The following is a 55,784-nucleotide window of genomic DNA, read 5'->3' as shown; positions in this document are numbered from 1 at the left end:
CCACGTTCATGCCTCTTCGAGAGAGGCGCTGAGCGACCCGGCAACGGACCCCCGGCGTTAAACCCACCACGAAAGGAAGCCATGCGCTTCTCCATGAATGATGAGACCGAATGATGAACGACCAAAGATTCGGCATCCGCAAAATCGTCTACTACAGCGAAGAAATCCTGAGCGAGAACGGTCTCTCCCCGGCCAAGCCGGCAGTCCGCGCCACGGCAGCGGCAGTGGTCACCAACCCTTGGCTGGGTGGAAAGCCTACCGATGACCTCGGCGCCGAAGTAGTCCGGCTCGCCCCCGTCTTGGCACGCAAGCTCACCGATGTGCTTGCCGCCAACCTCGGCGGCGTGGAAGCGATCCAGGCGTTCGGCAAAGCGGCGATCGTCGGGACCGACGGCGAAATCGAACATGGCGCGGCGCTCATTCACACCCCTTTCTTCGGCAACCTGGTGCGTGAATTTTTCGAAGGCGAGTCGATCATCTGCTTCGCCGATGACCGCGCCGATGCCGGATCCTCGCTCGTCGTTCCGCTGTGGCACAAGAACGCGGCAGCAACACGGACCCACTACCAAACCATTACCACCCGCGTCAGTGACGCACCCCGCCCGGACGAGATCGTCGTCGTTGTCGGGGCCTCAACAGGCCCCCGGCCCCACTCCCGCATCGGTGACCGTCTCACCGATCCAATCGTCAAAGCAGAAACGCTAGGAGAACTTGTTCCATGAGCATCCGAAAAATCGTCACCGTCACCGAAGACATCCTCACCGAAGGGGGCCGGGAAGTCAGTCCCGCCGCCCGCGTCGCGGTGGTCGCAGCCATCGTCAAGAACCCCTGGGCCGGCCAGGGCTTCGTTGAAGACCTCTCCGAAGGCATCGACGCACACGCCTCCGACCTCGGCGCCCTGCTCGCCCCCCGAGTACTGGAAGCCCTCGGCGCGCCCGCCGAAGCGTACGGCAAAGCAGCCATCGTCGGGCTCAACGGCGAAATAGAGCACGGATCCGGGCTTATTCACACCCTCGCGTTCGGCAACCACTTCCGGGACGCCGCGAACGCCACCACGCTTCTGCCAGCCGTCGAAAAGCGCGGCCCCGCCGGTGTTATCTTCGACATCCCGCTCAAGCACATCACCGACGCGACCATCCGCTCCCACCACCAGAGCATCGAAATCCGCATCAATGATGCGCCACATGCTGATGAAATCGTGATCGCCCTCGCCGCCGCTGCCCAGGGCCGGCCCCAGCAACGCCTGGCAGCCTTCTCCACCGAAAAGAACTGAGGTGTCAACCGCCGTGAGCCGCGAGCGTGTCACACTGATCCACGGGGTGGGACTGGACGGATCGATGTGGAATCCCCTTCGTGAATTCCTGGAACCGGAATACGACGTCCAGGTCCTTGAACTCCTTGGACACGGCCACCGTCCGCCGGCACCCGAAGGAATCACACTTGCCCGGCTCGCGGCGGACATCGCCGAACAGCTCGAACCGAATACCCATCTGGTGGGCTTCTCGCTCGGCGCCCTCGTGGCGCAGCACCTCGCCCGGTTCCGCCCTGATTTGGTCGCCAGCCTCGTGTCAGTGGCATCCGTGTGTACCCGTACGCCCCAGGAGCACGCCGCCGTCATGGTCAGGTTGGCCTCCGCGCAATCGGATTTCCCGGCAACGATCGAGGCATCCATCCAACGCTGGTATCCCGAGGGATCCAACGTTCCGGCAGAACTGGTCGAAACAACACGTGCGGTATTGCAGAAGAACGACCCTAAGTCCTTCCTGGCCTGCTACCGGGTATTTGCCACCGGCGACGCTGACATCGCACCCGAACTACCTCACATTTCTGTACCCGCCCACGCCGTGACAGGCGAACTGGACCCGGGCTCGACCCCGGAGATGAGCGCACGGCTTGCCGCGGCCATCCCCGGCTGCACCTACTCCATCATCCCCGGCGCACGTCACATGATGCCGGTCGAGCGACCCCAGGAGCTCGCCCACACGCTGACCGCCTTTATCAAGGAGCATTCCGATGTCCGTTGAACTCCGCTACGACCACTTCATCGGGGGCACCTGGACTGCTCCCGCTGGCGGGGAATACTTCCCCAGCACCAACCCCGCCACACTCGAAGTGCTGTATCAGGCAGCAAGGGGAACCGAGGAAGACGTCCGCCGTGCCGTGGCAGCAGCCAAGGACGCGTTTGAATCCCCCTTGTGGCGTGACCTCACGGCCACCAAGCGCGGCCACCTCCTCCGCCGCCTCGGCGACCTGATCGGTGAGCACGCCGATGAGCTCGCCGAGATGGAAACCCTCGACAACGGCAAGCTCCTGCGGGAAATGCGAGGCCAGCTCGCCTCCCTGCCCGAGTACCTGTACTACTACGCCGGGCTTGCCGACAAAGTTCAGGGCAGCCAAATCCCCACCAACTCCATCACGATGCTGAACTACACGCAGCGAGAACCCCTCGGCGTCGTCGGAGCCATCACGCCTTGGAATTCACCGCTGACGCTGACCACCTCCAAGCTTGCTCCAGCCCTGGCCGCCGGCAACACCGTGGTCATCAAGCCCAGCGAATACACGTCCCGGACGATCCTCCGCGTCGCCGAACTTGCCTCCCAGGCCGGGTTCCCGGACGGTGTGGTCAACGTGGTCACGGGCTTCGGGCAGGAAGCCGGCGCCGCCTTGGTCAGCCACCGCGACGTCGCAAAGATTTCTTTTACTGGATCGACCCAGACCGGGGCGCGAATCGCCGCGGAGACCGCATCCCGCTTCATCGGCTCCACCCTTGAGCTTGGTGGCAAGAGCCCCAACATCGTCTTCGAGGACGCGGACGTATCCAACGCCGCCATGGGCGTCATTGCCGGGATCTTCGCGGCTGCAGGACAGACCTGCATCGCCGGCAGCCGGGTCTTCGCCCACCGCAGCGTCTACGACGAACTTGTTGAACGCGTCGCCGAACGCGCGGCATCCATCATCATCGGTGACCCGCGGCTCGCCACCACCGAACTCGGTCCGCTCGCTTTCGGCGCGCAGCTGGAGAAGGTCAGCTCGTACGTGGACCTGGGCGTCTCCGAAGGCGCCACCGTACGGACCGGAGGCAAACGCCCTGACACCGACCTCCCCGGCTACTTCTTCTCACCCACAGTCCTGACCGACGTCAACAACTCCATGCGCGTTGTTCGGGAAGAGATTTTCGGCCCGGTCGCCGCGATCATGCCCTTCGACTCCGAAGACGAGGTTGTGGGCCTTGCCAACGACACCGAATACGGGCTCGCCGCCGGAATCTGGACACAGAACCTGGCACGGGCGCACCGGATGGCACGCCGGCTGGAAGCCGGCACCGTCTGGGTCAACACGTACCGCGCCATGTCCCCGATGTCTCCGCGGCAGGGGTTCAAGAACTCCGGTGTCGGCGTCGAACACGGACTCGAGTCCATGCACGAATACACCCGGCTAAAGAGCGTCTGGATCAACACCGACGAAGGCCCTGTCTCCGACCCGTTCATCATGCGCAGCTAAAGGAATTTCCAATGCCACTCATCGAAGTATCCATCGCACGGGGCCGCAGCCCGGAGCAGCTCCGCTCCCTGATTAACGAGCTGCACCTTGCGGCCGAAAAAGCCGTCGGCGCTGTACCGGAAAACACCACCGTCATCATTCGCGAAATCGAGCACGAACACTGGTCCCGCGGCAACCAGACCATCGCCGAACGCAACCAGGCAGCCACCCAACCGGCAACTGCCACCAATCACGCCCAGGCGTAAACCGCCGCAGAACGAAGGAATTACTCATGCGCTTTTCCCTCTTCGTCCACATGGAACGCTGGGACGAGTCCGTCTCGCACCAGGAATGCTTCGAGAACCTGACCGAGCTCACCCTCATGGCCGAAGCCGGTGGCTTCAGCACTGTGTGGATCGGCGAGCACCACTCCATGGAGTACACCATCTCGCCCAGCCCGATGCCCCAGCTCGCCTACCTGGCAGCAAAGACCTCCAAGATCCGTCTCGGCGCCGGCACCATCATCGCACCGTTCTGGAACCCCCTCCGGGTTGCGGGGGAGTGCGCACTGCTTGACGTCATCAGCAACGGCCGCATGGAGGTGGGGCTGGCCCGAGGCGCCTACCAGTTCGAGTTCGACCGCCTGATGGGCGGCATGTCAGCAGTCGACGGCGGCAAGCACCTCCGCGAACTCGTCCCCGCCGTGCGGAAGCTGTGGGAAGGCGACTACGAACACAACGGAGAGGTGTGGCAGTTCCCCACCTCCACCAGCGTCCCCAAGCCCGTCCAGAAGCCGACGCCGCCCATGTGGATTGCTGCCCGCGACATTTCCTCGCACGAGTTCGCCGTCGAAAACGGCTGCAACGTCATGGTGACGCCCCTCATGAAGGGCGACGAGGAAGTCGAAGACCTGGCGCGCAAGTTCGACTCCGCCGTCGAGAAGAACCCTGGGATCCCGCGCCCGGACCTTATGGTCCTCCGCCACACCCACGTCCACTCACCCGAGGACCCGGTAGGCTGGCGCCGCCCCGCAGAAGGCATCAACAAGTTCTACCGGACATTCGATGCCTGGTTCGGCAACAAGACCACCCCGACGAACGGCTTCCTCGAGCCCAGCCCCGAAGAAAAGTTCGCGGACCGCCCCGAGTTCACGGCCGAGGCCCTCCACAAGACAGCCATGATTGGCACCCCTGAGGAAATCATCGAACGGCTGCGTCACTACGAAGCGCTCGGCGTGACCGAATTCAGCGTCTGGTCGGACAACAGCCTCACCCACGAGGAAAAGAAACGCTCCCTCGAACTCTTCATCGAACACGTGGTACCGGCCTTCCAGGAACAACCCGCTACAACAGCACGCTAAATCGCTGCTAAATGAAGCCCCCGGTGTTCTGACCTAAAGCACAGGTCAGAACACCGGGGACTTTCGCTGAGGGAAGGCGAACGCGGTAACCGCGATGCTGTTCGCTACGTTTAGGGTGTTGGAAATCGCGACCTCCCGATTAGGAGTTGGAGCATGACCTACGAACCAGATCTGTCCCCAGACACCGAGGGCCTGCAGGCCCTCGTCATACAGCCAGATCCCTACTGCCCAATAGACCGTCTCGGTCCGTGGTTGCACGACGAGGGGATAACCACCCGAACTATTCAGCCTTTTAAAGGCGAGGTGATCCCGGATTTCATCCAGCAGGATGCGCTGGTGGTTCTGGGCGGAGACATGAGTTCCTTGGACGACCATGTCTATCCTTGGCTTTCCGACATCCGTCGCGTCGTGGCAGACGCCGCCAGCAGGAGAAAGCCCACGCTCGGGATTTGTCTCGGAGCGCAGCTGATGGCACAGACGTTCGGCGGAACCGTGACCAAAGGCGACCGGGGCCTGGAGGCAGGAGTCGCACAGATATCCTGGCGGGCCGAAGCCGCGCAGGATCAACTGATGGCCGGTTTGCCAGACCCTTTCTTCGCGGGGGCCATGCATCGGGACATGATCAGCCAACTTCCGGCTTCGGCCGTCTGGCTCGGGATGACAGCGCAATATCCGTACCAGGCTTTCCGAGTAGGGGAGATGTCGTGGGGCGTTCAGTTTCACCCTGAGCTGTCGCCAGCGGTATACCGGCAATGGTTGACTCTGATCAACCAAACTGACGTGGTCACTAAGGAACGAGCAGACCGCGGAATGAAGGCCTTCGAGAATCAAGACCGAATCGTGAGGGAACACACCGAAGCGTTGGCGCGGCGCTTCGCTTACCTCGTCCGAATAACCGCAACCGTGGCCGCAAAATAAGCCTCCACCCTCGGCACGCGGGGCACCTGTTTATACTCGACTCATGACTATTGGCCGGGCGGAGAAGGCAGAAGTCCCCGAAACCGGCCCGGAAGCGCTTGATGCTCTTGGTCCGTTGGAGGGTGTTATTGCCGCGCAGGTAAAGCGGCACAGGCTCGACGCTGAGATGTCGGCCGCTGAGCTGGCCACCCGGGCAGGCCTGTCGAAAGCGATGATTTCCAAGATCGAGTCGGCAAGCACCTCCTCCTCGCTTACTACTCTCCAGCGGCTGGCGCAAGGCTTGAATATCCCTGTGACTGCACTGTTCCAAGGCGCGGACACTGAACGTGAGGCCACGCTCACCCGTGCGGGAGAGGGCAGCGTCACGGTCCGGAGCGGGACCCGCCACGGGCACGAGTACCGTTCGTTGGGCTCCCTGAAGCGACGTGACCGAGCCATAGAGCCGAGCCTGGTAACTCTGACGAGTGCTTCGGATGTGTTTCCCCAGTTCCAACATGTAGGCACCGAGTTCATCTACATGCTTGAAGGCAGAATGGTCTACGGCCACGGGTCCTACGAATACGAACTTCGGCCAGGAGACTCACTGGTTTTTGAAGGTGAAGGTCCGCATGGGCCGCTACGGCTGGTGGAATTGCCCATCCGCTTCCTTGCGGTGACGGCCCCCTGACCCCCCAGCGTCAGAAACACGTGCCCTAACGGCTTCAACGGCTGACGGCCCGATAGAGCCCAATCAGCGCCAGCGTCCCTTGGCCGCGGATCAAGGTTGGTTCTGTTTTCGAACCGAACACTGCGTCCAGGCCGAGTAGATCCTGATCATCCGCTCGGGCCTCGCCTTCCAGTAGAACAGCCGCCTGATGTGGAAGCAGCAAGTGTTCCCGCAGCGGAATGATGGACACGCTGCCTCCAACATGGCCGGTCCGACACATGAGGTTCAGGTTCTTCACCGGACCGCGCGGCAGGGCCGCCGTCGTGGGTGCGCTGCCGTCGAACGCCAGGGGCTGGAGGGCTGAAGCCAAACGGGGCTTGCCGTTAATGGTGAGACGAAGCGGACCACCTTTGACAACTGTGAGTATGCGCTTGACGCCGGGCAGCCGGGAGAAGTCCCCCGGCTGCCCAACGTCGGCTATGGAAAGTCGCCAGGCCCAGTAGTTGTCGGCCCCACAATTGACGGCGCCATCTTTGCCCATGACTCCGGAGGCGATCACTTTGACGCTGCCACCTCCGTTGATCCAGGGAGACTCGGCGATGTCGGCACATCGGATGAGTTTCATCAGGAGCGTGAGGGGGAGCCGAGCATCTCCGGTTCTTCGTCGAGGAGATAGGCTTCCTCGGCGTGGGCCGTGAGGTCGATGCCGCGTAGTTCGTCTTCGGGTTTGATGCGGAGGCCCACCGTGATCTGGACGAACTTCGCCACGATCCAGGTTGCGGCGAAGGAGTACAGGAGCACTGCGCCGGTGGCTATGGTTTGTGTCCACAGCAGGCCAAAGCCGCCGCCGTAGAGAAGTCCTGCGGTCTTGTTGGGGGCGGCTTCGGTGGCGAAGATGCCGATGAGCAGTGTGCCGATGATGCCGCCTACCAGGTGAACGCCGACCACATCGAGGGAGTCGTCATAGCCCAGGCGGTACTTCCATTCGATGGCCAGTGAGCAGACAGCGCCGGCGATTGCCCCGATCGCGATGGCTCCCAGAGGGCTGACAGCGCCGCAGGCGGGGGTGATGGCAACGAGGCCGGCCACGAGTCCGGAGGCGGCGCCGATGCTGCTGGCGCGGCCGCGGCGGAGGCGTTCGACGGCGATCCAGCCAAGGAGGGCGGCGGCGCCTGCCACTGAGGTGGTCAGGAATACGACGGCCGCGGCGTTTCCGGCGGCGAGGGCAGAGCCGGCGTTGAATCCGTACCAGCCGACCCAAAGGAGTCCTGCGCCCACGAGGACGAGTGGGCGGCTATGCGGGCGTACGTGTTCGCTTTTGGGCCAACCGGCGCTGCGGCCGAGGACAAGGGAGAGTGCGAGTGCGGCGACTCCGGCGTTGATGTGGACGGCAGTGCCGCCGGCGAAGTCGATTGCTTTGAGACGGTTCAGTATCCAGCCTCCGGTGGTGCTGCCGTCAGGGGAGTTCAGGGCGAAGACCCAGTGGGCGATGGGCAGGTAGACCACCGTTGCCCAGAGTGCCGCGAAGAGCATCCACGCGCCGAACTTCATGCGTCCTGCTGCCGCGCCGGCGATGATGGCGGTGGTGCTGCCGGCGAAGAAGAGCTGGAATGCGGCAAAGAGTGCCGGTGGGATTGAAGCGTTGGGGTCATCGGTGAGTAGTTGGTCCAGTCCCAGGTACTGCGTGATGTCCCCGATCAGTCCGAGACCTCCGATGGAATTGCCGAAGACTGCGGAGTAGCCGAAGGCGGCCCACAGTACGGCGACGATGCTGACGCCGCCGAAGCACATCATCATCATGTTCAGGATGCGGCGGGAGCCCACCATTCCGCCGTAGAAGAGGGCCAACGCCGGGATCATCAAGCAAACCAAAGCCGAGCTGACCAGCAGCCAGGCGACATTTCCCGAATCCATGGGAAACCCCTTTCCAAAAGCACTTCGTCCGTGTTGATCGGTGGTGGTACGTGTGGGGGCAGGTGACCACTGCCCCCACACGGGTCTTGGGGTTAGGCCAGGGCTGGCGTGTCCCAAAGGTTCAGGACAGTGCCGATGTTCTTCTCTTCGGCAGCGTGGTAGAGGTCGGTTGCCCATGCGACGTCTTCGATGGGCATGCCACCGACGGAGTAGAGGATGATTTCTTCGTCGTCCCGGCGGGCGGGGAGTTTGCCGGTGGCGATGTCGGCGATCTCTTCGATTTTCGAGGCCGGGATTTTTCCGTCCTCCAGCAGCCCGAACCAGTGCGATCCGGGGATGCCAAGAATCTGGTAGGCGGTGGGTCCGTATTCCTCGAGCCAGGCCTGGTAGAGGCCTTCAGCGTCGATGACCAGGCGGGCGTCTCCTTGGAGGAAGTCGTCGTCGAAGTGGGCTGCTGCCGGCAGGAGCAGCAGTGCGCCGGGCTTGATGGCGTGTTTCGGGAAGTACGGGAAGGCGTCGCTGCCGGCGGCGTCGGTGGACGTGGTGGCCATGACGACGTCGGCGTCGGAGATTGCGTCTTCGATGGTCTCGGCTGCTGCGACGCTGGTGAGCTGCGGGAAGGTCGCTTTTGCCCAGTCAACGAAGGTTTTGGTGCTTCCTTCGCTGCGGCCCTTGACATACAGAGTGTCGATGGAAGGTCGCAGCGCCAGGGTGGTGGATAGGACTGAGCGGGCGATGACACCCGGGCCAACAACTGCAGCGACTTTGGCGTCGGCTTTAGCGAGGTGCTTGACCCCGACGCCGGGAACGGCGCCGGTGCGGTAGGCGCTCAAGAGGTTTGCGCTCATGATGGCAAGGGGCGCGCCTGTGTCGCTGTCGTTCAAGACGAACACGTGGATCGAACGGGGGAGCCCTTTCTGTCGGTTTTCGGTGTTGGAGCCGTACCACTTCACGCCCGATGTGCCGAAGCGTCCACCGAGGTAGGCAGGCATGGCCATGAACCGGCGGTCCGGACCGTCCTTGGGCATACCATCGAATTCAGGGTTCTCCGGGAAGGTGATCATGGCACCGTGGGAGTTGCCGTTCTCGCCGGCCATTCGGTAGTCCCCCTTGCGGAGGAGAACCAGGGCTTCCTCCATCACGTCCGTGCACCGGACCAGGTCGCCGACACCGGCCTCGATCATGTCGGGTTCGCTCAAGTAGCGGAAGTTGATCTGAGTGGACACATGAACTCCTAGGTATTGCGATTCTTGGTATGAAACGTTGATAACCACCAGTAAACCGATGGCAGATTTCCGATCCGTCACTCCAAAGTTTCCGGCGTGTAACTTCTCGCGGCATCGTTCTCAACTGACGACCGCTGCAGTGAGAATGCCGCTATCCGAGGACTACTTCATGAGGCCGGCGAGTGCATCCGCCAGTGCCTGCGCCCCGGTTTCGGCGTCCTCGTCCAGTACGTGTTCTTCGGGGGAGTGGGAGACGCCGCTGGGATTGCGGACAAACACCATTGCCGTTGGCACGAACGGTGAGAGTACTCCTGCATCGTGTCCGGCGCCGGTGTCCAGGATCGGGGCGTCGGGCAAGGCAGCGTGGAGTTGTTGCAGCAGTCCGGGGTCGAAATGGACGGTGGGGCTGAGTGATTCCTCGGCCAACTCGACGCTGCAGCCTTCTTCATTGGCAGCCAGTTGCGCCTGAGCATGGATGTTTTCGACGAGGGCAGCGGTGACGGTGTCGTCCGGGTGGCGGACATCGAGCCAGAAGTCCACACGGGAAGCGATGACGTTTGTTCCTCCGGGGACGGGCTGGAGCCTGCCGACGGTGGCCCGGGCGTGGGGCTGCTTCCGTGCAGCGTCGCGGATGGCTACCACGATTCGGGAAGCCGCAACCATGGGGTCGCGCCGGTCCACCATCAGCGTCGTGCCGGCATGGTTTCCCTGCCCGCGGATGGTCATGCGCCATCGGCCATGGCCCAGGATGGAAGAAGCAATGGCGATGGGTTGCTTGAAATCAACCAGCCCCCGGCCCTGCTCGACGTGCAGTTCAACGAATGACCCGATCTGCCCCAGAAGTCGCTGGTCACGCCCGACATGGCGCGGGTCCAGGCCGTTTGCCTTGGCAATGTCGGCGAATGTATTGCCGTCCGGGTCCCTGAGGTTTCGTGCCTTATCCGGATCGATGGCCCCGGTCATCAGTCGGGAGCCGAGGCAAGCGACGCCAAAACGGGAGCCTTCTTCCTCGGGAAAAACCACGACGGCGAGAGGCCGAGCAGGGGTGCTCATCCGGGCCTTGAGGATGTCGACGGCGACGAGGGCTGAGGCAACGCCCAGGGGACCGTCGAACGGGCCGCCGCCGGGGACTGAGTCCAAGTGGCTGCCGGTGACGATGCTGTTGCCGCGGTTCCCTCCAGGGATGTCCCACCACGCCCAAATTGCGCCGTTACGGTCGGTTTCAATGCTTAGGCCGCGCTTGCTCGCCTGTTCGACGAACCACGTCCGCAGGTCCAGTTCGGCCGTGGAGTAGACCGGGCGGGTGTAGCCGCCGCGCAGAGGATCGGTACCCGTGCCGGAGATGTCGGACAGAAGACCCGTCACAGTCGCTGTGGTGGCGCTGGAGTGGGGGGTGGTGGCGCTTTCCATTAGTGAGCTCCAGCAGTTGTAGCGTGAGCGGCGAGACGGAACTGTTCCGGGACCGTCCCGACGCCGGTGGCAAGGTCGGCTGCAAATTGACCGATCAGTGGTGCGAATTTGGCACCGTGCCCCGAGCAGGGAGAGAGGATGGTGATTCCGTCCGCACGGTCCAGAATGAAGTCTTCCGTGGGCGTATTGGTGAAGAGGCAGGTGGTCTCGGCGTACGGTTCCGGGATCAGTCCCGGAAGGTACTGTTCGACGTATTCGATGACGCCGCGGCGGTTGGCGGGGTCGATGATACCGTCCTGGGCTGCGGCCGACGGCAGGATTTTCCCGCCGTTGTACTCGGCGACCTTCTGTCCGCGGAAACCCGCGTCCCTGCCGCCCGGCAGGCCGTATGCCTGCCAGCCTTCACGTTTGTGAATGAAAGTCGGCCATGGCGCGTCGCCTGTGGTCGGCTCGGCGTAGGGGAAGTGGAAGGCCTGTTCCTGGCGTACTTCCAGAGTCGGCATGGTGGCCCGGAACGACGGGGGCAGGGATAGTGAGCCGAGCAGTTGCGGGAGCCAGCCCCCTGCGGCGACGATGACGTTCCCTGCCTTGATCGAGCGGCCATCCTTGGACGTTAGGGTGTAATTGCCAGTCGAGCCGGTAACGGCTTCCACGGCCCACTTGGTATGAACTGCGGCACCGTAGGCAACGGCCTGATCCACCATGGCGGTCACGGCTTCGTGCGCGTCGATCACGCCGGCGTCGGGGTGCCACAACACTTGAGTGTCGAAGGCTATCTGGGGCCAGCGGGTCCGGGCGTCTTCGGCGGTGAGCAACTCGTGATTGATGCCATGGACAGCCAACGCTGCGGCGAGGCGTTCTGGTTGACGGATTGCTCCGTAGTCCACCGCCCCCGTTGCCGAGATCAGGCGCTTTCCACTAACACGGGCAAGCTCGTCCCAGCCGCGCTTCGCTTCGAGGACAAGGCCGGTGTAGAAGGTGTCCGGGTAGGCGTAACGGAAGATCCGTGCGGAGCCGTGGGAGCTGCCGGCGTCATTGGCCGGTGTCGTACGTTCAAGCAGGGCCACCTCGTGGCCGCGCGCGGCGAGATGCCACGCTGCGGCAGCGCCGGACAACCCTGCTCCGACAACGGCGTATTCGATCGTTTCCATATGTGCTCTTTCATGGTGCGTAGCTGGCTCGTAACATCGCTTCATCCAGTTACGCATTCACAAAAGTGCTGCGTCCAATATCATTTTTGTAAGGATTATTGCTTTCGAACGAAAGAATCAATGTGGAACTACGACAGCTCCGGTACTTCCTTGTAGTTGCCGAGGAACTCCACTTCGGCCGTGCGGCTGAACGTCTCCACCTCACGCAGCCGCCCCTGACGGTCGCCATCCGGCGGCTGGAGCGGGAACTTGGCGTTCAGCTGTTTGACCGCACCACGCGCAGGGTGACGTTGACCCCCGCTGGTGAGGCGTTCAGGCATCGCGTCCACGGAGCTGTCCATGAACTCGATGAAGCTGCCGACGACGTTGCCAGCGTGGCTGCCGGCATGAGCGGTCGGATCCGGCTGGGCTTTGTGAGTTCGGCCAGTTACACCACCGTCCCCGAGGCCATCCGGAGGTTCCGCGAGCAGCGGCCCAGGGTTGAGCTTGCGCTGAGTCCTCTCACCAGCGGCGAGCAGATCGAGCAGCTGCTCGACGGCGACTTGGACCTCGGACTGGTTCGTGACCCAGGTGAGATACCCGGACTGCGCATGGACTTGGTCAGTACCGAAGACCTCACCGCCGTGTTGCCAGAGACGCACACCCTGGCGTCACGCGCGGAAATCCAACCTCAGGACCTGGAGGGTGAACCGATGATCCTCTTCCCTTACCGCCTCATGCCCGGATTCGTAGCCCGAGTACTTCGCTTGTTCGAGGGCCTGGAAACATCTCCCCAGATTGTCCAGCAAGTCGTCCACCAGGAAACGGTTCTTGGACTGGTATCCGCTGGCCTCGGCATCTCCATCCTTCCCGAATCCGTAAGCCGCTTTCAGATGCCCGGCGTCATTACCCGCCCCATCGCTGGACGACCCCAAACAGCCCTCTATGCTGCGCAAGGAACCAGCCGTCACCCGTCCGTCGATTTGTTCCTCGATTGTCTGGCCCCTTCCAAGTTACAAGGCTGAAACCTTCGCGAGATGATGATGTAACCCGGGAGCGGTTTACTGTTATTCATCGTTGTTTCATATCGTGCAACTCGAAAACTGGAGTATCTGGTGAAGAACAGAATTCTCGTGAAGACAAGACGCAGCACGGCTTTCGGCATGCCCGGGCTCCGGCGCACCGGGGAGCACTGCCCCGTGAGTGGCTGGTGGGCATCGGAAGCGGAACCCAGGTCTGCGCAATTCATTAGCGAAGGAAGCATTATGCCAATGCTGGACGGGGCAGCGGTCACTTGGATGCGTCGGCAATGAAGAGGGCCGCAACAATGCGGAACGCCTGCCTTCGGGAACTATTGACATCGCTAGGGGCTGGGACTAGGACTGGCGGCATGGACCACGGCGGTCCGACCTAGGAGCAGTGATGGCTACTACATCGTACGGAATTGTTCACTTCTTTCCAGGTGGCACCCAAGAGCAGTACCTTGCCTCGATTGCTGCTGTCCACCCCGGCGAGGGTCAGCTCCCGGAGGGGCAGACCTTCCATGCGGGAGGTGCCTCCGCCGGCGGATGGACGATCATGGCAGTGCATGAATCGAAAGAGAGCTGGGAAAAATTCAGGGATGAAATCCTTCTCCCGCGCATGCAGGCGGGCATCGAAGGAGGGTTTACAGCCCCTCCTGAGGAAACAGTAATCGACCTGTTCGCCGTCATGACCGGAACATAAAGGGAAGTTGATTCTGAATCCGCCCGGCATCTTGCTGCTGACCTCAAAGTCCCGGTGGGCGAGGACGGTTCACGATGTTGAAGTGCTTCTAATGGCAACCGTCTTCTTGAGTTCGTGGAGGATTTCCAGTTGTTCGCGGTTGACGGCTATCAGCAGTTCGATCTCCTCCTTCGCCCTCAGATTCGTGTCGTAGTCGTGCTGGGCCATGGCGGCAGCAATGGCGTCCTGGCGTTTGGCGGCAATGAGAAGGATGGCACCCTGGAGCCCAGCCAGCATGGAGAGCAGGAGGTTCAAAAGGATGTAGGGGTATGGATCCCATGCCTTCGCCGCCAGTGCCCAGGTGTTGATTGCGGCCCAGATGATCATGAAGCCGATGAAGCTTCCAACGAAAGGCCAGCTTCCCATCCCGTTGCGCATGATGTCAGCGGCTCGCTGGCCTTTGGTGAGGGATGACTTATGCCTGTCGTGCCAGGTCTGTTGCTGATCGCTCATGTCTCAGACTAGTCCTCCGCGAACCAGTGTTGACCCTTCGGTGATGCTGCCGATGCTTTGTACTGGCGGTCAGGTGAAGGCGGTTTGACGGGACGTATGCCGGCCAATCAGGTCGCACAACTGCGCCGCGGGCGGGGCTTGGGCTGGGGTTGATGCCCGGTGGCCCGTCAGGGGTGAAGGTCCTCCATGGCCCAGGCCAGAAGGGTGAGTTCGAAGGGGTGCGGCTTCAATGCTTCGTGCACGTAGGCGTCCAGTTCCAGCCGACCGGCGTTTCCGCCTTCGGCCCAGTATTTGATCCATAACCGTTCAAGCGTGAGGTTCTCTTGTTCGAGCAGGTCTCGTGCTTTTTGCCTCGGGTCGTTCATCTCCTGATATCCCAGTACTATCGGCGGGGCCTCCTGCGCAGACTGAATAATCAGCTTGCTTAGTAATTACGTTACATGGAGCAGCTTTCCGGAACAACGGGGCCGGGGGGAAGAATGGACCTACCATGGGCTCATGGAAACCCCCGTACACACAGACCAGATCCTGAGTCTCCACGAACTGGTCACCGGAACAGCCGACATCAAAGCCATCCTGCAAGGAGTGACAGGCTTCGCGTCCACCGCGATGAGCCGGGCCGCGGGGGATCACATCGACTGCGCACTGACCCTGCGCCGACGTAAACGCACGGCGACGGTTGCGGGCAGCAGCGACAAGGCAGTCCTCCTGGACCACATCGAACAAAACCTCGGTCAGGGACCGTGCTTGGATGCCCTGGATCAGGGCAGGCCGCTGTTGCTGGACGACGTCGAAACCGATGTGTCATGGCCTGAGTACAGTCGAGCGCTGGCCGCCGAGGGATGCAGGAGTGCTTTGGGTGTTCCTATGGACCTGGGCGAGTCCTCCGAAGCGGTCCTGAACTTCTTCGCGTCCAAGCCCGGTCTCTTCACCCCTGAAGTCGTCGATGAAGCCGCGGCGTTCGCGCACGTGGCCGGCAGCGCCTTGCGCCTGGCGATCCGGATAGAAACTGTGGAACAACTCAATACCGACCTGAAAACGGCGATGGCCACCAGAACTGTCATCGACCTTGCCTGCGGGGCCATCATGGCCCAGAGCCGCTGCACCCAGGAAGAAGCCTTCAAGTTCATCACCAAAGCATCAAGCCACCGGAACGAAAAAGTCTCCAAGGTCGCCACCGACATCATCACCAACCTAGGCGGCGCAGCCGACGGACCCCTGCGCTTCGAAGACTAGGGTTGCGGGCAGGTCACTGTCGTTTACTTCCAGCACCAGGCTGTCTCCTATAGGTGGTGGCCGCGGCGGTCAGCTTCGATTTGGGCGCTGGCACGTTGCTGCATTGCGTCCCGTTCGCGACCGGCTAACGACGGCGTACCCGGCTTTACGGTGCCAGCTCGACCCGGTTTCGGCCTTCTGCTTTGGCGGTGTACAGGGCTGTGTCGGCCTCACCAAGTACAGCGTCGGCGTCGCCGTGATGCCCCGCGGTGAAGGCCGATATTCCTGCGCTTATCGTTAGGTGGCCCGTCGGGTCCCCGGAATGGATGATGTTCAGGGCCTCAACGGCGTGAAGTGCCCGTTCCAGCATGTCATTGGCTCTCTGTCTTGACTGATTGGGCAGCACGAGGAGGAATTCCTCGCCGCCGTACCGGTAGACACCGTCGCTGCTGCGAACCACGCTGGCGAGAGCTGCCCCGATGGCCCGTAGCGCCTGGTCACCTGCCTGGTGTCCGTAGATGTCGTTGTAGCTTTTGAAATTGTCGACGTCGCACATGGCCAGGCAGTAATCCTCCTCGTACCGTTGGCTGCGCGCGTGCAGTTGTGTGAGGTCTTCGCTGAGTTTGAGCCTGTTGTTCAGGCCCGTCAGGGGATCGGTTCGTGCTTGCTGTGCGAGCATCTTCCGGTAATGGGCCAGGTCGGCGTGCAATGTGGTCACCCGGTTTGCCACCAGCAGCCGGGTGTGCAGGACAAAAGGGTCCAATGGCTTGGTGACGTAGTCGTCTGCGCCGGCTTGAAGCCCGGCGAGGATGTCGTCCCGGGAGCCTTGCGAGGTCAGCAGCACCAGGTAGGTGTACAGGTCTGAGTCCCGGGCGCGAATGGCCCGGCACAGGGCCAGACCGTCCAGGCCGGGCATCATCCAGTCCGTAACCACTACGTCCGGCTGGTGCTCCAGGAACAGGGCCCACGCCTCGTCGCCGTTTGTCGCCGTGAGACAGCTGTGTCCGGAGCGGTCGACGGCGGCCTTCGCTACCAGGAGCGATCCCGGGTCGTCATCTGCAACGAGGACCCTCACCGCGCACCATCCAGGGCCTGCTCGAGTTCGATATTCACGTTTGCAAGCTCCGCTTCCAATCGGCTGAGGAGCTGAGGGACGTCGTCGAATTTTCCGCTGTGCGCGATTGCTTCGATCTCGCCGCATAGGGCTGCAGCGGTGGTGGCCCCGATGTTGGCGGCGGCGCCCCTGAGTGCGTGGGCGGTCCGGGTCATCGCCGGGCCGTCATTGTCGGTAATTGCTTGGTGCAGGGAGGCAATCCGGGACGGGATGTCCTTCCGGAATGCTTCTGCCGCCGCGGGCAGCAGGCCCATTCCGTCTGAAGGTCCGAGGTCGCGAAGTATGGCCAGCCGGCTTTCGTCGAGCCCCAGCCTCGCGGGTTCGGTGGCCACAGCCGAATGACCACCGGTCACGGCCAGGGGTCGCTCGGGCACGGCGCGCGTGCGTTGATACGGGACCCACCGGGCCAGCGCTGCTTCAAGTTCAGCGGCGTCGACCGGTTTGGCGAGATAATCGTCCATGCCCGCCGCGAGGCAGCGTTCCCGGTCGCCGTCGAGGGCACCGGCAGTCATGGCGATGATGGGAAGCCTGCTGTTTCCGTTCTCGCGGCTCCGGATGATCCCGGTAGCCTCGAATCCGTCCATCACCGGCATATGGCAGTCCATCAGGACAGCGTCATACCGAACCTTTCCGACGGCGGCAACGGCGTCGGCCCCGTTGGGGACGACATCGACGTCGTAGCCCAGCTTCGCCACTGTGGAGCGGGCCACGAGCTGGTTGACTTCGTTGTCTTCGACGACGAGAAGGCGGCCGCGGACGGGTCCCCGGTAGGAGGGACCGGTTGCGGAAGGCTCGCTCATGGCCGCCTTGGTAAGCCTCTTGGTCGGCGGCCGTTGTTCGCTGGTGGACATCAAGCGGATCAACCGGTTGTAGAACTCAGAGCTGCGGACTGGTTTCATCAGCCATTCCCGGACCCCGGCGTTGGCGATTGCGGAGCCGTCGATCTGCATGGTCGAGGTGAGCATGATCAGCTCGATGCTGGCCAGGGCCGGATCAGCTTTGAAGGCCCGGGCCAGTTCCAGGCCGTTGGTTTCAGGCATGCACATGTCCAGGACCGCAAGGTCGTAAGGTTCTCCCCGCTGTGCCGCATCCCGGGCCAGGGCTACGGCTGTCTTTGCGTCGGGCACGGCGTGAGGTTGCAGCCGCCAGCCGCGCAGCTGAGACTCCAGCACCAGGCGGTTCGTGGCGTTGTCGTCCACCACCAGTGCACGCATACCGGTGAGGAAGCCCGCGGCCGACAAGGGGTCGGCGGACGGTGGTGCCACCGGTAACGGGATACGGAACCAGAAGACACTGCCTTCACCAGGCACGCTGTCCATTCCGATCTCACCGTTCATGGCTGTGGTCAGGCGGCTGCAAATTGCGAGCCCCAAGCCGGTTCCGCCATACCGGCGGGTGGTCGAGGCATCAGCCTGGGAAAATGATTCGAACAACCGTGCATGCTGCGTGGGCTCGATGCCGATTCCTGTATCCCGGACTTCGAAGTACACCATGGCAATCGATTCGGGCCGGGCGTCACGTGTTTCGGTCCTAATCCGGATGGCCACTTCTCCTGCGGCCGTGAACTTCACGGCGTTGGAAGCCAGGTTCAATAGGATCTGGCGGATCCGGCCCGAGTCTCCGATCAGCCTGCCGGGAAGGTCGGGCTCGCAATAGGCGATGAGCTCCAACCGCTTGGCCTGCGCCGGCTCGGCCAGCAGCCCTGCGACCTCTTCCACCAGGAGCCGGGGATCGAAGGGGCGCGGGTCCAGTTCAACCTTGCCCGCCTCGAGTTTGGAAAAATCAAGGATGTCATTGATCAAGGCCAGCAGCGCCTCGCCGGCGCCTTTGACTCCTTCCGCATACTGCTTCTGTGTCTCATCCAAAGCGGTGTCGAGCAAGAGGGCAGTCAGTCCAACAACACCATTCATCGGAGTCCGGATTTCGTGGCTCATGGTGGCCAGGAATTCGGACTTGAGCCTGCTTGCTTCCAGCGCGGCGGACCTTGCCGCTTTCAGCTCGTTTTCGGCGGCCCGGCGCCGGGTGATGTCCCTGGCGATGATGGCGATCCCTCGCAGGTCTCCATCTTTTTGGATCGGCGAGACCGTCATGGACACCGGAATGACAGACCCGTCCTTGCCTACGTGTTCGGTTTCAAAGTTCATCGCGTCGCGGCTCTCCCGGAGCCGACCGAACATCTCCTCCGTGCCGTCCGCGCTTCCCCCGGGCAGGAGCATGCGTATGTCGCGGCCGATGGCCTCCTCGGCAGGGTAGCCATACTGCCGCTCCGCACCGGGATTCCAGCTAATGATGGCTCCTTGCGGGGAGGTGCTCATGATGGCATCCGTGGAGGAATTCACAATCGCGCCCAAGCCCTCAAGCTCCGCAGTCCGTGAGGCTACTTCCCGTTCCAGCCCCGTAGTCAGAGTGATGTTCTGAACGACAATCAGCACCTGGCGGATCAGGATGAGGACGACCGTTGCCCTGGCCACCACCAGCAGGAACGGACCGAGTTCCTGAACATGCGGCCCGGCAACGACCACCAGCGCCACCATGATGGGGACGTAGGGGAGCAGTTCCAAGGCCAGAGCGAATGCCTTGCGCTCGGGCTGCGGCTTTTGCGCGTAGGGGACCAGTGGTGCAAGCGCAATCAGGAGGAAAGCACCGATCCACCCCAGTGCCAGGGGGGAACCTGTTACTCCAGTGACGCCGTCGAACGTGAGCCTGATGTAGGTGCTGTCGGTGATGGTGAGCGCGAGCAATCCGCCGCCGAAGCATAGCCAGGGGAGGCGTTCTCCTGGCTGCCGGCGCATGGCGAGCACCAGCACCAGGGATGTCATGACCACATCCACCACGGGGTAGGCCGAACTGACGAGCACCGTCAGGAAGTCACCTTCGGAGCTTAGTGCCGGCCCGAGTGCCGTGTACCAGCTGACCGCCAGGACCGAGCCCGCGATCACCGAGGCATCAAGAGCTGCCCTGACCCAGCCCACCCTGGTGGTCCCGGCTGGCCGCTTGAAGCTGAACAGTGCGGCGGCGGCAGGTATGGAGTACGCGAGGAACAGGACGTCGGCGATCGAGGGAAACGGGTACGTGTTGTTGTTGGTGAGACCGAAGACCGTCCAGATCGCTTGGCCCCCAGCCCACGTAAAGGCGGCCACAGCCAGAAGGGACCACGCCCGGGCATTCTCACCCCTCCGGGCGGCCACGCTGCAGCTGAGACCGGCTGTCAGGGCGGCAGCAAGGATGCAAAAGTCACCTGTTACCTTGGCCTGCGCCGTTCCGTTGTTCCAAACGAAATATAACGCCAGCACCCCAAGGAGCATGGCAGTAAATACAACGAGCCCAACGACCCGGGCCATGCGTCCGCCGATCCGCCGTCGCGGTCTGAGGAGATCGTTCTGAGACACGTGGAGCCCTCCCAATAGAGCATGTCTCACCCGCACGAACCTGAGACCCGGGCCGCCCGAAGAGCCGGGCGGAGACGCACACTCAAAATATAGCTCTCAAGGCCACGCCAAGTGCTTCATGTGCCGGCTAATCGGCGATTCAGCCGAGGCCGAGCGTAGTGCATGGCAGGTGCGATACGGGTTCCTATCGTTAGTCTGGCTGACCGAGAAAAAGGCTCACGGTGGTCCCTTCACCAGGGTTACCTGAAATTTGCAGGCGCCCCTTGTGGGCTGCTGCGATGCGGGCACACGTCGCCAACCCCAACCCAGACCCGGGCGGATCCCCATCCCGGCGTAGCCGGACCAGCGGCTCCACTACGCGGCTCCGGTCCCCTGGGGTGATTCCCTTCCCGTTGTCCATCACCTGCACTACGGCGCCGGTACTGGTTGGCTGGCCTTGGACTCGAATCACCGGACGAACTCCGGAACGGGCATAGGCGACCGCGTTTTGAATGAGATTTTGCAGCGCGGTGCGCATTTGTGCCTCGTCAGCATCGAAGGCAAAGTCCTCACATTCGATCACCGCACCCGCTTCACCTAACCCGAGGCTTAAGTCAGCGGTGACCTCCTCCACCAACTTTGCCAGCGAAAGCTGCTTCCTCTCCAGAGAGCCACCGATGGAGGCGAATGAGAGAAGTTCCTCAACCATGGACAGCATTCTGCGACCACTCGAACCTACTATTTCCAGGTACGCCGAGGTCTCGTTCGGAGGAGGGGCGGGGTCCGTGGACGCCAGTTCCACGTATCCAAGGATCGTCGTTAGGGGGGTACGGAGGTCGTGGCTGACCCTTCCGGTGAAGGCGGCCAGCCTCTCGTTACTCGCTGTTGCGGCACCCAAGGCGTCAGCGAGGTCGGCGTGCAGGGCTGTCACGCGGTGAGCGGCGAGGAGGCGAGTATGCAGGAGGAAGGGATCCAAGGGTTTGGTGACATAATCATCGGCTCCAGCCTCCATGCCGAGGAGGACATCCTCCCGGGAACCATGGGAGGTCACGAGCACCACGTATGTATAGGCGTCTCCGTCGGCGGAACGGATAGCGCGGCACAGACTTAGTCCATCCATCCCTGGCATCTGCAGGTCCGTTACTACCACGTGCGGGCGGCGCGTCTGGTACAGGTCCCACGCGGTATCGCCATCGGCGGCCGTGAAGCATTCATGCCCGGACTGTTCCACGGCAGCTTGGGCGACCAGCAAGGACCCGGGATCATCGTCGACGACGAGCACCTTTAGAGACTCCCCGGGTCTGCCCATGCGTCCTCCCCATTTCGCGCGACATTGTGGCTAGCAGGGTCACCGTACCTTCCAACACTGCGACCACGCGGATCACGAACACTGAAGCCAACGGACACGCCGGCCACGCCACGCCGGCAACGGCGGCTGTGCAGCCCCGACCTGCCCGAGTCTAGTTGCGCCCAGCACGGAATTAGACTCCCGTGCTGAGGGTGTCCAGAACTGATTGGGCCAACTTACTCCTGACGCTTTTCAGGCCGGCGCCTCGCGGGCACAACGAATGCCGCGGACATCCGCGTAACGGTCACCGCCAATGGCAAATCGCCCCACGCACAGTTCCGGATTGAGAACGACGGCGCCACAGGGGTAACCCTGACTGTGACGGACGCTTACGGCGCTGGTTCCCAAACGGTCTCGCTCACACGGGGCGAGGACAAGTTGGTCGTTATCCCGACCCAAGGCGGTTGGTATGACCTGACCGTCACCTCCGCCGCTGACCCGAAGCTTTTCCGGGTCCTGGCGGGCCGGCTGGAAAACGGGAGTCCGCTAACGAGCGATCCCCAGTTGGGCCAGTAACCGAACCCGCATCGGCGCCTAGCGCCGGTGTCGGCGCGGGCTGGGAGAGCTGTCTTCCACTTTGCCCTTGGGGTCCGAACAATTTGCAGTTAGTATGCATATTGTTAGGTGAGTGTGATCTAGGCCTCACTTAGGTAACCCGAGGCGAAGGGGCCACGCGTTGATGCGAGCGGATGTGAACAGCGACTATTTCCTGCTTGATGATGAACTGACTCCCAAGGAGCGGGAGCTGCGGGACACGGTCCGTTCCTACGTGGAATCGGACATCCTTCCGGTCATCAATGACTACTGGGAACGCGCGGAATTCCCTACCGAGGTGTTACCGGGGTTGGTCCGACTCCGGATTATCGGCGGCACGATCGAGGGATACGGCTGCCCGGGCTTGAGCCGCAGGGCGGCCGGAATCGTTGCCCGCGAGATAGCGCGCGGGGACGGTTCCATCAATACTTTCATCGGCGTTCATTCGTCCTTGGCCATGGGCGCGATCAATATGCTCGGCAATGAGGCCCAGCGCCAGCGCTGGCTGCCCTCCATGGCAATCCTGTCGAAAATCGGCGCGTTCGCGCTCACCGAACCGCTGCATGGCTCGGATTCGGTGGCCCTGGAAACCAGCGCCCGCCGGGAGGGTGACAGCTATGTCCTCAACGGGCACAAGCGGTGGATCGGCAACGGATACATGGCTGACGTCGTCATCGTGTTCGCCCGCGATGATGCCGACGCCAAGGTGAAGGCGTTCGTGCTGGAAAGGGGCGACGACGGCGAGCACCCGGCCGGTTACAGGCCCACCGTGATCACGGGCAAGATCGGCAAGCGTGCAATACAGCAGGCTGACATTGTCCTCGACGGCGTGAGGGTCCCGGCCGAAAACCGGCTGGAGAACTGTGACTCATTCAAGGATGTCACGCGGGTTCTCACCGCGACTCGGGGCGGGGCCGCGTGGGAGGCGATGGGCCACGGCATGGCCGCCTACCAGATTGCCGCCCGTTATGCCCTGGAGCGGGAGCAGTTCGGCCGGCCGATCGGTTCGTTCCAGTTGGTGCAGAACAAGCTCGCCAACATGCTCAGCGAGCTGACAGCCATGCAGTTGATGTGCCACCGGATGGCCGAGCTTGCCGAAACCGGCCGGTTGACCAGCCCGATGGCTTCCATGGTGAAGATGTCCACGGCGCAGAAAGCCAAGTGGATATGCGCCGAGGCCCGCGACGTACTGGCCGGCAACGGCATCCTGCTCGAACGGCATGTGGCCCGGCACATGACGGACATGGATGTCGTCAGCACCTACGAGGGAACTGACTCCATTCAATCCCTGCTGGTCGGCCGGGACATCACCGGCATCTCCGCATTCAAATAAGTACCTACAGAGGGGTCAGGGACATCATGACCGAACCAGCACACCGGATCGTCGCCGTCGACATCGTTGACGGCGTCGCACGAATCACCATGAACCACGGCCGGGTAAACGCATTAGGCCGGGAGTTGCGCGGGGCACTGGGCGATGCCCTCGAAAGGCTCGCCGGGGATCCAGCGGTCACTGCTGTCCTTTTGCTCGGCCAGCCCCAAGCATTCTCGGCCGGGGCGGACATCACCGAATTCAACAGCCCCGAATTTGGCACCCCTGGACGCTACAGCCGGCCCGCCGAACCGGATCTCGGGGAGCTGGTGGCGTTGGTCGAAGAGTTCCCGAAACCTGTCATCGCAGGAATCACCGGCGTAGCCTTGGGCGGGGGCCTGGAGCTGGCGATGGCCGCCCACGCCCGGATCGCCGCGCCGACGGCGCGCCTCGGCCTGCCGGAGATCACCCTTGGATTGCTGCCCGGAGCCGGCGGAACGGGGCGCCTGCCCCGCCTGGTTGGACCGGAACGTGCCCTGGAAATGATCCTCACCGGCAAACAAGTATCCGCCTCCGAAGCGCTCCGGGACGGCTTGGTCGATGCGCTGATCGACGATCCAGGCTCGCCGAAGACCGTGCGCTGGGCTGCCGATTTCGTGGCCACGCGCACAGCGGAGCGGACCCGTGACCGGGCCGGCAGAATTGCTGAGGCCGCGGCCACACCCGGGACCGTGAGGCGCCTGTCTGCGGACGCGCTGCGCAAGGCCAAGGACCCTTATGCTGCCCAGGCCGCGATTGAGGCTATGGCGACCAGTATCGAACAGTCGTTTGACCGCGGAGCGGACGTTGAGCGGACGAAGTTCGAGGAACGACTCAAGAGCCCTGAATCGGCAGCCCAGCGCCACCTCTTTACCGCTGAGCGGGCAGCGCGCAAACCCGCTGATCTCAGTCCGGACGCGGCGAGGACCGTCCGGCGTGCAGGCGTCATCGGTGCCGGGACCATGGGCGGCGGGATCGCCATGGCCTTGGCAGGGGCGGCCATCCCCGTCACCGTTGTGGAGGCGGAACGATCCGCACTGGACCGCGGCCTGGCACAGATCGAGAAGAACCTTGCCATCTCGGTCTCCCGCGGCAGCCGGACCCAAGACGACGCAGCACGCCTGAAGTCGCTGATCACGGGCAGCCTGGACTACGCGGACCTCGCCGACGCCGACCTTGTCATTGAGGCAGCCTTCGAGGACCTGCAGGTCAAGCAGGAAATCTTCGCAACCCTGGACCGTCACGTGCGCCCCGACTGCGTCCTCGCCTCCAACACCTCCTACCTGAGCATCGACGGGATTGCAGCAGAAACGCGCCTTCCCGGCCGGGTGCTGGGCCTGCACTTTTTCAGCCCGGCGAACGTGATGCCGCTGGTTGAGGTGGTCCGCGGAGCAGCGACCGACACTGCGACGCTCGCCACAGGTTTCGCCACCGCCCGCCGGATGGGGAAGACACCGGTGGTCGTTCGCGTCTGCCATGGTTTCGTCGGGAACCGGATGCTTGAGGTGCGTTCGTTGCAGGCCGAGCAGCTGCTGCTCGAGGGTGCCCTGCCGGGCCAGGTGGACAGAGTCCTGAAAGGCTTCGGCTTCCGGATGGGGTCGTTTGAGATGGGTGACATGGCGGGTCTGGATATCGGTTGGCGGAGCCGCAAGGCCGAGGGTCGGACCGCACTGACCGCGGACGCGCTGTGTGAGGCCGGGCGGTTCGGGCAGAAGACCGGTGCGGGCTACTACGCGTACGCGGGCCGGGAAAGGCGTGATGATCCCGAGGTTGAGCAGCTCATCCTGGACATCTCACGGAACCTTGGCATATCCCGCCGGGAAATTTCAGACCGCGAAATCCTCGAACGGTTGCTCTTTCCAATGATCAACGAAGGCGCACGCATCCTCGATGAGGGAATCGCGGAGCGGGCTGGTGACATCGACGTCATCTGGGCCAAAGGCTACAACTGGCCCGCATACCGGGGCGGGCCCATGTGGTACGCCGGCCACGTCGGTACCGGCTACGTCGCGGAACGCCTGAGATTCTACGCGGAGCAGACCGCGGATGTAACGTTGCTGCCCGCCGGGTTCTTGGCCGAAGCCGCCCACGATGTGGGTTCGGCCGCGGGCCTGCGGGGATGACGACAGCTGTGGATGGACGAACCGCCCGCGCCCGGCGGACCCTCAGGATTATCAGTGACGCCCATATCGGGCTGATCAACGACGGGGAACTCAAACCGTCCGCCAAGCAGATCGCGGCCCGTGCAGGGGTCTCTGTCCGGGCGCTGTGGGACCACTACAAGGACATGGAAGCCCTCATGGCCAACACGGCCGCCCGCCAACTCACCGAACAGGACGACGCTTTCAAGCCGGTGCCAGCGGGGCTGCCTCTCGCGGAACGTGTCGCGGCATACAGCTTGCAGCGCGCTGCGGTCCTGGAGGCCATCGCACCGCTTGCCCGTGCCGCCGATCTGCAGCGTCCGTTCTCCGCGGCGTTGCAACAGAACTTGCAGGAGAACCTTAAGCGGATCAGGAACGACGTCGAACGGTTGTTCGAAGTTGAACTGGCCGGGCTGGACCCGGCACGCCGAACGCGCATGGTCCTGTCGATCTGCGCGGCCGCGGACTGGGCGACCTGGAAGCTGCTGAGGGACTCCCTGGGGCAGTCCGTGGAACAGGCACGGGCTGTCGTCGAAAACACGTTGACCGCATTGCTCGATGGTCCGACAATCGGGCCCGACAACACGAGAAAGCAGAACCCATGACCGCTTTATCGCTCGCCTCCATTCTCGCCGAATCGGCCCGCAAATACCCGGACAAGACCGCCGTCATAAGCGGCGGCCAGTCGTACACCTATTCGAGGCTGTGGCAGCACGCCCGCAGCTACGCCGGGCAGCTCCGGCAAGCCGGAATCGGACCGGGCGACGTCGTGGCGCTCATGTCCCCGAACGTCGTAGAGTTCCCCACCGCCTACTATGGCGTGCAGGCTGCCGGCGGAGTCGTGGTCCCCGTACACCTGCTGCTGACCGTCGAGGAAGTCATCCATGTGCTCCGCGACAGCGGCGCCAAAATCCTCGTCTGCCACGCCGCGTTCCTCGCAATCGGGCGGCAGGCGGCCGAGGAGACCGGAATCCCGGTGCTGCTCGTGGGCCCCGTGCCCGAGGGAGAAGACAACGTGTCCCGCCTCCGCTCCGATGGCGACCGCGAATTGGGCAGCTACGTTACCCGGGAGGCGGAGGATCCGGCTGTCATCTTCTACACCTCCGGCACAACGGGCCGGCCCAAAGGCGCCGTCCTGACGCACCTGAACATGGTCATGAACGCGACTGTATCGGCCGTGGACGCCAACGACGTGCGTACCAGCGACATCGCACTCGGTTGCCTTCCGCTGTTCCACGTCTTCGGACAAACAGCCAGCATGAACGCACTGTTCCGGCTCGGCGGCACTCTCGTTCTGTTGCCACGGTTCAGCGGCGAGGCAGCGCTGGAACTGATGGCCGCCCACGATGTGAACGTCTTCCACGGCGTCCCCACCATGTACATGCAGCTGCTTAGCGCCGCCGAAGGCAGACCTGAACTGCCGTCACTGCGGCTGTGCGTCTCTGGGGGCGCAGCGCTGCCCCTGGCCGTTATGGAGAAGTTCAATTCCACGTTCAACGCCACCATCTATGAAGGCTACGGACTGTCCGAAACATCCCCGGTGGTCAGCACCAATACCCCGCACTCAGGCGTCCGGCCTGGAAGCGTCGGACAGGCCATCTGGGGTGTGGAGGTCCAGATCGGCGATCACCGGGTACCCGAACGAGTGGTTCCCGTGCCAACCGGTGAGCTCGGAGAGATCTTGGTCCGCGGCCACAACGTCTTCGCCGGCTACCTCAACAACCCGCAAGCCACGCAGCAAGCAATGGTGGAGGGCTGGTTCCGTACCGGGGACCTCGGAACCATGGACGAGGACGGGTTCATCTATGTAGTCGACCGGACCAAGGACGTCATCATCCGCTCGGGCTACAACGTCTACCCGCGGGAGGTCGAAGAGGTCCTCTCCCGTCACCCCGCGATCGCCCAGGTCGCCGTCATCGGCATCCCGGACGAGTTGCGGGGCGAGGAAGTGTGCGCGGTCGTTGTCCTGGATCCTGCCCACGCGGACAACGCACCCAGCGCGCAGGACATCATCGACTGGAGCCAAGAGCACCTTGCCAAATACAAATACCCCCGCCACATCCGGTTCGTCGGCGAGTTTCCCTTGGGCCCCAGCCACAAAGTGCTCAAAAGGGAACTGCGCCGGACTGTGGGCCTCGACGAACAAAACCAAGCCTGAAGGACCGCAGCCACACCCGCCTTGAACCCGGAGCGTCGGGCACTGGAGGAACTTTGGGAAGAAACCGGCCTGGATGGGGCAAATCTCCTCGATCTCAGGGCTGGAACTGTTCAGCGGCTCAGCACCGTTTCGCCTGCGGCCTTCGGTCGGGCGTGCTGATGAGTATCCTGCCTTCCCGCGGGCCTGGCCGGGCGTCCGACGTTTGGAGTTCTTGGGGCATGAAGCGGCCTCCCGATATGGAAATGGCACCCTGAAGAACCGATCGCCCGCCACTCCGCAAGAAGTCTTGAAAAGCGTTTCACTGAAAAGCTATGTGTTCGCTTGCTGGAATGGCACGATAGCGATTGTCAGGAGACTGATCATTCATTTGGGGGATGTTGGGGATCCATGGGGCAGGACAGCCAGGATAGCGACACGAGCACGTCAGCAACGCGGCCACTTCGGGGTGGTTTGGATGCCTGAGGAGCGGCTTGGCTTTCGGCGCCATCAGGGTGTTTTGCCGGGGCGGCTGGGACGGTGGCTGCTGGTTTTGATCGGACTCGAAGCCGGGGTGGCCGTGTCGATCAGTGTTCCTCATCTCTTTGGGGATGAACCGTGGATGGTTTTTGACGATTCCTCGTGGGTTCTGTACCTTCTGGCGCTGGCACTCATTCCCGTCGTCCTCTGGGCGGCCTCGGCTCTCGTGCGCCAGCAGCAGCGGGAGCGGGGTGAAGCATTCCGAATGGCACGGCTGATCGATACGATGTCGACCGCGAGCCGGGAATGGTTGTGGGCTACCGGGCCAGACGGGCGGTTTATCTTTTGCAGTCCGGCGTGCCGGGATTGGACTGGGTATGATTCTGCCGAGCTGGTGGGCCGGCACTTCAGCCTGGTGATTGCTGGTGATGATTTGGCCGCGGCGGTGCGAGATAGGGTTGCCAGTGAGTCTGAGGACGGCTCATGGTCCGGCCTTGAATCAGTTTGCCGGCGGAAGAATGGCACCACCGTTGTTGTAGAGGTTTCCGGCAGCCCGTTGCGCGACAGCGCGGGGAACGCTGTTGGATTCGAAGGATCGGCCAGGGCCGTGTCACCTCATGTCGTGGCAGCGACGAAGGTCCGGGGGCGGGTCGAAGCTATGATCGCGGATCATGCACTGCTGACTGCATTCCAGCCCATCAGGTCGTTGGATTCCGGATCCGTTATCGGTGCCGAGGCGCTCAGCCGTTTTCTTAGCTCACCGGGAAATTCTCCGGAAGCGTGGTTTGCAGAGGCTGAGTCCGTCGGGCTGGGACTGGAACTTGAAATAGCTGCCTTGGAAACGGCACTGTCCGCGGCCCGGGGTGTTCCCCCGTTCGTGTATGTGGCGTTCAATGTCTCACCCGGTCTTTGCCTTGACCCGAGACTGGTGCAGTTACTCTCAGGTGCCGGGGTCCCTGCGCGGCGAATCGTGCTGGAGGTGACTGAGCGCCATCCCGTGTTGGACTACGGGCCGCTCGCCGCAGCTCTGTCCGGACTGCGTCGGGACGGGATACGCATAGCGGTGGATGATGCCGGTGCCGGGTTCGCGTCCATGCGCCATATCCTGCAGCTCAAGCCTGACGTGATCAAACTAGACCGAAATATTATCGCTGGCATCGACTCGGACCTTGGCCAGCGGGCACTCGGAGCGGCGATGGTCGGATTCGCCACCCAGATCGGTGCCGTGCTGGTCGCCGAAGGCATCGAAACCTTCCAGGAGTTAGAGGCTGCCGCGGATCTGGGCATGAGTGCAGGCCAAGGGTTCCTGCTGGGTCGACCCACCGTCAGGCCCGAGGACTGGACCAGCTGGCGCGAAAAACCGGCCCTGAAGGGACGGCCTTGGCGTGCCAACGAAGCAGCCGACGGATGAAGCAGAAGGTGCTGCCGGCTTTCCTGAAGTGCCGGCATTTGACTAGGCGGTTTTCAGTCCTGCGCCTCTGGATTCCGGGCGTTGGGTGTGTGCATACTGGTTTTCCGGGCCACCCGGATCTGGGTTTTGGGAGCAATTTTGGACACTGCAACGCTGCGCGTCGCCTTCGGAGCGATCGCATTGACGCTGTTTCTGCTTTTTTATGGAGTCATATACCGCCGGACCCGCGCTCCCTACAGTGGGTGGTGGTCCTTGGCGCTGCTCCTGTTCCCCTTTGGCGCGGCCGGATACCTCTTGGACGGTACCACCCAACAGGTTTGGGCGAACCCTGCGGCGAACTCACTTTTGGTCGCAGGCGCAGCCAGTGTCTGGGCAGCGGCACGTTCCCTCAGCAAGGCCTCACCCAAACGGTGGCTGATCCTGCCTGGCCCGGCCGTCACAGCGGTGGCATCCGCGTTGGATCATCCGGCCTCAAACGACTGGGCCGGGGGACCGGTATTCCTTGGCCTGATGTGCGTGTTGTTCGCTCTTGCGTATCGTGAGGTGCGCTCACCGCCGGCAGAGTACGCACACATCCAAGTGCCCTTGGCGATTGCGGCAGGGTTCTTGGCCGCCTACTATTTGGGCCGCTGGGCCGCGTTCCTGGCAGAGGGGCCCCACGGCGCGGTGTTCGTCCAGTTTTTCGGTTCCCAGCCAACGACGTTCATCACCATGTTGCTCCTTGTCGTCGCTTCCTTCAGCATGGCCGCGCTCAACAACGAAGAGGTGGCAAAAGACCTGCGGATCCGGGCCAACAGGGATCCACTGACGGGGCTCCTCAACAGAGCCGGGTTCCTCGATCTGGCGGCCGGGCAAATACAGCGGACCAACCGGTTGGGACGCCCGGCCTCACTCATCCTGGCAGATCTTGACCACTTCAAAACAGTCAACGACACGTATGGGCATCCGGCCGGGGACCTGGTCCTTCAGGCGTTTGCCGCGGCCTGTAACGCCGAAGTCCGCTCTGGTGATCTCGTCGGGCGGTTCGGTGGTGAGGAATTTATTATCCTCCTGCCAGGAACTGGTATCGACACCGCCAAAACCATCGCAACACGGATAAGCCGCACCCTTCAGGCAACAGATACAGACTCCCGGCACCCGACGGTCAGCTACGGGATAGCCTCCGCCGGAACAGGCACTGCCCGGCTTGAGGCGATGATAGAGGCCGCGGACGCCGCCCTTTACCGTGCTAAATCCCAAGGCCGAGACCGCGTCGTCCATGCAGCGGACTGAGGCACGTATGGGCGCGGAGCACCTGAAGGCATCGGAATGCGCACTGTTTCGGGCATCCTCGAATTACCCGTCGTCCGTCAGTTCACGCTGGATAGCATCAATAGTGCCCAGAACGCGGAGGCCGTGCGGCAGCAGGAAACCGACCCGGTGTCATCGATCACCTGAGATCCTAGGACCCGCCGCGCTCATCAGGTTCAATAGGCAGTACCAATAAGCAGAGGGGGAGCCCATGGGCCTAATTTTCCGTAAAACCATCAAGCTCGGCAAGAAGACCCGCCTGAACGTTTCCAAATCGGGCGTCTCCGCATCCCGCAAGGCGGGACCGCTTACCGTCAACAGCCGCGGACGGATCACTATCCGTCTCGGCAAAGGCCTCACCTGGCGCCTCTAGCAGTATCCTCTGCGGATCACCGTGCCCGCTCGGGGACGTGTGCAGCTTTAGCCCACCTGGCCGGCGGCCAGAGGGCTTCCACCGGAGGCTTTGGACTGCCGCTCGAATCTCCGATAGAAGGCTGCAGCCGAGTGTCCGACCAGTCACCCGATCAAGCAGGCCTGTCTCCGTTCGAATCCTGTCATCCCGACGTTAGGGCGTGAACGCTGTCTGCGGATCAAGCCCGGCCGCTTCCAGGATGGCGGTGGCGAGCGCGACGGCGTCGACGGTGCGGTACTTCACCGCGCCGTCATTCCGTCGGACTGGTCGATCTGGATGCATGGCAGGTCATCCTTGATGATCGGCCGCCACATGGTGAGGGTATCCTCCGGAATCGTCGCGCTGGCAAGGGTGTCAACGATAAAATCCTCGGCTGCCATTTGTAGTCCGTTTCCTCGTCTGAAAATGGAGAACAGTGTAAGCACCATGGCCCCGGGGGAGTCGCGCACTTCACGTTGCAGCGATGGGGCTGAAAACAGACGTGCTACGCCGGTGCGCAATAACGTCGACCCAAAGCCGAGGTGGGAAAACCATACATTTCGAAATCGTGTCCCTCAGGCAAGCGGCGCAGCCTGCTAACTGCGGATCTTGTGCTCTCAGGCTGTGGCAAGGTCCGGGTGTTGGTGTGCTGCCACGTTCGGGTGCGCCCTAAGTCGGTAGCGGAGGGCGTTGTCCCCGTAGGTTTCAAGGATGGGGCTGTTGGTCGGGTCAACGGACAGGCCGCGGGCCTTGGTGTGGAATTCCGGGTTCATGGCGAGTTGGGGCATGCGCGCGTCCAGTGCGGGGTTGTAGAAGAAGGGCAGGGAGATTCTGTCGGTGCCGCGCGCGGGGGAGATGACGCGGTGAAGGGTTGCTTTGAGGTAGCCGTTGGTGGCGAGTTCCAGCATTTCACCGATGTTGACGACGAACGTTCCAGGTACTTGTGGTGCGTCGATCCACTGCCCCTGGTATTCGACCTGGAGGCCGCCTTTGCCCGGTTCAACGAGGAGTAGTGTCAGCACGCCGCCGTCGCGATGGGACCCCACCCCCTGTTTCGGTTCATCGCCGGATTCTCCTGGGTATCGGACGATTTTGAGCATCGGAAAGGCCTTGTCCCCGAACGCTGCGTCGAAGCTGTCCTCAGGTGCTCCGAGGGACACGGCAAGCGCCCGTAGGAGGTTCATGGAGATGGCAGCGAGCCGCTCGGTCCACTCGGAGACGATGTCCTGCATCTCGGGAAGCGCCGTCGGCCAAAGGTTGGGTCCTTCCAAGAGACTGTAGCGGGGAACACCTGGCCCCGGTTTCACAGCGTCGCGTTCGACGCCGATGTCGATCTGCTCGCGCCAGTCCACGGCGCGGTCGGTGATCTCAGCGCCCATGCGGGTGTACCCGCGGAATTGAGGGCTGTGGATGTTCTCGACCTCAAGCTTTTGTTCCTCGGGCAGGTTGAAGAACCGGCGGGAGATATCGAGCATGGAGTCGGTGAGTTCTTGGGGGACGCCGTGCCCGGCGAGGTAGAGGAAGCCCACATTGTGCATGGCATCGCGGAGATCGTCCCGGAACCGGGAGGCTTCCTCTGGCCCTGCGCTCAAGCGGGAGTAGTCCAGAACGGGCAGTGATTCGAGTGACAAGGTCCTATAGTCCTTTGCAGCGAATTTCGGAAGAATATGTCGCGGTTGCTACCAACATTACGCCCGGCCGTTCAGGGGGTCTTGTTTACATGTCGAAATATGTCAATCCAAAGGGTATTCAGCTGGTCATGCCCTGTTGCGCTACGGCTTTCCCCCGCCTCAGCCGGAGACAGCGGCAGCTCTTACGCCTGGCCACCCGTACCTGGCTCCACGCAAACTTCCATTGCTGGGACCGCTTACGGACAGCTATTCTTCGAGTGTGGAATCGACCGTGGCAAGTTAGTTCTTTCCCACCCGCCGACGTACCCAGCCCGGCGTTTTGCGCGGCATGATTGCCGCCGTCAGGGGTCACCCGTGCCGCTTACCGAACGCATGGTCTCCGCCCTATGGGCGATGCGTTTCTCTGCAGAATCGTGAGGAGATCACCGTGTTCGTAAGAGTCCTTGTTCAGGCGTTTGAAGCCGTTCCCAACGCCTGCGGCACCTGACTGCACGCGTCAGAGGGCCGGTGCGGTTCTCGATCCTTCCCGCAGGCGTTTCCCATCCTGAGAGGTCAACGGGAAGCTACTGAGTTCCTGTCAATATATTCACGCTCAGTAATGAAGCCACGTTCGTTGCGTCGAATCTGACGCCTTGGTTTTCCCTTACGGATCCTGACCTGTCACGGCCAGTCGCATCAAAGGACCAATCATGCAACGCATCTTTTCCTCACGGCCCCTCGCGCTACTGGCGAGCTTATCCCTTGCAGTCGCAGGATCCGTCCTGAGCCTGCCCGTGGAAGCCCCGGCCGCCGCAGCAGCAGCACCTCTGGCCACGGACCGGATTGTCAGCACGCACCAGAGCACGCCTTCGACAAAAATCGTCTCGCCCGCCTTCACTACGAGCCAGGCGAACGAGCTCCTTATCGCCTTCGTCATGTCGGACGGCCCTCGTTCCACGGGCGAGTCTGTCTCATCGGTCGTGGGTGGCGGCCTCTCTTGGCGGTTGCGCGAGCGGACCAACGCCCGGCCTGGCACTGCGGAGATTTGGCAGGCCGTCGCGCCGACGTACTGACGAACGTCACGGTCACGGCCACTTACGCGGGCTCGTACCAGTCGTCGATGACTGTTGTCACATTCGTCGGCGCGGATTTGGCCACCGACGGCGCCGTCGGAACAGGGAGTGCCGTTACGGGGGCGCCCAGCGCTTCCCTGACCACTACCCGGGCGGGCTCATGGGTCTGGGGAGCGGGAAACGACTGGGACAAAGCGATCGCCCGGACAGTCGGCGTCGGACAGACAAAGGTCGATGAGTACCTCTCAAGCCAAGGCGATACATACTGGGTCCAGCGCCAAAGCACAACGACGACGGCGGCACCTCCTGCCGCCGTGGCGATCAATGACACAGCACCCACAACCGACCAGTGGAACCTCTCCCTCATAGAAATTCTTCCGGCCTCGCCCGCAACAGGTGACACGACAGCGCCACAGATCTCTGCCGTCTCTGCCGGCACGCCCAGTTCCAGCGGGGCAACCATCACCTGGACCACCGACGAAGCTTCCAGCTCGCAAGTGGAATACGGCACAACCACGGCATATGGCCAGAGCACGGTTCAGAATTCCACGCTACAGACCACGCACTCGCAGGCACTGTCAGGGCTTTCGGCCGGCACGCTGTACCACTACAGGGTGAAATCGGCCGACGTGGCAGGCAATCTTGCCGTCTCGGGCGACGCGACGTTTACCACAGCGAACGGGTCCAGCACGGACCCGTCAGTGGTCGGCTCGTGGGGCCCTGTCGTTCCATGGCCGGAGGTGTCCATTCACGCGGCACTGACACCTACCGGCAAGGTTCTCACCTGGCAGGGCGACTTTTCCCAAGGCGGCCAGCAGTACCTGCTCGATCCCGTGACAGGCAGCTACACCCAAGTACCGAGCGCAGCCGCCGATCTCTTCTGCGCAGGGCAAGCGGTCCTGTCGGACGGCCGCATCCTCGTCGTAGGAGGGACGGCGACACAAGGTGGACTGGGTATCCGCGATGTAACTGCCTTCGACCCGGCCACGGAAACCTGGCAGACCCTGGCGCCCATGAATCACCCACGGTGGTACCCGACAGCGACGACGTTGGCCGACGGACGCGTCCTGGTGACCTCGGGTTCCAACACCAGCTCGACAGACATCGTGCCCGTCCCGGAAGTCTATTCACCCACAATGAACTCGTGGACCGACCTGACTGGCGCGAGCCGGAGTATCCCGTATTACCCCTTTATGTATCAACTGGGCGACGGCAGTATCCTCCAGGCGGGAGCGTCCGAACAAGCCACCTCGAGCCTGGACCTCAATGTGTCCACGCAGCAATGGGCCACCGTGGACTCCCGCGTCCTGGACGGTGCCTCGATCGCGAACTACGCGCCGGGCAAATTCATCAAAGCCGGATCCGCCTCGGATGGGGGATTCACGGGGCAGTCCACTAATACCGCCTACACCTTGGACATGAACGGGCTAAACCCGGCATGGCAGGCGGCAGCCCCCATGGCGTTTCCCCGGAGCTTCGTGAACTTGACGAACCTTCCGGATGGCACAGTCCTTGCGACGGGAGGCGGAACCGACAAATCGGGTCAGGATGTCACCAAAGCTGTGATGCAGGCCGAGGTCTGGCAACCGGCCACGGGAGCGTGGAGCACTGTGGCGTCGATGTCAGCTCCCCGCCTGTACCACTCGGTGGCCGTCTTGCTTCCGGACGGTCGGGTCTTCGTATCCGGCAGCGGCGGGGACGCCGGGGTTGCGGACCAGAAAAGCTATCAGATCTACTCCCCGCCGTACCTCTTCAAAGGCCCGCGGCCGAGTATCTCCAACGTACCGGGCAGCGCCCAGTACGGTTCGACGGCGTTCATAGGAACACCTGACGCGACCCGGATCCAATCCGTATCCCTGATCAAGACGGGATCCGTGACCCACGCCTTCGACCAGAACGCGCGGGCCATGAGCCTGAGTTTCTCGCAAGCCTCCGGTGGTCTCAACGTACAGATGCCCGTCAACGGCAACTACGCCCCTCCGGGGTATTACCTGCTCTCGATCGTTGATGCCAATGGTGTTCCGTCCACAGCCGGCATGATCCGGTTGTCGGCGCCCAGCCAGGACACAACCCCGCCAACGGCGCCGGTGGGTCTGGCGGCCTCAGCATCTGCAGGACAGATCGCCTTGACGTGGACGGCCAGCACGGACAACGTGGGAGTCACCTCGTACCGGGTCTCTCGCGACGGAACCGCGATTGGGACCTCGCCGTCGACCAACTACACCGACAGTTCCGTGGTCGCCGGTACGACCTACACCTACACGGTCACCGCTCTCGACGCGGCAGGCAATGTCAGCCCGCCGTCGAACACCGCCACGGCGCAAGCCGTCCCAATGGAATCACGATCGATAAGATCGTTTCCGCCCACCAAGGAACCAGCACGACGACGATCAGCACACCGGGCGTGACAACCACCGGCTCCAACGAACTCATCCTTGCCTTCATAAGTTCGGACGGACCGAATTCCGCGAATTCAGCCCGCATCGCCGGCGTTGCCGGCGCGGGGCTCACCTGGACACTCCGACAAAGAACCAACACGCAACCAGGCACCGCTGAGATCTGGCAAGCCGTTGCCCCCGGCCCGCTTTCGAGTGCGACCATCACCGCCACTCAGGCCTCGGGCAGTTGGCAGGCAGCCATGACGGTTGTCGCCTTCCGCGGGGCAGACACCGCAACCGGAGCAATACTTGGTTCGAACGCCTCCTCGGGCGCGCCGACGGCCACCCTCACCACCACCAGAGCCGGGTCCTGGATCTGGGGCGTGGGCACCGACTGGTCCAATCCGATATCCCACGCGCCGGGGTCGAATCAGACCCTGGTCGACCAGTATCTGGCGCCAGCGGGAGACACGTACTGGGTCCAACGACAGAACTCCACCACTCCGACGACCGGCACGCCTGTGACGATCAACGACACCTTCCCAACATCGGACCAGTGGAACCTCGCGAGCATTGAAGTTCTCGCCGCGCCCTAGCTCTGGGCTCGTTCCTAGTTCCAACCGTCCGCCAAGGACCTGACCGGACCAATTTCAATCAGGTGACCTATGCCACCCCGCGGACCTCTTCCACGAGCCAATGCGGCGCGTTGACGTTCCACGAGCTTGGGGGTAACCTCGGCGCCAAGCTGGCGCGAATGGATCACTGCACGCGTGGCTTACAGAGACGGGGAATTGGTCATGCAACAGGCGTATCGGATTATCTGTCACATCATCGCCGCTTGTGTCGTCATTCAGGCTGCCGCCATTGCCTGGGCGACGTTCACTATGGGCCAATATGTACAAGACGGCAAGCCCATCACTGACAGTACGGACTTCGCGGGTTTCGACGTCCATCAGGTTGTGGGCCAGTTCGTCATCCCACCGTTGGCCCTCGTGCTGTTGCTCATTGCTTTGATCGGCAAGCTCGGTGTCAAGTGGTCGGCGTGGCTGCTACTGGTCGTCGTGATTCAGGTCGCCCTAGCTTATGCATCCTTCGCCGTTCCCGGTCTGGGGATCCTGCACGGCATCGTCGCATTCGCCGTTCTGGGGCTGGCCGAAGTCGCCGCCCGTTCCGTCGGCGCACCATCCAGTCACTCCCGGGCAGCACAAGCTGGCCCCGCGACGTAGGTCCAGCGGTAGCACGGGACCCGTGCCGATCCTTTGAGGCCGTGCACTTGAGACCCAAACCCACGACCCACGACCCTCGACAACCGACCCATCATTCTGGAATGCGCGCCGTTTGGTTGACCGCCGCAATGATCCTTGGCGGGGATGGGGGATGACGCCCGGGTGGAGCCAGGCGATGCTTGCAAGCCAGGCACTACTGATAGAGGATGTGATCCATCATGTCTGACGACGACAAAATCGAAGTCCGCTGGCGGTCGGAACCTGAGGAGCAGGATTATCCGGGTGCCACTGACTACTTGTCCCTTTTGGCGTCCGATGAAGTGGTGGCCTCCGTGGTCCTGGCGCTCAAGGGCGCGCCGATACAGCACCGCAAAGCAAAGGACATTCTCAGGGCGGCGCGGCTGGTACTGCTTCCTGAGGACAACGCCCACGTGGCGGCTGACTTGCAGAAGATAAAGGATGGCAAGAAGCTGTCGCCTATTCTCATGGTCAGGGGCGACCTGGCCCGGGGTATCCCGGCGCAGGTGGCTGACGGCTACCACCGGGTATGTGCAAGCTACTACACGAACGAAAACACCGATATTCCGCTAAAACTCGTTGACGTGCCGGGGTAACCCGGCAGGCCTAGTTGCTGGCAGATCCCCTCGGTCTACACTCCAGTCATGACGGTCCCTATCGACGTGCACGTTGTTTTCCCCCGCAAGCTGGCCGCGGTCCGGCGCGTGGTCGCCCCCGGTGAGGTTGGCTCGGCATGGGGGCCAGCGGTGGGACAGGTCTGGAATTTCATCCGCAGCCAGCCGGGCCTCTGGTCGAACGGCCATAACATCTTCGTGTACCACCATTCGAATGAGCCGGGCGCGACCATCCTGTGCGAGTTCGGCGTTGAAGTCACGCGTACCTTCGAAACGGCGGGCGAGGTCTACGCGACCGAAACGCCAAGTGGTGAGGCTGCCGTGGCCATCCACCGCGGGCCGTACGACCGGCTGAACGAGACGTACAACGCGATCGACGAGTGGATGGCGGGGAATCGTCGGGAGCCTGCCGGGCACTCATGGGAGATCTACGGAGATCCAACGCCGGATCCAGCCCAGACTGAGACAACAATCGTGCGACTCCTCAAGTAGGAGCCAACAGGCCGTGCCCACTGTGCCTGGAGCCCGCCACCCGTTGAAGATGACAGGTTCTCCGGGCCGGAACTGGCTTGCAGCATTACCCTCGACGCGCCGTGACTCCCACCCGGGCGGAGCTTGCACTGTCCATTAGCATTGCTGCCAATTGACCAACGAGACAAGGAAGTCGTTTCATGCACTATGTCGTCCTGCAGGTGATCCTTAAAGAGAAACTATTGGGAACTGGTTCGGGCAACCTGACCGCCCTTGAAAAAACGATCAACGACCAAGTCGCGAAAGGCTACCGTCTCCACACCATCACTACAGCGAGCAGCGGTAGTAAGGGGCTGGGCGGCGGTGACCGCATCCAGGCAACGATGGTTTTCGAGAGCATTGGTTAGTCGCTCAGCAGTTGTTTCTAGTCCCACCTGACCACGAGGTCCGCCCGCTCCTTCGTCGTCTCGATATACCGCGCGTTGTTTTCATCGGACCCATGTGCCCATGCTTCCGCGGCGGCCGGCTCCATTCCGGCGTCGATGTGCCGCTGAATGAGGCGTGACATGCGTTTTTCCCGTTCCGTCTCAACGAACCAGACCTCATCCAAGTAATTGCGAACTTTGTCCCAAGGCCTCTGATTGCTGAGGAGGTAGTTGCCCTCGGTGAGGACGTATGCCGTTGACGTGGGAATTGCTATGGACGCTGCGATGGGCTCTTCGAGGCCGCGGCGGTAAGCAGGCGCGTAGACGAGCTCTTCATCGGTGTTCCTGAGACGTTCCAGTATGGAAAGGTAGCCACCGACGTCGAACGTGTCGATGGCTCCCTTCCGGGCGCTGAGCGGCGTGCCGCTAATGATGGCGTTGGCGAGGTGGAAACCGTCCATGGGCACGACGGCGCTCTCCTCGCCAAGCTCCTGACGCAGAAGTTCGGCGAGCGTGGACTTGCCCGAACCCGGAGAGCCGGTAATCCCGATGATCTGACGCTTTCCCGCGACGGACCGGCCGCGGAGGCGGTCAGCCAGGTTTACGACGTCGCCCGGAACGATCAGCTGCACTGGCGCTCTCCCACGCCAGGGGACAGCGTAGCGCGGTGAAGCCCTAGCCTCATCGAATGGAATCGCCCTTGAGCGTGCCGTCCAGCAGCGCCTGCAGCTCCCGGAAATGCCGTTCGGTGGCTTCGTGGTGGTAGGCGGAGGTGTCGGCCATGGTGTAGCCGTGAGAGGCGCCCTCATAGATTGTGTTGGAGGCGGTGAGCCGGGCTTCATCGAGGGCCTGGCCCAGACGCGACACTGCGGCCGGATCCATGCTGGGATCATGGTCGGCGTGCCCGAACACGAATTGTGCCCGTGCATCGCGCAGGCCCAAGTGTGGACTGTCAGACGCGTCGGTTGCCAGGCCCCCACCATGGAAACCACCGCATGCGGCTACCAGCTCGGGGTGAGCGGTGGCGGTACGGACGGCGAGCCTGGCGCCCATGCAGTATCCGGTGGTGCCAATGGGGCCGGGGCGCACGCCGTCGAGTTCTGTGATGGCGGAAACCCATGCCTGAATGTCCGGCAGCGCTTTGTCCGGCGTCAGGCGACCTACCCGGGGGAACGCAGCCTTGCCGGCGGCTTCCCTGCCCTCCTTGGTGGACATATCCAAGGTTGGGGCGAGGTCTTTGATGGAACCTTCACGGTAGAACACGTTCGGCGCCATGACCACATAGCCCCAGTCCGCAATGCGCTGGGCCATTTCTTCGATGCGGGGGCGCAGACCAAACGCGTCCATATAGAGAACGACGCCGGGAAAGTCACCTGTCCCGGTGGAGGGGCGGACGACTAAGGCTTCTGCGGTGCCGCCGGGGGCGGGAATGTCAATAAGCATGCGTTTACACTATCGGAGCCACCCCGGGAATTCCCTAGAACAACGGCCAGGGCACAGCTGGCATTTCACCGCTCGGGGCAGGAAACCGCCCCGTCAGACGCAACCGGTCGCAGCGCGCATGGAGGGCTGCGATTTCTCCAGCGCTGAGCAAGCCAGCCAGCTTTCGGCCCAACTCGCCATTTAGTTCTTCAGTGACACGATCGATGCCGTCGCATTCCTCGGAGGTCAGAGCGTCTCCCACCCAGCCCCACAGCACAGTACGTAGCTTGTGGTCACTGTGAAAGGTGAGCCCATGGTCCACGCCGTGCCGGTGCCCGTCCGTCATGGCAAGGATGTGGTTGCCTTTGCGGTCAGCGTTGTTGACCACCAGGTCGAACACCGCCATGCGTCTCAGCGCCGGCGAGTCTTCGTGGATGAGGGCGACCATCCGTCCGTTCTCATCCTGTCCCTCAAGAACGTGTTTCCAGCCTGTCTCCGGTGCGTCCTCGGCGGCAACAAGGTCCACTGCGTTTTGGCTGGGGTCTTGCTCCTGCCAGAGCTGCACCATTCCTTCGCCCAAGGGACCACCGCGCAGCCAGGTGTGCGGCACGACGTCCCAGCCGAAGACCTCCGAAACCAAGTAGGCGGCTACCTCCCGATGGGCGAGGGTGCCGTCGGGAAAATCCCACAGCGGACTTTCGCCTGCAATCGGCTTATAGACCACCGGCACGTCGCCGATGGTGCCGAGGAAAGTGGCGTTTGAGGCCGTCGTAATGCGGCCGGTAAGCGTCAGCTCGGCGGTCACCAGGTCCAGCGCCGGCATTAGACCTCAGGAAGGGTGCAGGTGTGCCCATCGGCGTCGATGGGATAACCGCAGAGCGGGCACATGGGACGCCCGGCGTCGACGATCTCACGGGTGCGCTTGGCGAACGCGCGGGCAGTGCCGACCGGCATGCGCACCAGCAACATCTCGGGCACTTCAGCGACGATCTCGCTCAGCGGCTCGACGTCGTCATCAGTATCGACGTCGGTGAGGGGGTACGCCTCGACGACGACCTGCGCAGTGGTTGGGTCCCAGTCCAAGGTTATGGCGCCGGTGCGAAACTGCTCGTGAGGAGCCTCGAGCGGGTCATTGTCGACGAGTTCAACAGGAGTTCCCGTAGGAATGCTGAAAGGGTTGCCGTCAATGGTGATGAGCTGGTCGAGAATTTCGTCAATCTTCTCCGCGAGTAAGGCAGACTGCTGCTTTTCGAGGGCAATACTCACGATCTGCGACCCTGCGCGCACCTGCAGGTAGAACGTCCGCGCCCCGGGAAGGCCAATAGTGCCGATGACAATCCGATCAGGCCAGGCAAACTCGTGAACGCGTGTAGGCATGTCAGTATTTTAGGCACATGGAATTCATGGCGTCTTCTGCCCTGCACCGCCGCCCACGGCCGCATCGCCAGAACTCATGCCATTCGACAACCACGACAAATCACCCGCTTCGGTGTTGATCGCGTAGACGCTCGGCCGGCTGGCGCCGTAGTGAACGATTGATACGGAGGCCGGGCTCACGTTGATTCGCTGGAACAAATCCAAGTGCATCCCGAGCGCGTCGGCGAGGATTGACTTGATGACGTCACCGTGACTCACGGCCACCCACACGGCCCCTCGCCCGTTGGCGGCTTCGAAAGCGGCATCGTGACGCCGAATGGCAGCCACGGAGCGTGCCTGCATCCCGGCCATGGATTCACCACCCGGAAACACGACGGCGGACGGCTGAGTCTGCACCATCGGCCACAATTCCTCGGTCGCGAGATCGCGGAGTTTACGGCCCTGCCACTGGCCGTAATCGCATTCCGTGAGATCGGGATCCACCGGCGCGTGCGGCGTGCCGGTCTGACGCTCGAGGATGAGTTGCGCGGTCTCCTGACAGCGTTCCAGGGGGCTCGAAACCACCCCGGCTACGGGCACGGACGCGAGCCTGTCTCCGGTCAAAGCCGCCTGCTCGCGTCCGACCTGGTCCAGGCTGACGCCGTCCGCCCGACCGGCCAGCAGTCCACTCGCGTTGGCTGTGGTGCGGCCGTGCCGCACGAGAATAAGTGTCGCCATCCCCCCAGCCTAACCATTCGGGCATTCGCCTGGCCCCAGGACCCGAGGACCCAAGACCCAAGCGCTCTACGAGCAGCAGCTCAAACAGACCTGAACGTCGGAGACAGCCCACCGTGAGAAACTGCTGCCGCCGACCAACCCCCGGGCGGGTATCGAGTACTACAGTTGACCTATGGCTGCCAGCCGCAATCCGCTTGATGACCTGCGTGAAACCATTGGCCACCTGGCCAACCAGCTCAAGCTGCCCGGTGCCGAGCGGGTCGATGACCTGATGGGCGATCTCATCGGTGCCAGGCCCGGCCCTGCCCGGCCGCTGTCAGAGGTTCAGGCCGAGCTCGACGCATTGGTGGGGCTGGAGACCGTGAAGGAACAGGTGCGGGCCCTCGTCGCATTGCTCCAGGTCCAAGCGCGGCGTAAGGCCTACGGCCTGCCGGAGGTGGCCACATCACAGCACCTGGTGTTCCTCGGAAATCCGGGCACGGGCAAGACGACCGTGGCGCGGCTACTGGCGGAAATGTACCGCGCGGTCGGTCTGCTGCAGAAAGGCCACCTGGTCGAGGTCGACCGTTCGGGCCTGGTGGGGCAATACGTCGGGGCGACGGCGATCAAGACGGACCGGGTCATTCGGCGTGCGCTGGACGGCGTGCTGTTCATTGACGAGGCCTACGCACTGGCCCCCGAAGACGGCCGGATGGACTTCGGCCCCGAAGCGATCGAGGTCCTGCTCAAGCGGATGGAGGACCACCGCCATCGGCTTGTCGTGATCGTGGCCGGGTATCCGCGCCTGATGGAATCCTTCCTGCTCTCCAACCCCGGACTGCGCTCCCGGTTCGCCCGCGAGATCACGTTCCCTGACTACTCCGTTGACGAACTCCAGACGATCTTCCAGCAGATGCTGGCCCAGCACGAGTACACCTTGGAAGCGGGGGCGGAGGAGATGCTGCGCCGTGTCCTCACCGGGCTCCATGCGGGGGAGGACTCCGGCAACGCGCGGTTCGCCCGCACCTTGTTCGAGCAGGCCCTCAACCGGCAGGCCCTACGGCTATCGCTCGACGAGGAACAAAGTCTCGACGCGCTCGATCGCGACGCCGTCATGACGCTCACTGCCGAGGACATAGTGGAGGCTGCGCTCGCCTTGGGTGAAGTGCCGGAGCCGGAGCCGACGGCGGAACCGGCGCGCTCGCGGTGGTGGCGCTGGCTGGAGTGACCAGATGGGCGGGATCTTACGCAGCGAAACAGTGCAACGCTTCCTGGAACCTGCCTGAATACCTGCATTTGTTCTCGGAGTGGTATTCCAGCCGAGGCCCCGGCGGCTGACTGAATCGGCCACGCCTCCCAGCACGTCGCGGGCGAGGACCGCCGCGCACGCGCCCACGCCGCCCATTAAGGTGGCGTGGAAGGTGAGTCCAATTATTGTGGACGGGACGGGCCATAGCTGGAGCGCAAAGTAAGCAATGCCCCACATATGGCACGGAATCGGGCGGGGAAACTCGAGCAACCTCGGAAAGGAACAGACAAATGAAGATCACCGGCGCAGTTCTTGAAGAAATCGGCCGTTCTCGTCCCTTCGCTGAGTCACGGCCCATCACCATTTCGGAGCTTGAGTTGGCAGGCCCTGGCCCCACCGAAATCCTCGTCCGGCTCGAGGCCGCCGGGATTTGCCACTCGGACTTGAGCGTCGTCGACGGAAACCGGGTCCGTCCCGTACCAATGTTGCTCGGACATGAAGCGGCCGGACGTGTTGTAGAGGTCGGCTCCGAAGTCAACGATCTGCAGCCGGGCCAGCGGGTGGTCATGTCTTTTCTTCCCCGATGCGAAAAATGCGCGAACTGTGCAGAGGACGGCCGGCTACCCTGCACTGCAGGATCAAAAACAAACGCCCAGGGAGTCCTGCTGCACGGATCCGCGCATCTCACCCGCGATGGGGAGACGATCTTCCATCACCTTGGCGTTTCGGGCTTCGCCACCCATGCCGTGGTCGACAGGGCCTCCGCAGTACCTGTCGGCGACGACGTTCCACCGGAGATCGCTGCTGTCCTTGGATGTGCTGTCCTTACCGGCGGCGGGACCGTGCTGAACGCGGCCCGCCCGAAGCCTGAAGACAGCATCATGATCGTCGGGCTTGGTGGCGTGGGGATGGCCGCGCTGATCACTGCTGTCTCACAAGGCGTCTCACGCATCGTCGCCGTGGATACCCTTGACGACAAGCTCGAGCATGCCCGTAGGCTCGGTGCCCACGAAACCTACACGCCGCAGCAGTTGCTCGAGCAGGGGATAAAGGCCAAATTCGTTATCGAATGCGCAGGAAACCCCAAGGCCTTCGAAACTGCCTTCGCTGCCACCGCTGTGGGTGGGACCACCATCACCGCCGGGCTTCCCTCACCCGATGCGCGCGCTCAGATTTCTCCCATGACCATCACCGGCGAAGCCCGCACAATCATCGGCAGCTACCTGGGGTCAGCAGTACCGGCACGTGACATCCCTAAATACGCCCAGCTCTGGCGCGAGGGGAAGCTCCCCGTTGAAGAACTGATCACCACCCGCATCGCCCTGGCCGATATCAACCAGGCCATGGATCAGCTGGCGGACGGAAAGGCGGTCCGGCAGGTCATCATGTTCGACGCCGATGACGAACACCCGAGGTAAATGGCGCGGCGCGGATCGACAGGCTTCGCGAGGCACGTCCTCGGAAGCCCTCCTGTGCTTCGTAGCGGCCCAGAAGCGAGCTGCTGCAGAAGTACGTGGCTGAAAGGGAGGAGCCCACTTCCGCGTTATGAATCCATGTTTCATGATGTGGGGTATGAGCAGAATAATCGGATGGATCGCGGCGGCTGCGGTCGTGACCGTCGTCTTCTGCAGTGTGTACATTGCCTTCCAACAATCTGGCCGGAGGTCCGCTGATATTGCACCCGCAGCGGCGGCCGCGTCCGCGGTACAGATGCTCGCCACGTCTGTCCCGTCCGTCCCGCGTCTCGAATTGACCCCGGAGAGCGGGGTTTTTGTGCTTGTGTACGGCAGCGACGACAGACCCGAAGCGGGAACGGCAACTCTTCACGGCGTACTTCCAACCGTTCCGGCGGGAGTTCTCGACACGGCACGAAGGTCGGGCGCGGATGCCGTGACATGGCAGCCTGAACCCGGGCTGCGGCTGGCGGTTGTTGCCCGGTCGGCAGAGGGAAAGGTTGTAGTTGCCGGGCAATCGCTCGCCCCCTACGAGGCCACGGACACCATGGTCATGGTCTATTTGATGCTCGGATGGTTCGGTTGTGTCCTCCTCCTCGGGGCCGGGTTCGCAGTGTCAGTTGTACTCGGGCACCACCAAAGCCGGGCGTTTGGAATTCGTTAAGGCCGGGGTCGGTACGGCCCTGCCCGTGCTCCCATGGAAGAGAGCGGCAGACAATGTGCTCATCCCTACGGAAATGGAAGATCCAGCATGGGAACAGCATCGAACCAAGCCCCCGACGTCACGGAAATTCGGGCTTTCCTCTCGATTGACGACGAAGGTGACTTCGCCTATCACCAGTCGGAAGAAGCAATGCTCGCAAGTTTCGAATATGTGAGTGAGGCCGCGTGTATCATCGACCCGGCGGGCACCCAGTACCGCCTCAGCCTTGACTCGGCGCGTCGGCTTCGACTGAGTCCCGGGCTGGGCAAGGTCGACGGAAGCTGGCTCAAGCAGGCCTGGTTTACGGCGCTGAGGACGCACTCACAGGAGCACCGAGTCCGCCGCCTCCTGCCCACGGATCCGGACGCCATGCTTGCGGAATTGCTTGAAGTTCTGGCGCTGGAGCAAGGAATCCGGGAACCGGGTGCTTCGTGGCGAATCACCGCTGCAGGGGTAACTGAGATGGCCCCGACAATGGCAGAGGTTGACCGGCGTATGAGCGAGCTGCGCCACCATGAAGGGCTGCGGGTGCAGGACCCCCGCGGCCACATCTACCGGCCGGAATGGCTCCACCAGCACCTGAATCCGGGTAAGCCGTTCTATGTCGAGCTGCCAGTAACGTCCCGGAGCAACAACTAAGCGGCTAGACCGTTGTGCCACCCGTTGGCGAAGCCGAAAGTCGGGCACCGGTCATCAAAGGCACTGGAACTCCAGTTTCCGGGTACGCACAGGGATCCAGTCCTCGGAGGCACCACGCCCGGGTTCATTGCAGGATGCTGCTCGGAGCACCCAGTACAGTTTATGAATATGCTCAGGTTCAAGTTCCGGTTGAATGTGCCCACGGGCAAGGTCTGCACCGCCTGGACCCTCGCCGCCCTGATGGTTGCTGCTGCTGTGCCAATGGCAAGCGCTGACGACACTCCGCCGTCAGGGTATCCCTCGTGGGCAGATGTCCAGGCCGCAAAAGACAATGCCGCTGCCAAGAGCGCCGAGGTCCAGAAGATCAATGCGCTTCTGGACGGCTTGCAGCAGCAGGCATCCTCACTTGGGGCTGCTGCGGTCAAAGCGGGCCTGACCTACGCGCTGGCGCGCAATAACCTTGATGCGTCAACAGCAAAGCTGAGTGCGCTGAAGGATCAGACTGACAAGGCCCACGCTGTGGCAACGAAGTTAAGGCGGCAAACAGGCGCCCTGGCCGCTCAGGACTACATGAACAGCGGAGCGAGTTTGGGTCCGTTGGTGGAACTGAACGCCCTGCAGAGCCGCGATGGGATGCAGCAACTGGGCGTCATGCAGATCGTCGCGCAGCGCACTTCCGATCTGTACAACCAAGCACAGGCTGCAGAGGCTGTCGCGTCGTCACTGGATCAGCAGCAGGCAGTCGTCCAGGCAGAGAATGAGCGGCTGGCCAGCGACGCCCAGTCGAAACTTACGGCGGCACAGGCGGCCCAGTCGGCCGCCGAACAGAAGGTGGCGGAGGAGACCAAATACAGCGGTACGCTGGTGGATCAACTGGCGAGCCTGAATAACACCAGCGCAGCCGTCGAACAGAATTATCGTGCAGGGGTCCAAGCCGAGGCGGCCTACGAAGCACAGCAGGAAGCCCGCCGCGCCGCCGCAGCAGCGGCAGCCGCGCAGGCACAAGCGCAGGCGGCAGCTGCCGCGCAGGCCGCTGCGGCCGCCCGGGCTGCAGCTCCCGCCGCTCCTGCGCCCGCGCCTGTTGTCGCTGCGCCGCCGTCGTCGGACCTTAGTCCGGTGGTATTGCTGCCCAACATCCCTCAAGGGGCCGTCAACGATCCGGGCGGGGCGCAGGCCTATGCCGCGTCGCAACTGGGTGCGCACGGCTGGGGCGGTGACCAAATGAGCTGCCTGCTCAAGTTGTGGAACCAGGAATCCAGTTGGATGACCAACGCTACAAACCCCTCCAGCGGGGCCTACGGCATTGCGCAGGCATTGCCCGCAGAGAAGTACGCCTCTACTGGTCCGGACTGGCTAACGAACTACCGCACCCAGATTAACTGGGGCCTCGGGTACATTGCGGGTCGCTATGGATCACCGTGCGGGGCTTGGGGCCATGAGGTGTCCAACAACTGGTACTAATTAGGGGCGGGTCCGCCCTGTGAGCGGGCTTAGCGAAGCGATAAGGCCCTCAACGCGGGACTTGATTTCATCGCGGATTGGACGGACTGCGTCAACACCCTGCCCTGCCGGGTCTTCGAGCACCCAGTCCTCGTAGCGTTTGCCCGGGAAGTATGGGCACTCATCCCCGCAGCCCATCGTAATAACGACGTCGGACTCCCGCACAGCCTCGGTGGTGAGGACCTTGGGGATCTCGGCGGACATGTCGATGCCAAGCTCTGCCATCGCCTTGACGGCGGCGGGATTGACCTGCTCCGCCGGTTGCGAACCGGCGGAACGGACCTCGATCGCGCCGCCTGCGAGGTTGGTCAGGAACGCTGCCGCCATTTGCGAACGGCCCGCGTTGTGGACACATACAAAGAGGACTGAGGGCTTCTTGGCGGCTTCGGTGCTCATGGTGTTTCTCCTGGCTCTGGTGCGGATGGGTCCGGTTGCTAATGATCAATATGCGGATGATGAGAGGCGCCCCAAGGCTGCGGTGCCTTCTAAGCTGCGTGGAGGCGTGGGGCAAGATCGGTGACCCGCCGGGCAATGTCCTTGAATGCGCACTCGAATGCAGTTGGCGTGTTGGCCCGTAGGGGGTCCGGGACGGACCAGTGAACCCCTTGGAGCGAGGAGAGTTCCTCATGGGCGTTGTCGCAGACTGTGACGATGAAGTCCTGACCTGTGGCCACTTCGTCCAGGTGGCGTGGGGAGAGGCTCCTCAGGTCCAGGCCATGCCGGCTCGCTACGTCGATGGCGCCGGATGCAACCTGCTCAGCCGGGTGGGTGCCCGCAGAGGCAGCCGGGATGTCGCTGGCCTCGCGCCAGAGGGCGGATGCCAGCTGGGAGCGGGCGCTGTTGTGTGTGCAGACAAACAGGACCCGGCCCGCCGCGTGCCGGGCTCCAGGGGTCAGTCCGGCCAGCGAGCCGGGGGTGAGGCTGATGTAGCTGCGGCGCCGGTCCGCTTCGGAGCGGTGCCGCCCGATCAGTCCGGCGCTCTCGAGGGTGCGCAGATGGTGCGAGAGCAGGTTCGAAGGGATGCTGAGTTCAGACTGCAGCTCGCTGGGGGAGTAGTCGCCGAGCGTGAGCATGTCAATGATCCGCAGGCGGGCAGGGTCGGCCAATGCGGCGTGCTTCACCAGCCGCTGCTGGAAGTCATCATTCTTCAGCTCAGTTTTCATTGGTTCAATTTTGACTGAGTTAATTTTGTGGGTCAAGCTGATGACATGACTTCACACCATCCGCCATTGTGGCGCCGGGCCTTGGCCGAGATGCTTGGCACCTGCCTGCTTGTTGCCATTGTGGTTGGCTCTGGGATCGCCGCGCAGCATCTGTCTCCAGGCGACACCGGGCTGCAGCTGCTGGAGAACAGCACCGCGACGGTTCTGGGCCTTGCGGTGCTGATCTTGGTTTTCGGACCCGTCAGCGGTGCTCATTTTAATCCCGTCGTGTCGGCCGCCGACTGGGCCTTGGGCCGCCGGCAAGGAACCGGATTGTCGTTGCAGGAACTGGGCGCGTACGTGGTGACCCAGACAGTGGGTGCGATCGGCGGCAGCGTCCTGGCGAACGTGATGTTCGACGTCGGGACCTCCATCTCGGGCAAAGACCGGATGACTGCCGGGCACCTGGCCGGTGAGATCGTCGCCACCGCCGGGCTGGTCCTGCTCATCTTCTCCCTCGCCCGTACCCATCGCGGGTTACTCGCAGCACCGGCCGTTGGGGCCTACATCGGCGCCGCTTACTGGTTCACATCCTCGACCTCGTTCGCGAACCCGGCGGTGACCGTCGGGCGGATCTTCAGTGACACTTTCGCCGGTATCGCCCCTGGCTCAGTCCCAGGTTTCATCCTCGCCCAGATCCTCGGCGCAGCCCTCGGCCTCGGCCTGCTGCTCGCACTGTTTCCCGTAGCGGCACCTCCCGCGGACGACGTCGTTATCCCGCACCCGGCCGAAGCGAACGGCTAACGCGCGCCTGATATCAATGCTTTCCCGCGCAAGGACGGGTCCCCTAGAACACCGCATCAGTTACGGCGGCCGTCAGTTGATGGATGACGTCGGTGCGCTCTTCTACGCTGCCCAAGTCCTCTGCCTTGGTGTAAATGACCAAGGCGTAGGTGTGGCCGTCCTTGGTGAGGATGGCGGCGTCGTGAAGTTCCCCGCCGAGCTCTCCGTACTTGTGATAGACCGTGACGCCGGCCGGCAAGGCAGCAGGGATGAGCGTCTCATCATTGGTGTCCTGCATGGTTGACAGCAACTGCGCGGTATCTGCCGAATTCAGCAGCCTTCCGGAATAAAGGCCAGCCAGGATGCGGGCCATATCTGCCGTGGTGAGCGTGTTGTCATTCGGGTTGTAGTTCACCCCCAGCGAGGCCGCGTAATCCGTCAGCCCCTGATAACCCACAGCATGTTCGATCAGCGACCACGAGTCGTTGTCGCTTTGCTGGATCATTGCCTGCAGCTGGAATGCCGCGGAATAGGCCCCCAATTGGTCATCAAGGGACGCTGCACCGGTCTCAACGAGGTGATAGTAGGCTTCGGCAGCCAAGACCTTGGCGGTGCTCGCGGCCTCGAACGGCTCATGGATCCCGTATTGATGAACCGTTTGGCCCGTGGCGGCATCCCCGGAGATCTCAAGGAGAGCCACCCCGACCTGGTACTGGTCGTTGGCGTCGATGATGCCGTTGATCTTGGCGTCCAGATCCGGACCGACGCCGTCTCCCGCCGCCGCTGCTGCACCAATGCTCGGTGGAGCAGCGGGCCGGGCGGACGCTTGCTTCTTCGTCGCGCTCGACCGGGCGGCCGACGTCGAACGGGCCTGCGCAGCCGAGTGGACACCAACAGGCACCGCGACGGCTAGGAGGGCGGCGCACGTCGCCATAATCAACGCTCGACGGCGGCGAAATGCACGCGATCGCAGCCCCGAGACATGACGACCGGCGGGACTCTCACGCGAATGCACGGACCAAGGCTCTTCCATAACTGGTGATGGTAACCAGGAGAGCTATGCGGGAGCTTTGTATTTGCTGTTGCCCAACCCGAAGTTGCCCAACCGGAGTTGCGCGCCCCGAAGTTGCCGAAACACAGGCTGGAGCGCGGCCTGCTACAGGGAGGGCAGGTCTTCCGAGGCGAGCGACAGGCGAGGGTCCAAAAGGTCGTTCCCATCCGCAATCGGAACCAGCCGGGAGAGGTATTTCCCCCGTGCGGCTTCGATGAACCCACGGAAAAGCCCGAATTCCTCGGGAAGTTCCTCGGGGTGCCACTGCACGCCGACGGTGAAGGTGTTAGCCGGGTATTCGATGGCCTCCACAACATGGTCATCACTCCATGCCGTCGCCACGAGTCCGTCCCCGAGCTCGGCTACAGCTTGGTGATGGGCCACCGGAACAGCTTTCAAGCCCGGGCCGATGAGTCGGGCCAGAACCGACGTGGGCCGCACATGGACAGGGATTCGGTTGAAGTTGTAGCCGCCCAGCTGGTATTTTCCGCCGTCGACAATGTCGGGGAGGTGCTGATGGAGGGTACCGCCACGGGCGACGTTCAGCAGTTGTTCGCCTCGGCAAATGCACAACAAGGGAAGGTCTTGGCGGATCGCTTCGTCGATCAGCGCCCTCTCCCAGGCATCCCTTTCGGGATGAGGCCGATCGGTCTGCTCGTGAGGTTCTTGGCCGTAGAGGGAAGGATCCACATCCCATCCACCGGGGACCACCAAGCCGTCCAGCCGACTCACGAGAAGCTCAATCACTCCCGGAACCACCGGTTGCGGTGGCAGGAGGACGGGAATACCGCCGGCTTCCGTGATGGGGGTGAGGTAGGTTTCAGGGAGGAAAGCTGCATTTACGGTGCCACAACCGTCCGTTGCGGCCTGTTCGAGGTAAGTAGTCAGGCCAATCACGGGTTGCATGGCTGCGTCGGTGGTTTCCACGGGTTCCTTCCTGGGCATTTCGCAATAATTCTAAGGCTCCGCGAGCCACGCAATGTTTCGTCCAGGTCAATTTCGCATGTCAGTACGATCACACTCGTGGCGTGCCGCTAACCCTTCAACGGCACGACGGCGAAGCGGCGGTTAGCCAGCGACGGTACCTTCGCCCGGACTTCTTCGATCCGGTGCAATGAGAGTTCGGAAAAAATCATGCCGGGGGCCTCTCCAGCGTTGGCTATGACGACTCCGAACGGGTCCACCACCATGGTGTGGCCTGTAGCGAGGGGCCCGGACTGGTTGGCGGTGACCACGTAGGACGTGTTCTCGATGGCACGGGCGCGGACCAACGTTGTCCAATGGTCTTCCTTTCCCGGACCAACAATCCACATGGCCGGAAGCAGCAGAACGTTAGCACCGGCGTCGATCAAGTGGCGTGCGCTCTCCGGAAATCGCAAGTCGTAGCAGGTCATCATGCCCAAAGACAGACCGCCCATGGTCAACAGCTGCGGCTGCGTGACGGTGCCGGGCTCGGTGCCGGAGCTCTCCTGGTAACCGAAAGCGTCGTATAAGTGGACCTTCCGGTACACGGCGGTGACGGCACCCGACGCGTCGAGGGCCACAAGGGTGTTGTAGGGGAGCCCGTCCGGGTTCGACTCCGCAAGTCCCACCACCACAGGCAGGTGGAGGTCCAAGGCCGCGGCTGCGATACTGCCAATGAACGGGCCGTCCAGCGGTTCGGCCACTTTGGCGAGGACGGCAGGGGGCTCATTGCTGGCGTAGAGGCTGGACTCGGGAAGCACCAGCAGGTCTGCGCCGCCGCGGGCCGCAATTGTCATCATGTCCAGGATGGCGGTCAGGTTGGATTGCGGGTCCTTGCCAGCGCTGAATTGTCCGGACGCGATTCTCATGGAACTAGGGTGCGCCTTTGCGGCGCCGACGTGAACCCCACGTAGCGTGAGCCTCATCGTCCTCCGGGACGGGCCTGGAACGTCATGGATGCACGGATGGGGGTGGGCGGGTTCCTACGACCAGAAGTCGTCCAACTTGCCCGTGTCATCCGAATACTCATGCCCTTCCGTAACTTTCCCGTCCCGCAGCACAAACGTGATGACCGTGGGCACGTCCACGGACTTGTCGCCGTTAGTAGCCTGGGTCCGAACGATCGAGACCGTGTGGCTATCCCCGCCCACGATGTCCTGGACTTCGGCATGGAAGCGGCCTTGGGTTCGCGACCCTAATTCACCGAAGTACGCAAATATCGCGTCCCGGCCCTGCTTCGTTCCGGACAACACATTGTTTCCGCCAACGTGCCACACCGCGTCGTCGGTAAACAGTTCTCCGAGGGCAGCCATGTCCCCGGAGTTAAAGGCCTCGAACCCCCGGCGGACGATTTCAACATTTTCTGCGTTTCCCATGACGGGACACCTTTCCTTCATCATCATTGACTGGTGGTGTTGTGACGAATTAACGGTATTCCTGCATTGCGTAAGCTGTCGATGGGAAACAAGCCGGAGTTAGACGCCGGGTGTTGATCCAGCCCTGGCCCTTCTTGAGAGGACAGCGACCAGTGCCGCGATGCACACGAGCAAACCCATACTGACAGGGCCGGTTCCCCAGGCCAGGCCGCCACGTTCCGGGGAAACAGCTGTCCAGTCAGCGAAGGACGCCCCGAGTGGCCGCGTCAGGATATAGGCACACCAGAAGGCGGGAATGGCCGACAACCAGCTCCGCCAGTAGACGACGCCGACCCCAGCGATCGCCAGTGCGAACAGGACACCTGACGAGAAGTAGCCAAGGTTCAGGCTGTACGCGGTCATGTCCCCGAAGGCGGTACCAAGGGCGAACGTGGACAGCACCGTTGCCCAATAGAACGCTTCGCGGCGCACAGTGTCCACGCTGTGGATCGACAAGGTGCCTTCAGACCGGTACCAGAGAACAAAAACGGCGGACAGCACGACGACGAAGAACGCCACGGACAGCACATAAGGGACACCCAAAACCACATGCACCGCATCGGCCGCCATCGTTCCGAAAACACTGACCATGACCACAGCTAGCCAGTAGATCCAGGGGACGTAGCGGCGGACGAGGAACTGCAGTAAAAGTGAGCCAACCAGCCCAACCCCGCCCAGAGCCAATGCTAATGCCGGGTTCATGCTATGGACCAAATAGTCCGACGTCGTTTCACCCATCCCAGTTGTGAGAACCTTCGCCACCCAGAACCCAGCCGTAATTTCCGGGACCTTGACTCCGGCCAAGCGGCCTGGTGTGCCGCCCCGTGCAGGAGTAATGAGTGCAGGAACGTGGCGTGCAGGAAGGCCTGACTGGGCAGAGTCGAGTGCAGTGTCCTGCGGTTGGGAATCTGTCATCCGGCGATTCTCTCGCACGATTCCAAGAATCAGCTGAGTCCGCCGGCCCGCACTGGGTTTGCGCGCGCGGTAGCTGCTTGGAATCAGCGGGCTTCGGCCTGAATGCGGTCGTGGATGCTCTGCGGCATGGTGGAGCATGCATCGCCGTCACCGCGCCGATCGGCATGGTCGGCCGCCGTGTCATTGATTCCTACGGTGGCTACGGCTGCCTGCCACCCACCCAGGCCGACCAGCTGCTTGGGAACCCAAACATTGGCAGCCCCATTCACGAGGTTCCATACTGCAGGATGGACGCCGGACCCGAGGTAGATCCCTCCATTCGGATCCCGCCGGACCAGGTCCGGCAGCGGCAGGACACCCATCAGCTGCGCCGACTGGTAGTCCGTCAAACTCCAAGGCGGTGCCCCAAAGTAATACCAGCTGGCGGCGCACACGCCATACAGGTGGGGCCCGAATTGGGCATAGTTCAGATAGAGTTCCAGGGTTCGTTGGTGACTCAACGTGTAGCTGAATTGGGTGGCTAAAACAGCCTCAATCCCTTTTCGGAGAGCACTCTGGTCGTCCCACAGGAAGATGTTTTTTACCAGCTGCTGCGGGATGGTGGAGCCACTGGGGTCAGGCTTTCCCTGAAAATATGCCTGGGCCCTGGCCTGGAAGTCTCCGACGTCGAAAGCTCCGCTGCGGGTGCCGAGCTGCTCGTCCTCGTGGGCGATGGTCGCCGCCAGCAGGCGGCGGCTCATGTGGTCGATCGAAACGAACTGATAAACGTTCGGCTCACCAGCCTCGAGCATGTATGCAGTGCGCGGCGGTGTCACGCCCATGCTGAACATGAATGCAACGACTTGCACCAGAACCAGGGGCATGATCAAAACCAGCAACAGCTTCAAGCGCCACTTTCGCTTGGGACGTCGGCCAGGTTGCCCGGCTGAACCGGGCAGCACCTGCTCTTGAGGGGGTTCCCCAACAGGACGCGTTAACCGTTGCGGCACGGCGTCCTGTGGCGTCCGGGGCTCGGGTGGTCTCCGCGGCGGAGCCGGTGGTGTGGGGATATCCATCAATCTGCCTTCGCTGGTTCGCCCGTTCCCCGTGGAAGGAGAAGGATGAGATGAGAGTCTACCGGGCCTTCCGTATGATGGGACAAAGCCGCAGCTCAGAAAGGGTTTGGTGTCTGTAGTGGGGGAACTGCCCGAAGAGAGCCGTGAATCCCCGAAGCAAAACCGGGCCGAGTTGTGGAGGGCCTTTGCCCTGCCCGTGGTGATTGGCTTGGCGTTGCTTGGCATCGCCGGGGTGAACTTTGCCAACGGACTCGCCGAGAAGGAGAAGCAAAGCCAGTCGGCAGCATCTTTGGCGCCTTGCCAGGTAATGACTCGTGATCAACTAGTTCCGGCTGACGGGACGCTCTTCGGCGTGAATCTGGATTGGCACACCAAGTCGTTGTCCACGTTCGCGAAGGACCTGGGCCACAAGCCGGCCGTCAACGTTTCCTTTACGGGCTTTCCACTGACCGCCAAAGATGAAGACGATCTTCGACGGGCAGTTGACCAGATCCGCGCCGATGGCCACATGATGCTTCTGACCCTGG

60 protein-coding genes (2 of these 60 running past the window's edge) are annotated in these 55,784 nt (G+C 62.7%); 35 read left to right on the top strand and 25 right to left on the bottom strand.

From position 1 onward, the window contains the following. The 9 genes from QRN42_RS06880 to QRN42_RS06840 form a co-directional block, all read left to right on the top strand. Positions 1-61, top strand: the final stretch of a protein-coding gene (locus QRN42_RS06880; RefSeq protein WP_284976725.1) for a GntR family transcriptional regulator. Its footprint begins 620 nt before the window's first position; the window shows 61 of its 681 coding nt (coding positions 621-681); the start codon falls outside the window, past its left edge; the stop codon is at positions 59-61. A gap of 49 nt (positions 62-110) precedes the next feature. After that, positions 111-722, top strand: coding sequence for an amino acid synthesis family protein (locus QRN42_RS06875; protein ID WP_284976724.1), 612 nt, complete (start codon positions 111-113; stop codon positions 720-722). After that, a complete protein-coding gene (locus tag QRN42_RS06870; protein WP_284976723.1) occupies positions 719-1,273 on the top strand; it encodes an amino acid synthesis family protein in 555 nt (184 codons plus the stop codon). The genes QRN42_RS06875 and QRN42_RS06870 overlap by 4 nt, the downstream gene beginning before the upstream one ends. A gap of 13 nt (positions 1,274-1,286) precedes the next feature. Then, positions 1,287-2,024 (top strand): alpha/beta fold hydrolase, encoded by a 738-nt coding sequence (locus QRN42_RS06865; RefSeq protein WP_284978511.1) that lies wholly within the window; start codon positions 1,287-1,289, stop codon positions 2,022-2,024. Next, positions 2,014-3,501, top strand: a complete 1,488-nt coding sequence (locus QRN42_RS06860) for an aldehyde dehydrogenase (RefSeq protein WP_284978510.1) — start codon at positions 2,014-2,016, stop codon at positions 3,499-3,501. Before QRN42_RS06865 ends, QRN42_RS06860 begins: the two co-directional genes overlap by 11 nt. A gap of 11 nt (positions 3,502-3,512) precedes the next feature. Then, complete coding sequence (locus QRN42_RS06855) at positions 3,513-3,746, top strand: tautomerase family protein (protein WP_284978509.1); 234 nt, start codon at positions 3,513-3,515, stop codon at positions 3,744-3,746. Between the two features lie 26 nt (positions 3,747-3,772). Continuing rightward, positions 3,773-4,840, top strand: a complete 1,068-nt coding sequence (locus QRN42_RS06850) for an LLM class flavin-dependent oxidoreductase (protein ID WP_284978508.1) — start codon at positions 3,773-3,775, stop codon at positions 4,838-4,840. Positions 4,841-4,993: 153 nt separating this feature from the next. Further along, positions 4,994-5,758 (top strand): type 1 glutamine amidotransferase, encoded by a 765-nt coding sequence (locus QRN42_RS06845; RefSeq protein ID WP_284978507.1) that lies wholly within the window; start codon positions 4,994-4,996, stop codon positions 5,756-5,758. 43 nt (positions 5,759-5,801) lie between these two features. Next, positions 5,802-6,425, top strand: coding sequence for a helix-turn-helix domain-containing protein (locus QRN42_RS06840; RefSeq protein WP_284978506.1), 624 nt, complete (start codon positions 5,802-5,804; stop codon positions 6,423-6,425). Between the two features lie 34 nt (positions 6,426-6,459). Here QRN42_RS06840 and QRN42_RS06835 read toward each other — a convergent pair whose 3' ends face one another. The 5 genes from QRN42_RS06835 to QRN42_RS06815 form a co-directional block, all read right to left on the bottom strand. Further along, a complete protein-coding gene (locus QRN42_RS06835; RefSeq protein WP_284978505.1) occupies positions 6,460-7,029 on the bottom strand; it encodes a HutD/Ves family protein in 570 nt (189 codons plus the stop codon). Further along, positions 7,029-8,318, bottom strand: coding sequence for an ammonium transporter (locus tag QRN42_RS06830; RefSeq protein ID WP_284978504.1), 1,290 nt, complete (start codon positions 8,316-8,318; stop codon positions 7,029-7,031). Before QRN42_RS06830 ends, QRN42_RS06835 begins: the two co-directional genes overlap by 1 nt. A gap of 92 nt (positions 8,319-8,410) precedes the next feature. Beyond that, the gene (locus tag QRN42_RS06825) at positions 8,411-9,544 is read right to left on the bottom strand and encodes a tyramine oxidase subunit B (RefSeq protein WP_284978503.1); all 1,134 of its coding nucleotides are present in this window, start codon (positions 9,542-9,544) and stop codon (positions 8,411-8,413) included. Positions 9,545-9,706: 162 nt separating this feature from the next. Beyond that, complete coding sequence (locus tag QRN42_RS06820) at positions 9,707-10,954, bottom strand: allantoate amidohydrolase (protein ID WP_284978502.1); 1,248 nt, start codon at positions 10,952-10,954, stop codon at positions 9,707-9,709. Continuing rightward, positions 10,954-12,105: an FAD-dependent oxidoreductase gene (locus QRN42_RS06815; protein WP_284978501.1), complete on the bottom strand. Its 1,152-nt coding sequence runs from the start codon at positions 12,103-12,105 to the stop codon at positions 10,954-10,956. The genes QRN42_RS06820 and QRN42_RS06815 overlap by 1 nt, the downstream gene beginning before the upstream one ends. Before the next feature lie 122 nt (positions 12,106-12,227). Between QRN42_RS06815 and QRN42_RS06810 the strand changes: the two genes are divergently transcribed. Then, positions 12,228-13,109, top strand: a complete 882-nt coding sequence (locus QRN42_RS06810; protein ID WP_284978500.1) for a LysR substrate-binding domain-containing protein — start codon at positions 12,228-12,230, stop codon at positions 13,107-13,109. Between the two features lie 397 nt (positions 13,110-13,506). Next, complete coding sequence (locus QRN42_RS06805) at positions 13,507-13,809, top strand: hypothetical protein (RefSeq protein WP_284978499.1); 303 nt, start codon at positions 13,507-13,509, stop codon at positions 13,807-13,809. 69 nt (positions 13,810-13,878) lie between these two features. Here the strand turns inward: QRN42_RS06805 and QRN42_RS06800 are convergent, their stop codons facing one another. Both QRN42_RS06800 and QRN42_RS06795 read right to left on the bottom strand, forming a co-directional pair. Continuing rightward, positions 13,879-14,301, bottom strand: a complete 423-nt coding sequence (locus QRN42_RS06800; RefSeq protein WP_284978498.1) for a DUF1003 domain-containing protein — start codon at positions 14,299-14,301, stop codon at positions 13,879-13,881. Between the two features lie 167 nt (positions 14,302-14,468). Beyond that, positions 14,469-14,666 (bottom strand): hypothetical protein, encoded by a 198-nt coding sequence (locus QRN42_RS06795; protein ID WP_284978497.1) that lies wholly within the window; start codon positions 14,664-14,666, stop codon positions 14,469-14,471. Positions 14,667-14,799: 133 nt separating this feature from the next. On the opposite strand from QRN42_RS06795, the gene QRN42_RS06790 reads away from it, so the two are divergent. Beyond that, complete coding sequence (locus QRN42_RS06790) at positions 14,800-15,537, top strand: GAF and ANTAR domain-containing protein (protein ID WP_284976707.1); 738 nt, start codon at positions 14,800-14,802, stop codon at positions 15,535-15,537. Between the two features lie 145 nt (positions 15,538-15,682). Here QRN42_RS06790 and QRN42_RS06785 read toward each other — a convergent pair whose 3' ends face one another. The 3 genes from QRN42_RS06785 to QRN42_RS06775 all read right to left on the bottom strand — a co-directional run bounded on the left by QRN42_RS06785 (position 15,683) and on the right by QRN42_RS06775 (position 21,307). After that, positions 15,683-16,591 (bottom strand): GGDEF domain-containing protein, encoded by a 909-nt coding sequence (locus tag QRN42_RS06785; RefSeq protein ID WP_284978496.1) that lies wholly within the window; start codon positions 16,589-16,591, stop codon positions 15,683-15,685. Beyond that, entirely contained in the window at positions 16,588-20,019 is a 3,432-nt protein-coding gene (locus QRN42_RS06780; RefSeq protein WP_284978495.1) for a response regulator, read from the bottom strand. Before QRN42_RS06780 ends, QRN42_RS06785 begins: the two co-directional genes overlap by 4 nt. A 190-nt stretch (positions 20,020-20,209) precedes the next feature. After that, positions 20,210-21,307, bottom strand: a complete 1,098-nt coding sequence (locus tag QRN42_RS06775) for an ATP-binding response regulator (protein ID WP_284978494.1) — start codon at positions 21,305-21,307, stop codon at positions 20,210-20,212. Between the two features lie 270 nt (positions 21,308-21,577). Here QRN42_RS06775 and QRN42_RS06770 point away from each other — a divergent pair, with 270 nt between their 5' ends. From QRN42_RS06770 to QRN42_RS06730, 9 genes are all read left to right on the top strand, one after another. After that, a complete protein-coding gene (locus QRN42_RS06770) occupies positions 21,578-21,862 on the top strand; it encodes a phospholipase domain-containing protein (protein WP_350224866.1) in 285 nt (94 codons plus the stop codon). Between the two features lie 163 nt (positions 21,863-22,025). Further along, a complete protein-coding gene (locus tag QRN42_RS06765; RefSeq protein ID WP_284978493.1) occupies positions 22,026-23,213 on the top strand; it encodes an acyl-CoA dehydrogenase family protein in 1,188 nt (395 codons plus the stop codon). A 26-nt stretch (positions 23,214-23,239) separates the two neighbouring features. Beyond that, positions 23,240-25,354, top strand: a complete 2,115-nt coding sequence (locus tag QRN42_RS06760) for a 3-hydroxyacyl-CoA dehydrogenase NAD-binding domain-containing protein (RefSeq protein ID WP_284978492.1) — start codon at positions 23,240-23,242, stop codon at positions 25,352-25,354. Positions 25,355-25,362: 8 nt separating this feature from the next. Further along, entirely contained in the window at positions 25,363-25,977 is a 615-nt protein-coding gene (locus tag QRN42_RS06755) for a TetR/AcrR family transcriptional regulator (protein ID WP_284978491.1), read from the top strand. Next, positions 25,974-27,530 carry a long-chain-fatty-acid--CoA ligase gene (locus QRN42_RS06750; RefSeq protein WP_284978490.1) on the top strand — a complete coding sequence of 519 codons (1,557 nt, stop codon included), beginning with the start codon at positions 25,974-25,976 and terminating at the stop codon, positions 27,528-27,530. The genes QRN42_RS06755 and QRN42_RS06750 overlap by 4 nt, the downstream gene beginning before the upstream one ends. 454 nt (positions 27,531-27,984) lie before the next feature. Beyond that, positions 27,985-29,397 (top strand): sensor domain-containing phosphodiesterase, encoded by a 1,413-nt coding sequence (locus tag QRN42_RS06745; protein WP_284978489.1) that lies wholly within the window; start codon positions 27,985-27,987, stop codon positions 29,395-29,397. A 138-nt stretch (positions 29,398-29,535) separates the two neighbouring features. Then, positions 29,536-30,669, top strand: a complete 1,134-nt coding sequence (locus tag QRN42_RS06740; RefSeq protein ID WP_350224863.1) for a GGDEF domain-containing protein — start codon at positions 29,536-29,538, stop codon at positions 30,667-30,669. 36 nt (positions 30,670-30,705) lie between these two features. Next, positions 30,706-30,834: a hypothetical protein gene (locus QRN42_RS06735; RefSeq protein WP_284978488.1), complete on the top strand. Its 129-nt coding sequence runs from the start codon at positions 30,706-30,708 to the stop codon at positions 30,832-30,834. Positions 30,835-30,898: 64 nt separating this feature from the next. After that, positions 30,899-31,060, top strand: coding sequence for a DUF4236 domain-containing protein (locus QRN42_RS06730; RefSeq protein ID WP_284978487.1), 162 nt, complete (start codon positions 30,899-30,901; stop codon positions 31,058-31,060). A gap of 278 nt (positions 31,061-31,338) precedes the next feature. On the opposite strand, the gene QRN42_RS06725 is transcribed toward QRN42_RS06730, so the two are convergent. Together QRN42_RS06725 and QRN42_RS06720 are read right to left on the bottom strand one after the other, a co-directional pair. Continuing rightward, positions 31,339-31,479 (bottom strand): hypothetical protein, encoded by a 141-nt coding sequence (locus QRN42_RS06725; RefSeq protein WP_284978486.1) that lies wholly within the window; start codon positions 31,477-31,479, stop codon positions 31,339-31,341. A 216-nt stretch (positions 31,480-31,695) separates the two neighbouring features. After that, complete coding sequence (locus tag QRN42_RS06720; protein ID WP_284978485.1) at positions 31,696-32,709, bottom strand: isopenicillin N synthase family dioxygenase; 1,014 nt, start codon at positions 32,707-32,709, stop codon at positions 31,696-31,698. A gap of 689 nt (positions 32,710-33,398) precedes the next feature. Here QRN42_RS06720 and QRN42_RS06715 point away from each other — a divergent pair. The 7 genes from QRN42_RS06715 (at position 33,399) to QRN42_RS06685 (ending at position 38,875) form a co-directional block, all read left to right on the top strand. Further along, entirely contained in the window at positions 33,399-33,761 is a 363-nt protein-coding gene (locus QRN42_RS06715; RefSeq protein ID WP_284978484.1) for a hypothetical protein, read from the top strand. Positions 33,762-33,808: 47 nt separating this feature from the next. Continuing rightward, positions 33,809-36,169 carry a galactose oxidase-like domain-containing protein gene (locus QRN42_RS06710; RefSeq protein WP_284978483.1) on the top strand — a complete coding sequence of 787 codons (2,361 nt, stop codon included), beginning with the start codon at positions 33,809-33,811 and terminating at the stop codon, positions 36,167-36,169. After that, entirely contained in the window at positions 36,166-36,735 is a 570-nt protein-coding gene (locus tag QRN42_RS06705) for a hypothetical protein (protein ID WP_284978482.1), read from the top strand. The genes QRN42_RS06710 and QRN42_RS06705 overlap by 4 nt, the downstream gene beginning before the upstream one ends. 174 nt (positions 36,736-36,909) lie before the next feature. Further along, complete coding sequence (locus QRN42_RS06700) at positions 36,910-37,365, top strand: hypothetical protein (protein WP_284978481.1); 456 nt, start codon at positions 36,910-36,912, stop codon at positions 37,363-37,365. A 218-nt stretch (positions 37,366-37,583) separates the two neighbouring features. Continuing rightward, positions 37,584-37,979 (top strand): hypothetical protein, encoded by a 396-nt coding sequence (locus QRN42_RS06695; RefSeq protein WP_284978480.1) that lies wholly within the window; start codon positions 37,584-37,586, stop codon positions 37,977-37,979. A gap of 48 nt (positions 37,980-38,027) precedes the next feature. Further along, a complete protein-coding gene (locus QRN42_RS06690) occupies positions 38,028-38,489 on the top strand; it encodes a GyrI-like domain-containing protein (RefSeq protein WP_284978479.1) in 462 nt (153 codons plus the stop codon). Positions 38,490-38,668: 179 nt separating this feature from the next. After that, the gene (locus QRN42_RS06685; protein ID WP_284978478.1) at positions 38,669-38,875 is read left to right on the top strand and encodes a DUF4177 domain-containing protein; all 207 of its coding nucleotides are present in this window, start codon (positions 38,669-38,671) and stop codon (positions 38,873-38,875) included. 17 nt (positions 38,876-38,892) lie between these two features. Here the strand turns inward: QRN42_RS06685 and QRN42_RS06680 are convergent, their stop codons facing one another. The 5 genes from QRN42_RS06680 to QRN42_RS06660 are packed head-to-tail and all read right to left on the bottom strand — an operon-like array spanning position 38,893 to position 42,409. Then, on the bottom strand, positions 38,893-39,525 hold the full coding sequence (locus QRN42_RS06680) for a nucleoside/nucleotide kinase family protein (protein WP_284978477.1): 633 nt from the start codon (positions 39,523-39,525) through the stop codon (positions 38,893-38,895). Positions 39,526-39,574: 49 nt separating this feature from the next. Beyond that, a complete protein-coding gene (locus QRN42_RS06675; protein ID WP_284978476.1) occupies positions 39,575-40,336 on the bottom strand; it encodes a dienelactone hydrolase family protein in 762 nt (253 codons plus the stop codon). Between the two features lie 34 nt (positions 40,337-40,370). Next, the gene (locus QRN42_RS06670; RefSeq protein ID WP_284978475.1) at positions 40,371-41,138 is read right to left on the bottom strand and encodes an SCO1664 family protein; all 768 of its coding nucleotides are present in this window, start codon (positions 41,136-41,138) and stop codon (positions 40,371-40,373) included. Continuing rightward, positions 41,138-41,692 carry a DUF3090 domain-containing protein gene (locus QRN42_RS06665; protein ID WP_284978474.1) on the bottom strand — a complete coding sequence of 185 codons (555 nt, stop codon included), beginning with the start codon at positions 41,690-41,692 and terminating at the stop codon, positions 41,138-41,140. Before QRN42_RS06665 ends, QRN42_RS06670 begins: the two co-directional genes overlap by 1 nt. Positions 41,693-41,716: 24 nt before the next feature. After that, complete coding sequence (locus tag QRN42_RS06660) at positions 41,717-42,409, bottom strand: histidine phosphatase family protein (protein ID WP_284978473.1); 693 nt, start codon at positions 42,407-42,409, stop codon at positions 41,717-41,719. Between the two features lie 172 nt (positions 42,410-42,581). Here QRN42_RS06660 and QRN42_RS06655 point away from each other — a divergent pair, with 172 nt between their 5' ends. From QRN42_RS06655 to QRN42_RS06635, 5 genes are all read left to right on the top strand, one after another. Continuing rightward, positions 42,582-43,616: an AAA family ATPase gene (locus QRN42_RS06655; protein WP_284978472.1), complete on the top strand. Its 1,035-nt coding sequence runs from the start codon at positions 42,582-42,584 to the stop codon at positions 43,614-43,616. Positions 43,617-43,927: 311 nt separating this feature from the next. Then, positions 43,928-45,055, top strand: coding sequence for an alcohol dehydrogenase catalytic domain-containing protein (locus tag QRN42_RS06650; protein ID WP_284978471.1), 1,128 nt, complete (start codon positions 43,928-43,930; stop codon positions 45,053-45,055). Positions 45,056-45,209: 154 nt separating this feature from the next. Beyond that, positions 45,210-45,755, top strand: a complete 546-nt coding sequence (locus tag QRN42_RS06645; RefSeq protein ID WP_284978470.1) for a hypothetical protein — start codon at positions 45,210-45,212, stop codon at positions 45,753-45,755. Positions 45,756-45,842: 87 nt separating this feature from the next. Next, on the top strand, positions 45,843-46,433 hold the full coding sequence (locus QRN42_RS06640; RefSeq protein WP_284978469.1) for a hypothetical protein: 591 nt from the start codon (positions 45,843-45,845) through the stop codon (positions 46,431-46,433). A 168-nt stretch (positions 46,434-46,601) separates the two neighbouring features. Then, positions 46,602-47,894 carry an aggregation-promoting factor C-terminal-like domain-containing protein gene (locus QRN42_RS06635; protein WP_284978468.1) on the top strand — a complete coding sequence of 431 codons (1,293 nt, stop codon included), beginning with the start codon at positions 46,602-46,604 and terminating at the stop codon, positions 47,892-47,894. On the opposite strand, the gene QRN42_RS06630 is transcribed toward QRN42_RS06635, so the two are convergent. Together QRN42_RS06630 and QRN42_RS06625 are read right to left on the bottom strand one after the other, a co-directional pair. Further along, positions 47,895-48,329, bottom strand: coding sequence for an arsenate reductase ArsC (locus QRN42_RS06630; protein ID WP_284978467.1), 435 nt, complete (start codon positions 48,327-48,329; stop codon positions 47,895-47,897). 89 nt (positions 48,330-48,418) lie between these two features. After that, positions 48,419-49,096: an arsenate reductase/protein-tyrosine-phosphatase family protein gene (locus tag QRN42_RS06625; protein WP_284978466.1), complete on the bottom strand. Its 678-nt coding sequence runs from the start codon at positions 49,094-49,096 to the stop codon at positions 48,419-48,421. A 45-nt stretch (positions 49,097-49,141) separates the two neighbouring features. Here QRN42_RS06625 and QRN42_RS06620 point away from each other — a divergent pair, with 45 nt between their 5' ends. Next, positions 49,142-49,879, top strand: coding sequence for an aquaporin (locus QRN42_RS06620; protein ID WP_284978465.1), 738 nt, complete (start codon positions 49,142-49,144; stop codon positions 49,877-49,879). 43 nt (positions 49,880-49,922) lie between these two features. On the opposite strand, the gene QRN42_RS06615 is transcribed toward QRN42_RS06620, so the two are convergent. The 6 genes from QRN42_RS06615 to QRN42_RS06590 all read right to left on the bottom strand — a co-directional run bounded on the left by QRN42_RS06615 (position 49,923) and on the right by QRN42_RS06590 (position 55,065). Beyond that, on the bottom strand, positions 49,923-50,792 hold the full coding sequence (locus tag QRN42_RS06615) for a serine hydrolase (protein WP_284978464.1): 870 nt from the start codon (positions 50,790-50,792) through the stop codon (positions 49,923-49,925). Between the two features lie 222 nt (positions 50,793-51,014). Next, entirely contained in the window at positions 51,015-51,854 is an 840-nt protein-coding gene (locus QRN42_RS06610) for a gamma-glutamyl-gamma-aminobutyrate hydrolase family protein (protein WP_284978463.1), read from the bottom strand. A gap of 89 nt (positions 51,855-51,943) precedes the next feature. Continuing rightward, entirely contained in the window at positions 51,944-52,741 is a 798-nt protein-coding gene (locus QRN42_RS06605; RefSeq protein WP_284978462.1) for a carbon-nitrogen hydrolase family protein, read from the bottom strand. A gap of 114 nt (positions 52,742-52,855) precedes the next feature. After that, positions 52,856-53,248 carry a nuclear transport factor 2 family protein gene (locus QRN42_RS06600; RefSeq protein WP_284978461.1) on the bottom strand — a complete coding sequence of 131 codons (393 nt, stop codon included), beginning with the start codon at positions 53,246-53,248 and terminating at the stop codon, positions 52,856-52,858. A 99-nt stretch (positions 53,249-53,347) separates the two neighbouring features. Beyond that, positions 53,348-54,202: a COG4705 family protein gene (locus tag QRN42_RS06595; RefSeq protein WP_284978460.1), complete on the bottom strand. Its 855-nt coding sequence runs from the start codon at positions 54,200-54,202 to the stop codon at positions 53,348-53,350. A gap of 83 nt (positions 54,203-54,285) precedes the next feature. Then, positions 54,286-55,065, bottom strand: coding sequence for a transglycosylase domain-containing protein (locus tag QRN42_RS06590; RefSeq protein WP_284978459.1), 780 nt, complete (start codon positions 55,063-55,065; stop codon positions 54,286-54,288). 301 nt (positions 55,066-55,366) lie between these two features. Between QRN42_RS06590 and QRN42_RS06585 the strand changes: the two genes are divergently transcribed. Beyond that, positions 55,367-55,784, top strand: the 5' portion of a protein-coding gene (locus QRN42_RS06585) for a glycoside hydrolase family 26 protein (RefSeq protein ID WP_284978458.1). Its footprint extends 845 nt past the window's final position; only the first 418 of its 1,263 coding nucleotides appear in the window; the start codon lies at positions 55,367-55,369; its stop codon lies off the right edge, out of view.

Source organism: Arthrobacter sp. fls2-241-R2A-200 (genome assembly GCF_030209745.1).
Classification (GTDB): domain Bacteria; phylum Actinomycetota; class Actinomycetes; order Actinomycetales; family Micrococcaceae; genus Arthrobacter.
The sequence above is the reverse complement of the archived record's forward strand: the minus strand, read 5'-3'. Positions and strand labels throughout refer to the sequence as shown.

Excerpts from the sequence above, each read along its gene's own strand:
- QRN42_RS06875 (WP_284976724.1), top strand. The coding sequence starts at position 111 with ATGATGAACGACCAAAGATTCGGCATCCGCAAAATCGTCTACTACAGC.
- QRN42_RS06870 (WP_284976723.1), top strand. The coding sequence starts at position 719 with ATGAGCATCCGAAAAATCGTCACCGTCACCGAAGACATCCTCACCGAA.
- QRN42_RS06860 (WP_284978510.1), top strand. The coding sequence starts at position 2,014 with ATGTCCGTTGAACTCCGCTACGACCACTTCATCGGGGGCACCTGGACT.
- QRN42_RS06855 (WP_284978509.1), top strand. The coding sequence starts at position 3,513 with ATGCCACTCATCGAAGTATCCATCGCACGGGGCCGCAGCCCGGAGCAG.
- QRN42_RS06850 (WP_284978508.1), top strand. The coding sequence starts at position 3,773 with ATGCGCTTTTCCCTCTTCGTCCACATGGAACGCTGGGACGAGTCCGTC.
- QRN42_RS06845 (WP_284978507.1), top strand. The coding sequence starts at position 4,994 with ATGACCTACGAACCAGATCTGTCCCCAGACACCGAGGGCCTGCAGGCC.
- QRN42_RS06840 (WP_284978506.1), top strand. The coding sequence starts at position 5,802 with ATGACTATTGGCCGGGCGGAGAAGGCAGAAGTCCCCGAAACCGGCCCG.
- QRN42_RS06835 (WP_284978505.1), bottom strand. The coding sequence starts at position 7,029 with ATGAAACTCATCCGATGTGCCGACATCGCCGAGTCTCCCTGGATCAAC.
- QRN42_RS06830 (WP_284978504.1), bottom strand. The coding sequence starts at position 8,318 with ATGGATTCGGGAAATGTCGCCTGGCTGCTGGTCAGCTCGGCTTTGGTT.
- QRN42_RS06820 (WP_284978502.1), bottom strand. The coding sequence starts at position 10,954 with ATGGAAAGCGCCACCACCCCCCACTCCAGCGCCACCACAGCGACTGTG.
- QRN42_RS06815 (WP_284978501.1), bottom strand. The coding sequence starts at position 12,105 with ATGGAAACGATCGAATACGCCGTTGTCGGAGCAGGGTTGTCCGGCGCT.
- QRN42_RS06805 (WP_284978499.1), top strand. The coding sequence starts at position 13,507 with ATGGCTACTACATCGTACGGAATTGTTCACTTCTTTCCAGGTGGCACC.
- QRN42_RS06800 (WP_284978498.1), bottom strand. The coding sequence starts at position 14,301 with ATGAGCGATCAGCAACAGACCTGGCACGACAGGCATAAGTCATCCCTC.
- QRN42_RS06795 (WP_284978497.1), bottom strand. The coding sequence starts at position 14,666 with ATGAACGACCCGAGGCAAAAAGCACGAGACCTGCTCGAACAAGAGAAC.
- QRN42_RS06790 (WP_284976707.1), top strand. The coding sequence starts at position 14,800 with ATGGAAACCCCCGTACACACAGACCAGATCCTGAGTCTCCACGAACTG.
- QRN42_RS06775 (WP_284978494.1), bottom strand. The coding sequence starts at position 21,307 with ATGGGCAGACCCGGGGAGTCTCTAAAGGTGCTCGTCGTCGACGATGAT.
- QRN42_RS06765 (WP_284978493.1), top strand. The coding sequence starts at position 22,026 with ATGCGAGCGGATGTGAACAGCGACTATTTCCTGCTTGATGATGAACTG.
- QRN42_RS06760 (WP_284978492.1), top strand. The coding sequence starts at position 23,240 with ATGACCGAACCAGCACACCGGATCGTCGCCGTCGACATCGTTGACGGC.
- QRN42_RS06750 (WP_284978490.1), top strand. The coding sequence starts at position 25,974 with ATGACCGCTTTATCGCTCGCCTCCATTCTCGCCGAATCGGCCCGCAAA.
- QRN42_RS06745 (WP_284978489.1), top strand. The coding sequence starts at position 27,985 with ATGCCTGAGGAGCGGCTTGGCTTTCGGCGCCATCAGGGTGTTTTGCCG.
- QRN42_RS06735 (WP_284978488.1), top strand. The coding sequence starts at position 30,706 with ATGCGCACTGTTTCGGGCATCCTCGAATTACCCGTCGTCCGTCAGTTC.
- QRN42_RS06730 (WP_284978487.1), top strand. The coding sequence starts at position 30,899 with ATGGGCCTAATTTTCCGTAAAACCATCAAGCTCGGCAAGAAGACCCGC.
- QRN42_RS06725 (WP_284978486.1), bottom strand. The coding sequence starts at position 31,479 with ATGGCAGCCGAGGATTTTATCGTTGACACCCTTGCCAGCGCGACGATT.
- QRN42_RS06715 (WP_284978484.1), top strand. The coding sequence starts at position 33,399 with ATGCAACGCATCTTTTCCTCACGGCCCCTCGCGCTACTGGCGAGCTTA.
- QRN42_RS06710 (WP_284978483.1), top strand. The coding sequence starts at position 33,809 with ATGACTGTTGTCACATTCGTCGGCGCGGATTTGGCCACCGACGGCGCC.
- QRN42_RS06695 (WP_284978480.1), top strand. The coding sequence starts at position 37,584 with ATGTCTGACGACGACAAAATCGAAGTCCGCTGGCGGTCGGAACCTGAG.
- QRN42_RS06690 (WP_284978479.1), top strand. The coding sequence starts at position 38,028 with ATGACGGTCCCTATCGACGTGCACGTTGTTTTCCCCCGCAAGCTGGCC.
- QRN42_RS06685 (WP_284978478.1), top strand. The coding sequence starts at position 38,669 with ATGCACTATGTCGTCCTGCAGGTGATCCTTAAAGAGAAACTATTGGGA.
- QRN42_RS06675 (WP_284978476.1), bottom strand. The coding sequence starts at position 40,336 with ATGCTTATTGACATTCCCGCCCCCGGCGGCACCGCAGAAGCCTTAGTC.
- QRN42_RS06670 (WP_284978475.1), bottom strand. The coding sequence starts at position 41,138 with ATGCCGGCGCTGGACCTGGTGACCGCCGAGCTGACGCTTACCGGCCGC.
- QRN42_RS06665 (WP_284978474.1), bottom strand. The coding sequence starts at position 41,692 with ATGCCTACACGCGTTCACGAGTTTGCCTGGCCTGATCGGATTGTCATC.
- QRN42_RS06660 (WP_284978473.1), bottom strand. The coding sequence starts at position 42,409 with ATGGCGACACTTATTCTCGTGCGGCACGGCCGCACCACAGCCAACGCG.
- QRN42_RS06655 (WP_284978472.1), top strand. The coding sequence starts at position 42,582 with ATGGCTGCCAGCCGCAATCCGCTTGATGACCTGCGTGAAACCATTGGC.
- QRN42_RS06650 (WP_284978471.1), top strand. The coding sequence starts at position 43,928 with ATGAAGATCACCGGCGCAGTTCTTGAAGAAATCGGCCGTTCTCGTCCC.
- QRN42_RS06645 (WP_284978470.1), top strand. The coding sequence starts at position 45,210 with ATGAGCAGAATAATCGGATGGATCGCGGCGGCTGCGGTCGTGACCGTC.
- QRN42_RS06640 (WP_284978469.1), top strand. The coding sequence starts at position 45,843 with ATGGGAACAGCATCGAACCAAGCCCCCGACGTCACGGAAATTCGGGCT.
- QRN42_RS06635 (WP_284978468.1), top strand. The coding sequence starts at position 46,602 with ATGCTCAGGTTCAAGTTCCGGTTGAATGTGCCCACGGGCAAGGTCTGC.
- QRN42_RS06630 (WP_284978467.1), bottom strand. The coding sequence starts at position 48,329 with ATGAGCACCGAAGCCGCCAAGAAGCCCTCAGTCCTCTTTGTATGTGTC.
- QRN42_RS06625 (WP_284978466.1), bottom strand. The coding sequence starts at position 49,096 with ATGAAAACTGAGCTGAAGAATGATGACTTCCAGCAGCGGCTGGTGAAG.
- QRN42_RS06620 (WP_284978465.1), top strand. The coding sequence starts at position 49,142 with ATGACTTCACACCATCCGCCATTGTGGCGCCGGGCCTTGGCCGAGATG.
- QRN42_RS06615 (WP_284978464.1), bottom strand. The coding sequence starts at position 50,792 with ATGGCGACGTGCGCCGCCCTCCTAGCCGTCGCGGTGCCTGTTGGTGTC.
- QRN42_RS06610 (WP_284978463.1), bottom strand. The coding sequence starts at position 51,854 with ATGCCCAGGAAGGAACCCGTGGAAACCACCGACGCAGCCATGCAACCC.
- QRN42_RS06605 (WP_284978462.1), bottom strand. The coding sequence starts at position 52,741 with ATGAGAATCGCGTCCGGACAATTCAGCGCTGGCAAGGACCCGCAATCC.
- QRN42_RS06600 (WP_284978461.1), bottom strand. The coding sequence starts at position 53,248 with ATGGGAAACGCAGAAAATGTTGAAATCGTCCGCCGGGGGTTCGAGGCC.
- QRN42_RS06595 (WP_284978460.1), bottom strand. The coding sequence starts at position 54,202 with ATGACAGATTCCCAACCGCAGGACACTGCACTCGACTCTGCCCAGTCA.
- QRN42_RS06590 (WP_284978459.1), bottom strand. The coding sequence starts at position 55,065 with ATGCCCCTGGTTCTGGTGCAAGTCGTTGCATTCATGTTCAGCATGGGC.